The organism is Actinophytocola sp. KF-1 (genome assembly GCF_054661535.1).
The window spans coordinates 339,501-396,109 of record NZ_BAAFVK010000002.1 but is presented as its reverse complement, the minus strand read 5'-3'; the positions used below and the strand labels follow the sequence as shown (position 1 = coordinate 396,109).

The 56,609-nt window shown below is 71.0% G+C and carries 53 protein-coding genes (2 of these 53 cut by a window edge); 19 read left to right on the top strand and 34 right to left on the bottom strand.

Annotation, left to right across the window (positions count from 1 at the left end):
* Positions 1–602, top strand: partial view of a nucleoside hydrolase gene (locus ACYQ77_RS07615; RefSeq protein ID WP_459708810.1) — the 3' portion only. It extends 334 nt beyond the left edge of the window; 602 of the gene's 936 nt are visible here — the last part of the coding sequence; its start codon lies beyond the left edge, outside the window; the stop codon is at positions 600–602.
* Positions 602–1,849 (top strand): lanthionine synthetase LanC family protein, encoded by a 1,248-nt coding sequence (locus tag ACYQ77_RS07610; protein ID WP_459708808.1) that lies wholly within the window; start codon positions 602–604, stop codon positions 1,847–1,849. Before ACYQ77_RS07615 ends, ACYQ77_RS07610 begins: the two co-directional genes overlap by 1 nt.
* On the opposite strand, the gene ACYQ77_RS07605 is transcribed toward ACYQ77_RS07610, so the two are convergent.
* Genes ACYQ77_RS07605 through ACYQ77_RS07590 form a run of 4 tightly spaced genes read right to left on the bottom strand, consistent with a single transcriptional unit; the run spans position 1,782 to position 5,515 of the window.
* Complete coding sequence (locus ACYQ77_RS07605; protein WP_459708806.1) at positions 1,782–2,216, bottom strand: YunG family protein; 435 nt, start codon at positions 2,214–2,216, stop codon at positions 1,782–1,784. The genes ACYQ77_RS07610 and ACYQ77_RS07605 overlap by 68 nt on opposite strands.
* Positions 2,217–2,250: 34 nt before the next feature.
* On the bottom strand, positions 2,251–2,766 hold the full coding sequence (locus ACYQ77_RS07600) for a DUF742 domain-containing protein (protein WP_459708804.1): 516 nt from the start codon (positions 2,764–2,766) through the stop codon (positions 2,251–2,253).
* A gap of 20 nt (positions 2,767–2,786) precedes the next feature.
* Complete coding sequence (locus tag ACYQ77_RS07595; RefSeq protein ID WP_459708802.1) at positions 2,787–3,209, bottom strand: roadblock/LC7 domain-containing protein; 423 nt, start codon at positions 3,207–3,209, stop codon at positions 2,787–2,789.
* Complete coding sequence (locus ACYQ77_RS07590) at positions 3,206–5,515, bottom strand: sensor histidine kinase (protein WP_459708800.1); 2,310 nt, start codon at positions 5,513–5,515, stop codon at positions 3,206–3,208. The genes ACYQ77_RS07595 and ACYQ77_RS07590 overlap by 4 nt, the downstream gene beginning before the upstream one ends.
* A 293-nt stretch (positions 5,516–5,808) precedes the next feature.
* Between ACYQ77_RS07590 and ACYQ77_RS07585 the strand changes: the two genes are divergently transcribed.
* From ACYQ77_RS07585 to ACYQ77_RS07560, 6 genes are all read left to right on the top strand, one after another.
* Entirely contained in the window at positions 5,809–6,186 is a 378-nt protein-coding gene (locus ACYQ77_RS07585; protein ID WP_459708798.1) for a DUF485 domain-containing protein, read from the top strand.
* Positions 6,176–7,750, top strand: coding sequence for a solute symporter family protein (locus tag ACYQ77_RS07580; RefSeq protein WP_459708797.1), 1,575 nt, complete (start codon positions 6,176–6,178; stop codon positions 7,748–7,750). Before ACYQ77_RS07585 ends, ACYQ77_RS07580 begins: the two co-directional genes overlap by 11 nt.
* A gap of 244 nt (positions 7,751–7,994) precedes the next feature.
* Positions 7,995–9,101 (top strand): sensor histidine kinase, encoded by a 1,107-nt coding sequence (locus tag ACYQ77_RS07575; RefSeq protein WP_459708795.1) that lies wholly within the window; start codon positions 7,995–7,997, stop codon positions 9,099–9,101.
* Positions 9,098–9,754, top strand: coding sequence for a response regulator (locus tag ACYQ77_RS07570; RefSeq protein WP_459708793.1), 657 nt, complete (start codon positions 9,098–9,100; stop codon positions 9,752–9,754). Before ACYQ77_RS07575 ends, ACYQ77_RS07570 begins: the two co-directional genes overlap by 4 nt.
* Before the next feature lie 72 nt (positions 9,755–9,826).
* A complete protein-coding gene (locus ACYQ77_RS07565) occupies positions 9,827–10,444 on the top strand; it encodes a DUF2306 domain-containing protein (RefSeq protein ID WP_459708792.1) in 618 nt (205 codons plus the stop codon).
* Positions 10,441–11,421 carry an NAD(P)-dependent alcohol dehydrogenase gene (locus tag ACYQ77_RS07560; RefSeq protein ID WP_459708790.1) on the top strand — a complete coding sequence of 327 codons (981 nt, stop codon included), beginning with the start codon at positions 10,441–10,443 and terminating at the stop codon, positions 11,419–11,421. The genes ACYQ77_RS07565 and ACYQ77_RS07560 overlap by 4 nt, the downstream gene beginning before the upstream one ends.
* Here the strand turns inward: ACYQ77_RS07560 and ACYQ77_RS07555 are convergent.
* On the bottom strand, positions 11,411–12,508 hold the full coding sequence (locus tag ACYQ77_RS07555) for a serine hydrolase domain-containing protein (protein ID WP_459708788.1): 1,098 nt from the start codon (positions 12,506–12,508) through the stop codon (positions 11,411–11,413). The two genes, ACYQ77_RS07560 and ACYQ77_RS07555, sit on opposite strands and share 11 nt — an antisense overlap.
* Positions 12,483–13,853 carry an NAD(P)/FAD-dependent oxidoreductase gene (locus ACYQ77_RS07550; RefSeq protein WP_459708786.1) on the bottom strand — a complete coding sequence of 457 codons (1,371 nt, stop codon included), beginning with the start codon at positions 13,851–13,853 and terminating at the stop codon, positions 12,483–12,485. The genes ACYQ77_RS07555 and ACYQ77_RS07550 overlap by 26 nt, the downstream gene beginning before the upstream one ends.
* Positions 13,854–13,976: 123 nt before the next feature.
* On the opposite strand from ACYQ77_RS07550, the gene ACYQ77_RS07545 reads away from it, so the two are divergent.
* Positions 13,977–14,558, top strand: coding sequence for a GNAT family N-acetyltransferase (locus ACYQ77_RS07545; protein ID WP_459708785.1), 582 nt, complete (start codon positions 13,977–13,979; stop codon positions 14,556–14,558).
* Here ACYQ77_RS07545 and ACYQ77_RS07540 read toward each other — a convergent pair.
* Entirely contained in the window at positions 14,481–15,701 is a 1,221-nt protein-coding gene (locus ACYQ77_RS07540; RefSeq protein WP_459708783.1) for a hypothetical protein, read from the bottom strand. The two genes, ACYQ77_RS07545 and ACYQ77_RS07540, sit on opposite strands and share 78 nt — an antisense overlap.
* On the bottom strand, positions 15,686–16,762 hold the full coding sequence (locus ACYQ77_RS07535; RefSeq protein ID WP_459708782.1) for an XRE family transcriptional regulator: 1,077 nt from the start codon (positions 16,760–16,762) through the stop codon (positions 15,686–15,688). The genes ACYQ77_RS07540 and ACYQ77_RS07535 overlap by 16 nt, the downstream gene beginning before the upstream one ends.
* A 372-nt stretch (positions 16,763–17,134) precedes the next feature.
* Between ACYQ77_RS07535 and ACYQ77_RS07530 the strand changes: the two genes are divergently transcribed.
* On the top strand, positions 17,135–17,641 hold the full coding sequence (locus ACYQ77_RS07530; RefSeq protein WP_459708780.1) for a hypothetical protein: 507 nt from the start codon (positions 17,135–17,137) through the stop codon (positions 17,639–17,641).
* Positions 17,642–17,800: 159 nt separating this feature from the next.
* Here ACYQ77_RS07530 and ACYQ77_RS07525 read toward each other — a convergent pair whose 3' ends face one another.
* From ACYQ77_RS07525 to ACYQ77_RS07515, 3 genes are read right to left on the bottom strand one after another with little or no spacing between them, the layout of a single operon-like run.
* Positions 17,801–18,613 carry an amidohydrolase family protein gene (locus tag ACYQ77_RS07525; protein ID WP_459709746.1) on the bottom strand — a complete coding sequence of 271 codons (813 nt, stop codon included), beginning with the start codon at positions 18,611–18,613 and terminating at the stop codon, positions 17,801–17,803.
* On the bottom strand, positions 18,613–19,569 hold the full coding sequence (locus ACYQ77_RS07520; RefSeq protein WP_459708778.1) for an aldo/keto reductase: 957 nt from the start codon (positions 19,567–19,569) through the stop codon (positions 18,613–18,615). Before ACYQ77_RS07520 ends, ACYQ77_RS07525 begins: the two co-directional genes overlap by 1 nt.
* A complete protein-coding gene (locus ACYQ77_RS07515) occupies positions 19,566–19,874 on the bottom strand; it encodes an L-rhamnose mutarotase (RefSeq protein ID WP_459708776.1) in 309 nt (102 codons plus the stop codon). The genes ACYQ77_RS07520 and ACYQ77_RS07515 overlap by 4 nt, the downstream gene beginning before the upstream one ends.
* A gap of 63 nt (positions 19,875–19,937) precedes the next feature.
* Here ACYQ77_RS07515 and ACYQ77_RS07510 point away from each other — a divergent pair, with 63 nt between their 5' ends.
* Positions 19,938–20,621, top strand: a complete 684-nt coding sequence (locus tag ACYQ77_RS07510; protein ID WP_459708774.1) for a FadR/GntR family transcriptional regulator — start codon at positions 19,938–19,940, stop codon at positions 20,619–20,621.
* Here ACYQ77_RS07510 and ACYQ77_RS07505 read toward each other — a convergent pair.
* The 5 genes from ACYQ77_RS07505 to ACYQ77_RS07485 all read right to left on the bottom strand — a co-directional run bounded on the left by ACYQ77_RS07505 (position 20,618) and on the right by ACYQ77_RS07485 (position 26,340).
* Positions 20,618–21,628 (bottom strand): ABC transporter permease, encoded by a 1,011-nt coding sequence (locus ACYQ77_RS07505; protein ID WP_459708772.1) that lies wholly within the window; start codon positions 21,626–21,628, stop codon positions 20,618–20,620. The two genes, ACYQ77_RS07510 and ACYQ77_RS07505, sit on opposite strands and share 4 nt — an antisense overlap.
* Positions 21,621–23,114 carry a sugar ABC transporter ATP-binding protein gene (locus ACYQ77_RS07500; RefSeq protein WP_459708769.1) on the bottom strand — a complete coding sequence of 498 codons (1,494 nt, stop codon included), beginning with the start codon at positions 23,112–23,114 and terminating at the stop codon, positions 21,621–21,623. Before ACYQ77_RS07500 ends, ACYQ77_RS07505 begins: the two co-directional genes overlap by 8 nt.
* 11 nt (positions 23,115–23,125) lie before the next feature.
* The gene (locus tag ACYQ77_RS07495) at positions 23,126–24,163 is read right to left on the bottom strand and encodes a sugar ABC transporter substrate-binding protein (protein ID WP_459708768.1); all 1,038 of its coding nucleotides are present in this window, start codon (positions 24,161–24,163) and stop codon (positions 23,126–23,128) included.
* A gap of 129 nt (positions 24,164–24,292) precedes the next feature.
* Positions 24,293–25,054, bottom strand: a complete 762-nt coding sequence (locus ACYQ77_RS07490; protein ID WP_459708766.1) for an SDR family NAD(P)-dependent oxidoreductase — start codon at positions 25,052–25,054, stop codon at positions 24,293–24,295.
* Positions 25,051–26,340: an enolase C-terminal domain-like protein gene (locus tag ACYQ77_RS07485; RefSeq protein ID WP_459708764.1), complete on the bottom strand. Its 1,290-nt coding sequence runs from the start codon at positions 26,338–26,340 to the stop codon at positions 25,051–25,053. Before ACYQ77_RS07485 ends, ACYQ77_RS07490 begins: the two co-directional genes overlap by 4 nt.
* Before the next feature lie 241 nt (positions 26,341–26,581).
* On the opposite strand from ACYQ77_RS07485, the gene ACYQ77_RS07480 reads away from it, so the two are divergent.
* Positions 26,582–27,829 (top strand): hypothetical protein, encoded by a 1,248-nt coding sequence (locus ACYQ77_RS07480; protein ID WP_459708763.1) that lies wholly within the window; start codon positions 26,582–26,584, stop codon positions 27,827–27,829.
* A 19-nt stretch (positions 27,830–27,848) separates the two neighbouring features.
* Here ACYQ77_RS07480 and ACYQ77_RS07475 read toward each other — a convergent pair whose 3' ends face one another.
* The 5 genes from ACYQ77_RS07475 to ACYQ77_RS07455 form a co-directional block, all read right to left on the bottom strand.
* Positions 27,849–28,820, bottom strand: a complete 972-nt coding sequence (locus tag ACYQ77_RS07475; RefSeq protein WP_459708761.1) for a helix-turn-helix transcriptional regulator — start codon at positions 28,818–28,820, stop codon at positions 27,849–27,851.
* A gap of 798 nt (positions 28,821–29,618) precedes the next feature.
* Entirely contained in the window at positions 29,619–30,239 is a 621-nt protein-coding gene (locus ACYQ77_RS07470; protein ID WP_459708759.1) for a LutC/YkgG family protein, read from the bottom strand.
* Positions 30,232–31,665, bottom strand: a complete 1,434-nt coding sequence (locus ACYQ77_RS07465; protein WP_459708757.1) for a LutB/LldF family L-lactate oxidation iron-sulfur protein — start codon at positions 31,663–31,665, stop codon at positions 30,232–30,234. The genes ACYQ77_RS07470 and ACYQ77_RS07465 overlap by 8 nt, the downstream gene beginning before the upstream one ends.
* Positions 31,647–32,378, bottom strand: a complete 732-nt coding sequence (locus ACYQ77_RS07460; protein ID WP_459708755.1) for a (Fe-S)-binding protein — start codon at positions 32,376–32,378, stop codon at positions 31,647–31,649. Before ACYQ77_RS07460 ends, ACYQ77_RS07465 begins: the two co-directional genes overlap by 19 nt.
* Positions 32,379–32,397: 19 nt before the next feature.
* Entirely contained in the window at positions 32,398–33,240 is an 843-nt protein-coding gene (locus tag ACYQ77_RS07455) for a fumarylacetoacetate hydrolase family protein (RefSeq protein WP_459709744.1), read from the bottom strand.
* 164 nt (positions 33,241–33,404) lie between these two features.
* On the opposite strand from ACYQ77_RS07455, the gene ACYQ77_RS07450 reads away from it, so the two are divergent.
* From ACYQ77_RS07450 to ACYQ77_RS07430, 5 genes are read left to right on the top strand one after another with little or no spacing between them, the layout of a single operon-like run.
* Complete coding sequence (locus ACYQ77_RS07450) at positions 33,405–34,946, top strand: AMP-binding protein (RefSeq protein ID WP_459708753.1); 1,542 nt, start codon at positions 33,405–33,407, stop codon at positions 34,944–34,946.
* Complete coding sequence (locus tag ACYQ77_RS07445) at positions 34,943–36,157, top strand: acyl-CoA dehydrogenase family protein (protein WP_459708752.1); 1,215 nt, start codon at positions 34,943–34,945, stop codon at positions 36,155–36,157. The genes ACYQ77_RS07450 and ACYQ77_RS07445 overlap by 4 nt, the downstream gene beginning before the upstream one ends.
* Positions 36,158–36,181: 24 nt before the next feature.
* Positions 36,182–36,931, top strand: a complete 750-nt coding sequence (locus ACYQ77_RS07440) for an enoyl-CoA hydratase/isomerase family protein (protein ID WP_459708750.1) — start codon at positions 36,182–36,184, stop codon at positions 36,929–36,931.
* Positions 36,932–36,944: 13 nt separating this feature from the next.
* Positions 36,945–37,880 (top strand): VOC family protein, encoded by a 936-nt coding sequence (locus tag ACYQ77_RS07435; RefSeq protein ID WP_459708748.1) that lies wholly within the window; start codon positions 36,945–36,947, stop codon positions 37,878–37,880.
* Positions 37,880–38,761 (top strand): acyl-CoA dehydrogenase family protein, encoded by an 882-nt coding sequence (locus ACYQ77_RS07430; protein ID WP_459708746.1) that lies wholly within the window; start codon positions 37,880–37,882, stop codon positions 38,759–38,761. Before ACYQ77_RS07435 ends, ACYQ77_RS07430 begins: the two co-directional genes overlap by 1 nt.
* Here the strand turns inward: ACYQ77_RS07430 and ACYQ77_RS07425 are convergent.
* The 8 genes from ACYQ77_RS07425 to ACYQ77_RS07390 are packed head-to-tail and all read right to left on the bottom strand — an operon-like array spanning position 38,758 to position 50,149.
* Positions 38,758–41,976: an NACHT domain-containing protein gene (locus tag ACYQ77_RS07425; RefSeq protein WP_459708744.1), complete on the bottom strand. Its 3,219-nt coding sequence runs from the start codon at positions 41,974–41,976 to the stop codon at positions 38,758–38,760. The two genes, ACYQ77_RS07430 and ACYQ77_RS07425, sit on opposite strands and share 4 nt — an antisense overlap.
* A gap of 12 nt (positions 41,977–41,988) precedes the next feature.
* Positions 41,989–42,588, bottom strand: a complete 600-nt coding sequence (locus ACYQ77_RS07420) for a GNAT family N-acetyltransferase (protein ID WP_459708742.1) — start codon at positions 42,586–42,588, stop codon at positions 41,989–41,991.
* Positions 42,585–43,202: a class I SAM-dependent methyltransferase gene (locus ACYQ77_RS07415; RefSeq protein ID WP_459708741.1), complete on the bottom strand. Its 618-nt coding sequence runs from the start codon at positions 43,200–43,202 to the stop codon at positions 42,585–42,587. Before ACYQ77_RS07415 ends, ACYQ77_RS07420 begins: the two co-directional genes overlap by 4 nt.
* Before the next feature lie 14 nt (positions 43,203–43,216).
* The gene (locus ACYQ77_RS07410; RefSeq protein ID WP_459708740.1) at positions 43,217–44,941 is read right to left on the bottom strand and encodes a serine/threonine-protein kinase; all 1,725 of its coding nucleotides are present in this window, start codon (positions 44,939–44,941) and stop codon (positions 43,217–43,219) included.
* A 34-nt stretch (positions 44,942–44,975) separates the two neighbouring features.
* Positions 44,976–47,051 (bottom strand): alpha-galactosidase, encoded by a 2,076-nt coding sequence (locus ACYQ77_RS07405; protein ID WP_459708737.1) that lies wholly within the window; start codon positions 47,049–47,051, stop codon positions 44,976–44,978.
* On the bottom strand, positions 47,048–47,920 hold the full coding sequence (locus ACYQ77_RS07400) for a carbohydrate ABC transporter permease (protein WP_459708735.1): 873 nt from the start codon (positions 47,918–47,920) through the stop codon (positions 47,048–47,050). Before ACYQ77_RS07400 ends, ACYQ77_RS07405 begins: the two co-directional genes overlap by 4 nt.
* Positions 47,917–48,852: a carbohydrate ABC transporter permease gene (locus ACYQ77_RS07395; RefSeq protein WP_459708733.1), complete on the bottom strand. Its 936-nt coding sequence runs from the start codon at positions 48,850–48,852 to the stop codon at positions 47,917–47,919. Before ACYQ77_RS07395 ends, ACYQ77_RS07400 begins: the two co-directional genes overlap by 4 nt.
* The gene (locus ACYQ77_RS07390; protein ID WP_459708731.1) at positions 48,845–50,149 is read right to left on the bottom strand and encodes an ABC transporter substrate-binding protein; all 1,305 of its coding nucleotides are present in this window, start codon (positions 50,147–50,149) and stop codon (positions 48,845–48,847) included. Before ACYQ77_RS07390 ends, ACYQ77_RS07395 begins: the two co-directional genes overlap by 8 nt.
* A gap of 600 nt (positions 50,150–50,749) precedes the next feature.
* On the opposite strand from ACYQ77_RS07390, the gene ACYQ77_RS07385 reads away from it, so the two are divergent.
* Together ACYQ77_RS07385 and galT are read left to right on the top strand one after the other, a co-directional pair.
* Entirely contained in the window at positions 50,750–51,535 is a 786-nt protein-coding gene (locus ACYQ77_RS07385; protein WP_459708730.1) for a DeoR/GlpR family DNA-binding transcription regulator, read from the top strand.
* Positions 51,532–52,617, top strand: a complete 1,086-nt coding sequence (galT, locus tag ACYQ77_RS07380; RefSeq protein WP_459708728.1) for a galactose-1-phosphate uridylyltransferase — start codon at positions 51,532–51,534, stop codon at positions 52,615–52,617. Before ACYQ77_RS07385 ends, galT begins: the two co-directional genes overlap by 4 nt.
* Here galT and ACYQ77_RS07375 read toward each other — a convergent pair.
* The 5 genes from ACYQ77_RS07375 to ACYQ77_RS07355 form a co-directional block, all read right to left on the bottom strand.
* Positions 52,614–53,075, bottom strand: a complete 462-nt coding sequence (locus ACYQ77_RS07375; RefSeq protein ID WP_459708727.1) for a universal stress protein — start codon at positions 53,073–53,075, stop codon at positions 52,614–52,616. The two genes, galT and ACYQ77_RS07375, sit on opposite strands and share 4 nt — an antisense overlap.
* A gap of 6 nt (positions 53,076–53,081) precedes the next feature.
* Positions 53,082–54,311: an SLC13 family permease gene (locus ACYQ77_RS07370; protein WP_459708725.1), complete on the bottom strand. Its 1,230-nt coding sequence runs from the start codon at positions 54,309–54,311 to the stop codon at positions 53,082–53,084.
* A 68-nt stretch (positions 54,312–54,379) separates the two neighbouring features.
* Positions 54,380–55,357, bottom strand: a complete 978-nt coding sequence (locus tag ACYQ77_RS07365) for a hypothetical protein (protein WP_459708723.1) — start codon at positions 55,355–55,357, stop codon at positions 54,380–54,382.
* On the bottom strand, positions 55,354–55,809 hold the full coding sequence (locus ACYQ77_RS07360) for a YbaB/EbfC family nucleoid-associated protein (protein WP_459708721.1): 456 nt from the start codon (positions 55,807–55,809) through the stop codon (positions 55,354–55,356). Before ACYQ77_RS07360 ends, ACYQ77_RS07365 begins: the two co-directional genes overlap by 4 nt.
* Positions 55,806–56,609, bottom strand: partial view of a hypothetical protein gene (locus ACYQ77_RS07355; protein WP_459708719.1) — the 3' portion only. Its footprint extends 150 nt past the window's final position; 804 of the gene's 954 nt are visible here — the last part of the coding sequence; the start codon falls outside the window, past its right edge; it ends in the stop codon at positions 55,806–55,808. Before ACYQ77_RS07355 ends, ACYQ77_RS07360 begins: the two co-directional genes overlap by 4 nt.

The following is a 56,609-nucleotide window of genomic DNA, read 5'->3' as shown; positions in this document are numbered from 1 at the left end:
AGGCGCCGGGCGCGACGGTGCTGGCGATCGGGCCGCTCACCAACCTCGCGCTGGCGCTGCGGCTGCGGCCGGACCTGGACACGCTCGTCGAGCAGGTCGTCGTCATGGGCGGCAACGCGCTCGGCCCGGGCAACGCGACCCCGGCCGCCGAGGCCAACATGTGGAACGACCCGGAGGCGGCGGACGTCGTGTTCGGCGCGCGGTGGCCGGTGACGATGGTCGGCCTGGACGTCACGCACGAGGTGGTGCTGCCGGACGCGGGCATCGACGAGCTGACCGCGCGGGACACGGCGACCGCGCGCATGCTCGCGCAGGCGATCCCGCTGTACCGCGACTTCCTCGCGAAGGTCAGCGACGTGGACGGCATCTACCTGCACGACCCGAGCGCGGTCGCGTACGTGCTGGCCCCGCACCTGTTCCGCACGCAGCGGTGGCCGGTGCGCGTGGAAACGCACGGCATCAGCCGCGGCAAGACGTGGCCGAGCCTCGGCAACACCGACGACGCCGCCCCCGCGGCGTGGCAGGGGCGGCCGCCCGTGAACGTGTGCGTGGGCGTCGACGCCCCGGCGGTGCTCGACCTGCTCAGAACGCGGCTGTCCTGATGCCGTACCTGCGGGTCGCCGACGCGGCGTGGCGGTGGGTGCTCAGCCAGGTGCGGTGGGACGACGTCGTGTCGATCCCGGAGTCGCCGGGCACGCAAGCGGACCCGGCCTACCGGGACGGCATGCACTCGGGGATCGGCGGGCTCGCCTACGTGCTCGCGGAGATCCGCCGGTCGCGGCCGTGGACCGACGAGGAGTCGCGGCTGGCCGCTGCCATCGCCGCGCAGGTGAGCGCCGGGGTGCCGCATGCGACCGACTACAACTTCTTCGACGGGCTGGTCAGCGCGATCGGGGTGCTGACGGCACTCGGCGAGGACCCGTCCCCGGCGGTGTCCCGGCTTGTCGACCTGGCGACCCCGGACGGGTGGCCGCAGACGGGGTTCGACCCGCCGACGTTCCTGCCCGGTGTCCGGGTGACCGACGTGGTGCTCGGCACGGCCGGGATCCTGCTCGCCGCCGTGTGGTCGGACGCCCGCGAGCTGGCGGCGCTGGCGGCGGACGTGCTCATGGCGGAGGCCGAGGAGGTGCCGACCGGGCTCGACTGGGCGTTCGTGCCACGGCGGTTCCGCACCGACGAGATGGTGTGGCTGCCGAACTTCTCCCACGGCGTGGCCGGGATCGCGAGCGCACTGGCGGTGGCCGGTGTCCGCTTCGACCGCCCGGACCTCGTGACGGCCGCGACCCGGGGCGCGGAACACCTGCTGTCGCTGGGCGACGGCTACACCGTGCCGCGCCGGATCCCCGAGGTCGGCGAACCCGTCGCTCATGGGTGGTGCCACGGCGGGACCGGGACGTCCCTGCTGTACGTGGCGTTGGAGCGGGCCGGGGTCACCTCCGTGGCGGGCGAGCCGCCGCTCGTGTGGCACCGGCGGGCGCTGGAGGGTGTGCGCAGGTCGGGCGTGCCGGAGCGGCTGCGGCCGGGCTTCTGGGACAACGACGGCCGCTGCTGCGGCACGGCCGGGGTCGGGGACGTGTTCCTGGACTCGTGGTGCCGCGGCGGTGACCCCGAGGACCTGGAGTTCGCGGTGCGGCTGGCCGACGCGCTGGTGGAGCGGGCGATCATGGCCGGACCGCACGCCTGCTGGCGGTTCGTCGAGCACCGCAACCCCGAGCCGCTGCTGCCGCCGGGGGTCGGCTGGATGCAGGGCGCGGCCGGGATCGCGGCGTTCCTGTTCCGGATCAGCCGCACGCTGCGTGGCTCGACGGAGCCGGTGCCGCGCCTGGACTCGTGGTGGGCGGTGCCGTAGCCAGGCGCAGGACGCGGTCGCGGAGCAGTTCGTACTCCGCGCGGCAGCGCTTCGGTGGTCCGGGCGGCCGTTCGACCACCTGACCGCCGACGACCTCCTCGTCCTGGCGGAACTGGTCACGGGTGAGGTCGACCTCGAGCCCGGCGCCGAAGCGGTTCCACCAGTGGACGCCGGTCCGCTCCCCCGCGACCCGCACCTCCCCCAGCACCAGCTCGCCGCCGAACAGGTCGTGCAGCACCAGCGCGGTCACGCCGCACTGCCCGCGCGCGGGGTTGCCGGGGTGCCACTCCGCGCGGTCGACCGGGTCGCACGTGTCCACGCCCCAGCTCGCCCGGCACGCGTGCTCGACGTCGGTCAGGGTCCACATGCCGGTCATTGTGCCGAACCCCTGCGCGAAGCGGTCAGACCCGCAGGTTCGCCAGCCCGCGCAGCACGCGTTGCATCAGCTCCACGTCCGGCCCCTCGTCGGCCTCGACGCGGTTGTGGTGCACGGTGACCAGCCCGAGACCGGCCATGTCGTCGAGGAGCACGCGCACCACACCGATCGGCAACCGCAGCAGCGCGCCGATCTCCGCGACGGACCGGGTCTGCCTGCACACGCGGGCCACCGCCTGGTGCTCGCTGCGCATGGTGTGGAACAGCTCCTCGGCACGCGGCGCGGTGACGATGAGCGTCTCGATCTCCAGCCTGCCGCTCGACCTCGTGCGCCCCGCGGTCCACGCGTAGGCGCGCACGCTCGCGGCGTTCTCCCCGGCCGGCGCCGCCTCCTCGGCCTGCGGCGCCGGTCGTGGCGACTCGTGCCGGGGCCCGGGATCCGGGGCGCGCGCACGTTTGCGTGGCCGGGCGGCGCCCATCGTCAGCCCGTTGAGCACGTCGGCGAAGGTCGACTCGGCGGCTCTGTCATCGTCGTCGGTCATGACAGCTCCCTGGCGGGGCGTCAGCCCGCGGCCAGCGCGGCCCGCAGCTGCGGGGTGAGGATCTGGCCGACCTGGTCCACGAGCACCGTCATCTCGTAGGCGACCTGCGCGATGTCGCAATCGCGAACGGCGAGCACCGCGAGGCACGAACCGTCCCGGATGGACGTCAGCAGGAGTGCGCCCGCGTCCATCTCCACGACCGCGCGCACCACCGACTCGGCGCCGAGCACCTTCGCGGCGCCGAGGTTCAGGCTGACGATGCCCGCCGCGATCGCCGCCATCTGCTCGGCGCGTTCCGTCGGCAGGCGCACCGACGCGGTCAGCAGCAGCCCGTCGACCGACACCACCACCGCGTGGGCGACCCCGGGCGTGTTGTCCACGAAGTTGTTGACCAGCCACCCGAACTGACCCATCTGCTGCCGGTCGGCATGCGTCGCGGTCATGACTCCGACTCCCCTCTACGGACACCCGACTGGAAACCACTCAGGAAGCCGCGTGCCCGTGCGGCGTCACGTTTCGCGCCGGTGGACGGCTGCGGCCGCGCGGGCGGCGCGAGCAGCTGTCCCTTCGGCACCCGCTTCGGCAGGCCGTCGGGGCCCGCCTCGGCGACCGGTGCCCCGGCGGCGATCTGCGGGGTCCCGCCGGGCGGGGTGTTCAGCCACCCGAACCCGGTGCCGCTGATCGTCGCCGGGGTGCTCGCGGCGAACAGGATCGACGCGGGCGTGGTCGCCTGTGGCAGCTCCGGGAGCCGCACCGAGATCCCCGCCGACTCGAGCCTGCCCGCCACGTCGTCCTGCGACACCGCCACCGCCGCGGGGACCGACGCGGACACCAGCGCAGGCTCGGCCGCGCCGACCAGCGCGGCCGGGACCAGCACCGACGCGCACAGCCCGCCCTCGGCACGCGGCGAGAGCCGCACCCGGACGCCGTGCCGCGCGGTCAGCCTGCCGACCACGAACAGGCCCATCTGCCGCGAGATCGGCACGTCCACCCCGCCCCCGCCGGAGACGCGGTGGTTGGCCTCGCGCAGTTCCGCCGCACCCATGCCGACGCCGTCGTCGAGCACGTCGACCATCACCGAACCGTCGCCGCGCAGCCTGCTCTCGATGGCGACCACCGAGTCCGGCGGGGAGAAGGCGGTGGCGTTCTCGATCAGCTCGGACACCGAGCGGATCAGGTCGCCCGCCGCGTACCCGACGACGCGCACGTCCGGCGCGGACCGCACGATCGCCCGCTCGTAGTGCTCCACCTCGGAGATCGCGGCGCGCAGCACGTCGGGCAGCGGCACCGGCTCGGTGAACCGCCGCAGCGTGCCGGTGCCCGACAGCACCATCAGGTTCTCGTTGTTGCGCCGCATCCGGGTGGCCAGGTGGTCGATCTTGAACAGGCTCGCCAGCTGGTCGGGGTCGTCGGTCTTCTGCTCCAGCTGCTCCATCAACCGCAGCTGCCGCTCCACCAGGCCCTGGCTGCGGCGGGAGAGGTTGGTGAAGATGTTCGCGAGGTTGGCGCGCAGCGCGGCCTCCTCGGCCGCCGACCGCACCGCCTGGTCCTGCACCGCGTCGAACGCGCGCGCGAGCTGCCCGAACTCCTCGGTGGTGTGCAACGGAACCGGCTCCAGCACGGCGTTCCGCTCGTCGCCCGCGCGGATGCTCGCGACGGCGGCGGGCAGGCGTTCGTTCGCCACCTCGAGCGCGGAGCGGCGCAGCACCGTGAACGAGCGCACCAGGTAGCGGCCGAGGCCGCCGCCGACGCCTGCGGCGAGCAGCACCATCGCCAGCAGCAGCACCGACTCCAGGCCCGCGCGGTCGCTGATGCTCTCGGCGAGGTCGTCGGCCGTGGCGCGCAGGTCGCCCGCGGCGAGCTGCGTGACCTCGGTGAGCTGGCCGATCGTGGTGTCGGAGACGGCGTTCCACCGCTCCGCCGTGAACCGCGCCTGCGCCGGGCCCATGGTCCGGGCGGCGTCCACCATCTGCTGGCGCGCGGTCACGTCCTGGCCGGTCACGGTCGTGTCGTAGCGCTCGCGCAGCGCGGGCGGCGCCACCGACCGGAAGTCGCCGAGCTGGTCGTCGAGCCGGACACCGGCCTCGACCATCATCTGCCGCGCCGCGCCGGAGAGCCGGTCGTCGCGCAGCGCGAGGCTGCCGATCGCCTGCTGCAGCGAGACCTGCTCGCGCACCGACTGCAGCTCGCCGAGCGCGATCGACGTGTCGGTCAGGTCCTCGTCGGGGAACCGGCCGACGAGCGACCGGTCGAACTCCAGGACCGCGCTCGTGACGGCGTTGTAGCCGCCGAGGACGACGAGCCCGTCGCCGTTCGCGGCCCGCTGACCGCGTGCGGCGACCAGCGAGCCGAGCGCGCCGACCAGGTCGCGGTAGTCCGACGAGGCGCCGATCCGTTGCTGGTCACCGGAGGTCGCGCCGATCACGTCGGTCACGTCCCGGATCGCGGCGTCGGTCGCCGCCGTGGCCTCGGCGAGCTGCTTCCCGTCGCCGACGGCCTCGTTCCGCTCGTGCTGCAACGCCGACAGCACCCGCACGAGCTGCACGCGCACCTCGGCGACCCGTTCGATGCTGGCGTAGGACTCGGCCAGCTCGACGTCCGCGCGCACGCGCAGCACACCGAGCACGAGCGCACCGACCACCGGCACGACGAGGACGACGCCGAGCTTGACGAGCAGCGGCCAGTTGCGCCACTGAACGGCAGCTGACCACCACGTCGTGCCGGACGGGTTCTCGTGGGGCGGGTTCACGCGATGCACCTCTCCCCCAGGGGGTCACTGTTCACGGGCACGCCCCGTACCCGACAAGGCACCAGCCAACTTAGGTAAAGCGTCACATATTGTTCAAGCACCGATTACGCCACCGGCCGAACACCGTGCGTTGCTGAACGCCGATCAGTTTTCCCATTGCCGCACCTTTCGGTTACTTTCACACCTCGGGTCTTGACCTCGTGGTTACGCTTTCGATCGCCGCCCCGGTCGCGAAAGGGATTCCCATGACTCACGCCTCTTCCCACACGCGTGCCCCGGAAGCGGAAGAATATGTGGCATTCGAGGCGTTCGACGCGGAATTTCCGGCGAACGCGCCTGCCGCCGCACAGGATGGCCCGCCCGACTTCGCGGCCATTCGCGAGCACCCCGACTTCGTGCTCGTCCGGCGGCGGCTCGCCCGGTTCGTGTTCCCGGCCAGCGCGCTGTTCCTCGCGTGGTACCTGACATACGTCCTGCTGGCGGCGTACGCGCCGGGGTTCATGGCACACCGGGTCACCGGCAGCGTCACGGTCGGCCTGCTGCTCGGGCTGTCCCAGTTCGTCACCACCGTGGCCATCATGCTCGCCTACGCGCGGTTCACCAGGAAAAACGTCGACCCGAAGATCGCAGCGCTGCGCCGCGCGGCAGGAGAAAGAGATCATGAGCGGTGACGCCGCGCTGAACATCAGCATATTCCTGGTCATCGTCGCGGTGACCCTCTTCGTGGTGTACCGCGTGAGCAGCAGGAACACCACGACCGCCGACTACTACGCGGCGGGCGGCGCGTTCACCGGCATGCAGAACGGCGTGGCGCTGTCCGGCGACTACCTTTCCGCCGCGTCGTTTCTCGGGGTCGCGGGTGCCATCGCCGTCCACGGATACGACGGATTTCTCTATTCCATCGGTTTTCTTGTCGCATGGCTGATCCCGCTGCTGTTGATCGCGGAGCGGTTCCGCAACGTCGGCCGGTTCACCATGGGCGACGTGGTCAGCTTCCGCATGCGCCAGCGCCCGGTGCGCGCGGCGGCCGCCAACTCCACGCTCGTGATCTCCGCGTTCTACCTCGTCGCCCAGATGGCCGGCGCGGGCGTGCTCGTGTCCCTGCTGCTGGACGTGCACTCCAGCGGCGGGCAGGCGCTGGTGATCACCGGCGTCGGCGCGATCATGATCTTCTACGTGCTGGTCGGCGGCATGAAGGGCACCACCTGGGTGCAGATCATCAAGGCCGGCCTGCTGCTGTTCTGCGTGCTGATGCTGACCGTGTTCCTGCTCGGCAAGTTCGGCTACAGCCTCACGAACCTGCTCGACCGGGCCGCGCGGAACAACGCGCTCGGCGACGCGGTGCTGCAACCGGGCGCGCAGTACGGGAAGACGGGGACGACCAAGCTCGACTTCGTGTCGCTGTCGATCGCGCTGGTGCTCGGCGCGGGCGCGCTGCCGCACGTGCTGATGCGGTTCTACACGGTGCCGAACGCCTTCCAGGCCCGCCGGTCCGTGCTGTCGGCGACGTGGGCGATGGTGCTGTTCTACCTGTGCACGCTGGTCATCGGCTACGGCGCGAGCGCGATCGTCGGGTCGCGGGACATCCTCGCCGCGCCGGGCAAGGAGAACGCGGCGGTGCCGCTGCTGGCGTTCGAGATCGGCGGGCCGGTGCTGCTCGCGATCGTCGCCGCGGTCGCGTTCACCACGATCCTCGCTGTCGTGGCGGGGCTGACGCTGACCGCGTCCGCGTCGTTCGCGCACGACGTGTACGCCAACATGATCAAGCACGGGCGCCCGGAGCCGGGCGCGGAGGTGCGGGTCGCGCGGATCACCGCGGTGGTCATCGGCTGCCTGTCGATCGTCGGCGGCTACCTCGCGATCGGCCAGAACGTGGCGGCGCTGGTGGCACTGGCGTTCGCGATCGCCGCGTCGGCGAACCTGCCGACGATCCTCTACACGTTGTTCTGGCGGCGGTTCAACACGACCGGCTCGCTGTTCTCCATCTACGGCGGCCTCGGCTCGTGCCTGCTGCTGATCGTGTTCTCCCCGGTGTTCTCCGGCGGCCCGAACTCGATCATCAAGGGCGTCGACTTCCACCTCTTCCCGCTGAGCAACCCGGGCCTGGTCTCGATCCCCCTGTCCTTCCTGCTGGGCTACCTGGGCACCGTGCTGAGCCGAGACCACGCCGACACCACCCGCTCCACCGAACTGGAAGTCCGCTCGATAACAGGCATAGGCGCATCCCCAAGCTGACACCCCGCCCCCACGAGTCCCGCCCCCAGACCCCGCGAGTCCCGCCCCCAGACCCCGCGAGTCTCGCTCTCGCGCACACCGAGTTGTCGGTTTCGTGCAGACGCGATCGCCCGGGACATGCACGAAACTGACAACTCGGTATGCCTGCGAGCGCGACTCGCGAGGTGTGGGGGCGGGGGACTTGTGGGTGGGGGTCGTACTTTTGGGTGGTTCGGGTGGGGGGTGGCGCTCGTACCATGGGCCGGTGTTCGAGGTTGTCCGGGCGGTGTGGCGGGAGCCGCGGCCCGCGCCCGCGCCGCCGCCCGCGTGGTGGGACTGGGTGCTGGTCGGGGTGCTCGTGCCCGTCGCCGTGCTCGAGGGGGTGCTCCGGCCCGGGCTCGACTGGCGGTGGTTGTCCGTCGCCATCGCTGCCGGGCTCGTGTTCACCTTGCCGTTTCGGCGGGCTCGGCCGTTGCTGATGTGCGCGGTCGCCTTCGGGGTGTGCGGCGTGTCTCCCGTGCTCGTCGGGCACGAGTTCCCCCAGCAGGACGTGCTCGTCTACATCGTCCTGCTGCCCTACGCCCTGTTCCGGTGGGGGTCCGGGCGCGAGGAGGTGCTCGGGGCGGCGATCATCGTCGCGAAGCTCGGGCTCGACGCCGCGCTCGGCTTCCTCCCGCTCGGGGACGCCGTCGGCGGGTTCTTCATCGTGTCCGCGGTGATGGCGGTCGGCGCCGCGGTGCGGTACCGGACGCGTGCCCGGCACCGCGAGCTCGACCAGGTGAAGCTCCTCGAACGGGAACGGCTCGCCCGCGACCTGCACGACACCGTCGCCCACCACGTGTCCGCCATGGCGATCCGCGCGCAGGCAGGCATCGCGACCGCGGCCACCGACCCGGACGCGGCCGTCGACGCGCTGCGCGTCATCGACGCCGAGGCCGCCCGGGCGCTGGACGAGATGCGCGGCATGGTCCGCCTCCTGCGCGCCGACCCCGCCGCCCTCTCCCCCGGCCCGCGGGTCGCCGACCTCACCCGGCTCCCGCCCCCGGTCGAGGTCACCCTGACCGGTGACGTCGACGACCTCCCGGCACCGCTGCAGGCCGGGATCTACCGCCTGGCACAGGAAGCGGTCACCAACGCCCACCGCCACGCCCGGCACGCCACCCGCATCGAGGTGCGCGTCGACGCCGGCGAGCACGAGGTGCGCCTGTCCGTCCGCGACGACGGCGACCCGCCGGGCCGGGCGGGCGGGCACGGGTACGGCCTCGTCGGCATGGCCGAGCGCGCCGAACTCCTCGGCGGCACCTGCGAGGCGGGCCCCGCACCGGAACGCGGCTGGGCCGTGACGGCCGTGCTGCCGAGGGCGGCGCGGTGAGCATCCGCGTGCTGGTTGCCGACGACCAGGAGATCGTCCGGACCGGGCTCGCCATGATCCTCAACGCCCAGCCGGGCATCGAGGTGGTCGGCGAGGCGCCCGACGGGCGGCACGCGGTCGACATGGCCCGGCGGCTGCGGCCGGACGTGTGCCTGTTCGACATCCGGATGCCCGACGTCGACGGCATCGAGGCCACCCGCCGCCTCGCGGGCCCGGACGTCGCCGACCCCATGGCCGTCGTCGTGATCACCACGTTCGACCTCGACGAGTACGTCTACGCCGCGCTGCGGGCGGGTGCGCGCGGGTTCCTGCTCAAGAACGCGGGCGCCGACATGCTCTCGCAGGCCGTGCACGCCGCGGCGAGCGGCGACGCGCTGATCGCGCCGAGCGTCACGGCCCGCCTGCTCGCCACGTTCGCGGGCGGCGGCCCCGCGCGGCCCCCGGCGCAGCCCATCGACCCGCTCACCGAACGGGAGGAGCAGATCCTCGCCGCGGTGGCCAGGGGCCGCACGAACAACGAGATCGCCGACGAGCACCACATCACGCTCAGCACCGTGAAGTCACACGTCACGAGCCTGATGAACAAGCTCGGCGCCCGCAACCGCGTCGAGGTCGCGATCTGGGCGTACGAGACGGGCCGGACCCGCGGGTAGCCGAAAGTACGACGGCACGACGGAACCATCGCCCGATGAGGCGGGCGGCCCCGGACCGCCACCATTCTGGGCATGACGACACTGGCCCCGGCCCGCCCGCGGAAGCGGGTCACCGCCGCACTGCTCGCGCTCACCGCCGTGCCGGTGATCGCGGGCGCCTTCCGGGTCACGGAGCTGAGCACGGGCGCGGCGGTCACGCCGCACAACGCGCGGTTCTTCGCCGACCCCGTCCCGGTGCTGCTGCACATCGTGGGCGCGACCGTGTTCTGCGTGCTCGGCGCGTTCCAGTTCCTGCGCGGCCCACGGCACCGCGTGCTCGGGCGGCTGATCGTCCCCTGTGGACTCGTCGCCGCGCTGTCCGGGATGTGGATGGCGGTGCACTACCCGCTGCCCGCGCACGACGGCGACCTGCTCATGGTGCTGCGCCTGGTGTTCGGCTCGGCGATGGTGGCCGCGCTCGTGCTCGGGTTCGTCGCGGTGCGGCGCCGGGACTTCACCGCGCACCGCGCGTGGATGGTGCGCGGGTACGCCATCGGCCAGGGCGGCGGCACCCAGGCGGTGATCTTCGGGTGCTGGGTGGCGGCGGCGGGCCAGCCGGGGGTGCAGACCAGGGCGCTGCTGCTGGGCGCGGGCTGGGTGCTCAACCTCGTCGTCGCGGAATGGGTCATCCACAGGAAGGACACCCGGTGAAGGCGATCGTGCAGGACAACTACGGCGGCCAGGAAACGTTGGCGTTGCGGGACATCCCGGCCCCGGTGGCGGGTGACGACGACGTGCTCGTCGAGGTGCGTGCCGCCGCGCTGAACGCGTGGGACTGGCACATGATGCGCGGCGACCCCTACCTGTCGCGGCTCGCGCTGGGCGCACCGCGGCGTCCGAAGAGGACGGTCCGGGGACGGGACGTCGCCGGTGTGGTGGCCGCCGTCGGCAGGAACGTCACCGGTTTGCGGCCCGGCGACGAGGTGTACGGCGACCTCGGCTCCGCCGAGGGCGCGTTCGCGGAGTTCGCCTGCGTGCCGAGCGGCCAGGTGGCGCGCAAGCCGGTGAACCTGACGTTCGAGGAGGCGGCCGCGGTGCCGCTGGCCGCGAACACGGCCCTGATGGGCCTGCGGGACGCCGCGAACGTCCAGCCGGGGCAACGGGTGCTGGTCAACGGCGCGTCCGGCGGCGTCGGCACGTTCGCCGTGCAGCTCGCGAAGGCGTTCGGCGCGCACGTGACGGGCGTGTGCAGCACCAGGAACGCCGACCTGGTGCGCGGCGTCGGCGCGGACGCGGTCGTGGACTACACCCGCGAGGACTTCACCACCGGACGCTACGACGTGGTGTTCGACCTGGTCGGCAACCGCTCCCTCACCGCGCTGCGCCGCGCGACCACCCCGCGGGGCACGGTGGTGCTGTCCGGCGGCGGCGTGTACCGCGGCGGCAGCGTCGTCGGGCCGATGGGGCTGATCATCCGCGGGCAGCTGCTCCGCCCGTTCGTCCGGCAGCGGCTGGTGGTGCTGGGCGAGTCGCCGAGCACCGGCAACCTGGACGCGCTGCGCGAGCTGATCGACGCGGGCGAGGTCACGCCCGTGGTCGACCGCACCTACCCGCTGACCGACGCCGCGGCCGCCGTCCGTTACGTCGAGGAGGAACACGCCCGCGCGAAGGTCGTCCTCACGATGTGAGCGCCCAGAACGCGCGCATCCAGTCCGGCGCCACCGGGGAGTCCTCGCCCACCTGCGTGAACAGGAGCGCGACCGCCCCGGTGGCGAGGTCGACGTGGCCGGACGTGCCCGTGCCGCCCACCCAGCCGTACCGGGTGCCGTCGACCGAGCCGCCCATCCCCCAGCCGAGGCCGTCGAGGAACAGCGCGCCGATCTCGCGGTGGGCCGGGGTGGTGTGGTCGGTGGTCATCAGCCGCACGGCGTCCCGCGACAGCACCGGGTCGCCGCCCGCGAGCAGCATGCGGGCGAACGCGAACCAGTCGTCGACGGTGCCGACGAGGCCGCCGGACCCCAGCGGGAACGCGGGTGCGGTGGCCCACTGGCCGTCCGGGCCGTCGGCGAGCACCAGCCCGTCGGCGGTCTTCTTGTAGAAGCTCGTGAACCGGTCGCGTTTCGCCGCGGGCACCGTGAACGCGCTGTCGGTCATGCCGAGCGGTGTGCACAGCCGCTCGGCCAGGAAGTCCGGCAGCGGCGTGCCGGACGCGCGGGCGATCAGCACGCCCTGGATGGCCGAACACGTGTCGTACAGCCACGACTCGCCCGGCTGGTACAGCAGCGGCACCCGCGCGAGCGCCGCCACCCACTCGTCGGCGGGTGGGAACCGCTGCACCTCGCGCCCGTCGGGCTGCACCGGGAACAGCGCCCGCGCCGCGGGCAGGCTGAAGTCGGACGGGAAACCCCAGCCCGCCTGGCTCGTCAGCACGTCGAACACGGTGATCGGCCGCGTGGCGGGCACGACGTCGTCGACCGGGCTCGCCGGGGTGCGCACCACCACCGGTCCGGCCAGCTCGGGCAGCCAGCGGTCGATGGGGTCGTCGAGCGCGACCACCCCGTCGTCGACGAGCACGAGCAGTGCCGCGGCCGTGATCGGCTTGGTGAGCGACGCGATGCGGAAGATCGTCTCCCGTGTCATCGGCGCGGTGCCCTCGACGTCGACGGACCCCGCGGCCACCACCTCGACGTCGTCACCCCGCGCCACGAGCGCCACCGCACCCGGCAGTGCGCCCTCGGCGACGTGGTGGTCAAGCAGCTCGCGCAGTTCGGTCATGCTCCATCAGACCATCCGGGGGCGTGGAACTCATCGGTGGCAGACCACCGGCGACGAACGCGTCACGCGGGTGCTGCACCGACGCGAGGGACAGGATGTCCCGCCCGAACAGCGCCTGGGTCAGCCAGATCGCGAGCACGCGGACCTTGCGTTCCCACGACGGCACGGCAAGCACGTGGTAGCCGCGGTGCATGAGCCACGCGAGCAGCCCGGTGATCACGATGCCCCGGTACTGGAAGATCCCGCGGCCCAGCCCGAGCGTCGCGATGGCGCCGAGGCTGTGGTGGAGGTACGCCTTCGGCTCCCTGCCGCGCAGCGTGGCGACGATGTTGCGGGCGAGGAGCTTGCCCTGGCGGTACGCGTGCTGCGCGTTCGGCACGGTGCGCGGCGCGTCCGGCACGGCGAGGTCGGGCACCGCGGCGGCGTCGCCCGCGGCCCACGCGTCGGGCACGGGCGCGTCCTCGGTGCCGACTCGCAGGTCGGCGCGGACCACGACGTTGCCGCGCGCGTCGACGGGCAGGTCGGTGTGGCTGCTGACGACCGGGTTGGCGCCGTTGCCCGCGGTCCACACGATCAGGTCGGAGTCGAACTCCTCGCCCGTCGACAGCACGACGTGCCCGTCGACCGCGGCCGTGACCTGCGTGTCCAGGTGGACCCGCGCGCCACGCCGCGCCAGCTCCCGCACCACCCACCGGCCGGGCCGGTCGGTGACCTCGGGGAGGATGCGGCCGGTCGCCTCGACCAGGTGGAACCGCAGCTCGTCGCGGGTGATCTCCGGGTAGCGCTTCAGCAGCGCGGTCGCGAGCGACAGCAGCTCGCCGAAGCCCTCGACGCCGGAGAACCCGCCGCCGACGACCGTGACCGTCAGCAGCTTCTCGCGCAGCGGTCCCGGCGGCAGCGCTGCGGCCCGGTCGAACGCGGTGAGCAGCCGGTCCCGGATCGCGACGGCCTCCTCGACGTGCTTGAGGCCGATCGCGGTGTCGCCGATGCCCGGCACGGGGAACTTGCGGGTGACCGCACCCGCGGTCACCACGATGACGTCGTAGGCCAGCTCGATGGTGTCGCCGTCCGCCGGCTGCGCGGTGACGACGCGGTGCCCGTGGTCGATGGCGGTCACCGTCGCGGCGACGACCCGCGTCGAGCGCAGGTGGCGCCGCAGCGAGACCGCGGCGTGCCGCGCCTCGACCGAACCGGCCACGACCTCGGGCAGGAACGGCTGGTAGGTCATGTAGGGGCGGGGATCGACGAGCGTGACCTCCGCCTCGCCGCGGCGGAGCTTCCGCTCCAGCCGCCAGGCGGTGTAGAAGCCGGCGTAACCACCGCCGACGATGAGGATCCTGCGCATGATGCCCTTCTCTCCGATCACCGTGTGGACGGGTGGCCCCGCCCGGATGTGACGGCCGGGGACCATGGCCCCGCTCACGTCCCCACCGGGACAACAACGCCGGGGGCGGCGACCATCCCGGCCGTGGCCGCGGTCACGGCCGTCCCCGGGCAGCCGATTCCGGACCGGCACGATCGCCGTTCGGCTACCGTGGTGGTCAGAGACATGGATGATCTACGCATTCGTCGCGCCAGCGCCGCCGACCACGACGTCCTAGTCGCAGAACTGGGGCAACGGCGGTTCTTCGACGACCGCTTCGCCCGCCAGGACAACGGGCTGGGCGTGCTGCTGGTCGCGTGGCGCGACGACCGCCCGATCGGCGTCATCTACCTGTGGCTCGAACGTGCCGAGGAACCCGAGCTGCGGCGGCACCTGCCCGGCACGCCCATCCTCACCCACCTGGAGATCCACCCCGCCCACCGCAACGGCGGCGCGGGCACCGCACTCATCCAGGCCGCGGAACGGCGATTACGCATGCTGGGGTTCGAGCAGGTCGCCCTGGCCGTGGAGATCGACAACGACGGCGCGGCCCGCCTGTACAAGCGGCTCGGCTACGAGAACTGGCCCCACGGCACCGTGCAATGCCTGTCACTGACCGACGGCAATGGAGAACGGCAGATCGAAGTGTGCCAGATCATGGTGCGGCGGCTCCGACGGAAGCCGTAGGTGCGCCGTCCGATCGCGCAGCCCGAGCGACCGCAGCATCGCCCGCACACCCTTCAGTGACCGCCGTTCCGCGTCGTCCATGCCCTTCGTGACGGAGCGGAACGTGTGCTCGACGTGCCGCCGCCACGTGGTCCGGTCCCGTTGCCACGCGTGGACGTACCGCACGCACAGGTCGGGCTCGATGGACTGGCACCGCCCCCGCGCCGCCTTCAACGCGCCGAGCATCCGGTCGCGGTGCCCCGGCTGACCGTCCATGCGCGCCACCATGGCCATCACGTCCGTGATGAACCGGACGCGTTCGTCCAGGAAGTTCCGCCAGTGCGCGGCGGTGGCGTCGCTCAGCGGCCGCCCGTTGTCCAGCAGCCAGAACAGGCCCTCGGCGAGCACGTCGCCCAGTTCCTCCATCCTGGCGCGCTCCTCGCGGTACGGGTCGTACGGCTGCTGGACCGCGGTGCCCGTGGTGGTCGTGCGGCGCAGGCCGTCGTCGTCGAGGAGGAAGAACCAGTCCTCGTTGTAGATGTTCGGGAAGAACGACGTGATCTCCCTCGTCCCGACCGCCATCGCGCCGCCGCCGACGAACGTGTCCTGCTGTCCGCCCGCGTCGCGGTAGGCGTGGCAGACCACCGAGTTGTCCGGCATGCCGTCGATGGTGAGCCCGACGGCCGCGTAGTGGTCGGTGAGACCGGCCGCCTCCCGCAGGTGCGTCGATTCGGGCACCTCGATGTCGTCGTCGAGGAAGACGACGCGTTCCCACCCGATGAGCCGTGCGAGCAACAGCCCGAAGTTCCGTTTGAGGCTCAGGTCGGTCCACCGCTCGAATCGGCTGCCCGCGAGCACGCGGCAGGTCTCGAACCGCGGGACCACGCCCTGCGGCACCTCGGCGATGTCGACGGCGATCAGCTTGGTCCTGCCCTCCGCGAGCGCGACGACGTCACGTGCCGAGGACCACTTGCTGCACAGGGCGACGAGCGTGCAGTTCAGCTTGGCCGCCAGCTCGATCACGGGTACGAGGGCCGCGGCGTGCCGGGCGGTCGGCACGATGATCGCGTCCGGTTCCCTCGGGAAGGGCACGACCGAGAGGTCCTTCAGCAGGTCGAGGTGCGAACCGTGGTGGTGGCGGGACAGGTTCACGCGGCCTGCCACTCGTGGAGCACGTCCTCGCCGCTGCTCCAGTCCGGGGTGACCGTCTTGCCGAGGATCACCTTGACGCGGCTGACGATGCTGAACGGCTTCCCGGCGGTGAACCGGTCGCGCAGGTACCGCTCGTTGCGGACGCGGAAGCGCTTGTCGGTGAGCGCTCGGACAGCGCCGTACACCCCACGGGCGTACATGCCGTTGCAGATGGTCACGGTGCGGTTCTCGTTGAGCGGGTTCGGCGCCCGGAAGAAGTGCGCGACGTCCTCGACGAGGGCCTCCCGCTCGTCCTGGGTCTCCAGCACCGGTGAGAACAACTGCCTGCCCTTGCCCTTGCCGACCTGGAAACCTCCCGGCTCGGACTCGTCCTCCCGTGCCAGCTGCCGCACGGGCACGTCGAGCCGGTGCATCAGCTCCGCCGTGGTCGGGTTCCAGTCGACCCCGCCGAGCAGCACCAGGTGGGTGGTGTAGTCGTCCTCCCTCAGCTCGGCAGCGGTGCGGACGCGCACGGCACTGAGGGGGTTGGCCGCGCGGAGGTGCCCGAACAACTCGAGGAGCGCGTCCAGATCCGCGAACCGGTACAGGTTCACGTAGTCCGGCGCCTTCGGGTCCGTGTACGGCATCGACTCGAGGTACTCCGGGGGGAGCGCCGAGCACACGATGGTGATGTCCTCGTCAGGCGGAAAGTGCCAGTGGCCGTTGGCGAACACGTCGACGGTGGGTGGGCCGGGCTTGTGGCCCTTCACCTCGTCCCAGAGGCTGGTCAGCTCTCGGAGCAACTCGTCGTGGCGCGCTCGCTCGGCATCCGTCAACTGCGACGCCGGGAGCACCCGGAACGGCTTCTGCGCGACCGACCGGTCGGTGGCGAAGAACCTAGCGTAGCGATCGAGACGAGCGCGCGGCGGGGGCTTCGGGCTGTCCTCCCGCTCCCACGAGGAGATCGACGGACTGCTCGTGCCGATCGCGATACCCAGGTCACGCTGGGTGATCCGGGTGCCCGCCAGCCCGGCGACACGCAGCGCACGCAACCGCGCGGCGAGCGCGAGCGCCGGGTCCACCTCTGGGTTCACCGCCACCACACCCCTTCGGGTGAATTTCAGCGTCAAGTGCCGAAAAGCTGAAGTATACAACCGGCGAATGTCGAACGCGCGAGGAATCCTACCGTGGCGCTACTCGGATGCGACCGCAGGTCGAGCACACGAGCTGCTCAATCGGGGAGTTCTCAGGCATTCGGCCGCTTGCTTCACAAGCATACAGCGACTTACCCTTAGTTCCTCGAAGGTTGGCCAACTTTGCTGAAGTTTTCTGAAGTTGGCGAACAACTGGAGGGGACCATGAATGAGGTGACCAGACTCCATCCACGCCAGCGTGTCATCATCGCCTGCGATGTCGAAGGATCCACCAGCAGGACGAACCCTGCCAAGGCGGCTCTTCGCTCGGACATGTACGACCTGCTCGAGGAGACCCTGACCGCGTGCGGCATCCCGGAAGACGTGTGGGCGCCGTTCCACGACCGCGGGGACGGGGCCATGCTGCTGCTCCGCCCGCACGACGACGTGCCGAAGACGCTGCTGCTGCACACGCTCGTCCCGATGATGACCGAGCGGCTCTCCGCGCACTCGGCCACCTACCCGGGACGGAGCTTCCGGCTTCGCGTCGCCATCCATTCGGGTGAAGTCCACTTCGACACGCGCGGGGTGTTCGGCGCGGACATCGACCTCACGTTCCGGCTGCTGAACTCCCGCGACCTGAAGCTCAGGCTGCAGGAGACCGACGCGCCGCTCGTGCTCGCGGTCTCCGACTACATCCACCGCGCCGTGATCAGCCACGGCTACGACGGGATCGACGGGCGCACGTTCGAACCCGCCATCTGCCTGCAGGTGGCAGGCGACCGGCACGTCGGCTGGGTGCAGATCCCGACGGCGCCGTCGGCCGGGCTGTCGGCCTAGCCCGCGTCCGGTAAGCGGGGCCGCCCCCTTGGGTCGTGGGTGCACGGGGTGGGGTCACCGACAAGGCATGGGCTCGGCCCGAGCCGTTGTCGCCGCGTTTGCGGACCGGCGCCGCCGGACCCACGGTGTCGATGACGCCATGGGCCGGAGTGCGCGACCTCAGAGCCGGTACGCGCGGACCGCCGTTCCCGCGAACACCTCGTCCTGTTCGGACGGGGACAGCTCCTCCGTGCACGCCCGTGCCGCGGTCAGGACCTCGTCGTACGTGGCGGCCAGTTCGCACACCGGCCAGTCGGAGCCGAACATCACGCGGTCCGGGCCGAACGACTCGAGGACGTGCGCGGCGTACGGGCGCAGGTCGTCAACCGTCCACTGTGTCCAGTCTGCTTCCGTGACCAGGCCGGACAGCTTGCAGTACACGTTGGGGCGGGCCGACAGTTCGGTGATGAACCTCGCCCACGGTTCGTGGCCGCCATCGGCGATGGCCGGTTTGCCCGCGTGGTCGAGCACCAGGCGCGCCTCGGGCACCGCGTCGGCCAGGGCGATCGCCGCCTCGTGTTGCGGGGGCAGGATGAGCACGTCGTAGGTGAGGTCGGCCGCCGCCACCGCCTTGATGCCGCGGACCACCTCGGGGCGCACCAGCCAGTTCGGGTCCGCCTCGTCCTGGGCCGGGTGGCGGATGCCCACCAGTTCGTCCGTCGTCAGCGCCGCCAGGCGGTCCGCCACGTCGGGTGCCGTCAGGTCCACCCAGCCCACCACCCCGGCGATCAGCGGGGTCGCGGCGGCCGTGGCCAGGAACTCCGCCGTCTCCTCGACCGCCGGGACGGTCTGGACCAGCACCGTGCGGTCCGCGGGAGTGACCGCGACCAGGTCGTCCACTGTGTACGGTCGGCGGATGGGGTCGAGGCCGGCCAGCCAGTCGTAGTCGCGGCGGGCCAGGTCCTCCCACAGGTGGTGGTGGGCGTCGACGATCACCGCAGTAGTCCTTCCGCTGCCAGGGCGTCCCAGAGCGCCGACGGTACCTCGGTGGCCGCGCGGGCCGCGTTCGCTTCCACCTGGCGCACCGAGCTGGCGCCCAGCACCACCGCGTCCACCGCCGGGTGCCTGGCGGGCATGGCGATCGCCGCGGTCGGGAGGTCCACGCCGAACCGCCCGCACACGTCGGCGATCCGCTGCGCGCGTTCGACCAGGGCGGCCGGGGCCTCCTGGTAGTTGTACGTCGCGCCCGGGGCCGGGGTGGCGAGGATGCCGCTGTTGAACACGCCCGCCGCCATCACGCGCACGCCGCGTTCCTCGCACAGCGGCAGCAGGTCGTCCAGCGCGGGCTGTTCCAGCAGCGTGTACCGGCCCGCGATCATCACCGTGTCCACATCGGACCGGCGGACGAACTCGGCGAGCACCTTGTCGAAGTTCATGCCGAGCCCGACGCCCCGCAGCACGCCCTGCTCGCGCAGCTCGACCAGGGCCGGGATGGCACCGTTCAGGGCCTCCTCGACGTGGTCCTCCGCGTCGTGCACGAACGCGATGTCGATCCGGTCGACGCCGAGCCGCGCCATGCTGGCCTCCAGCGACCGCAGCACGCCGTCGCGGGTGTAGTCGCGCCGCCGCACCAGGGTGGCGGGCACGTCGAAGCCCTCGGTGTCCCGCTCCCCCGCGTACGCCGGGTTCTCCTCCAGCAGCCTGCCGACCTTCGTGGACAGCACGTACTCGTCGCGTGGCCGGCCGCGCAGCGCGGCGCCCAGCCGCCGCTCCGACAGGCCGAGACCGTAGTGCGGGGCGGTGTCGAAGTACCGGACACCCGTGCGCCACGCCGCGGCGACGATGGCGGCCGCGGTCTCGTCGGTCATCGCGCGGTACAGGTTGCCCAGCTGGGCACAGCCCAAGCCGACCGCCGCGGGGCGTGCGGAGCGACCACCGGCCACGGTCATGACAGTGCCCACACCAGCTTGAGGCCGGTGTCGTTGCCGGAGTAGTCGTCCTCGACGTCGAGCAGCCCGGCCATGCGCCGCTGCCACGGCACGTTCGCCGGGTGGTCGCGCAGCGCGTGCCGCATGGCCTGGTAGTCGGCGACCTCCAGCACGTGGAACAGGTCGAGCCCGTCGCGGTAGATGGCCCACGACGACACCCCGGCGTCGCGGAGCGCGATCTCGAGGTCACGCGGGATGACGGCGTGCACCTGCTCGTACTCCGCTTCCTTGCCCGGCTTGAGCCGGGTGTGCAGTGCTACCCGCATCCGTTCGCCTTTCGTGGCACTCTAGAGGGAAACATCCGAGGTCTGATTGAGGAGTCCGACGCCATGCCCGTGACCGACGAAGCGATCGACAAGATCAAGGGCATGATCATCTCGGGTGAGCTGGCGCCGGGCGACCGGCTCCCGAAGGAGGCCGACCTGGCCCAGCACCTCGGCCTGTCGCGCAGCTCGCTGCGGGAGGCCGTGAAGGCGCTGTGCCTGATCCGCGTGCTCGACGTCCGGCAGGGCGACGGCACGTACGTCACCAGCCTCGAACCGAAGCTGCTGCTCGACGCGATGACGTTCGTCGTGGACTTCCACCGCGACGACACCGTGCTCGACTTCCTCGCCGTGCGCCGGATCCTGGAGCCCGCCGCGACGGCGATGGCCGCCATCAACATGACCGAGGAGGACATCGCCGAGCTGGCGAAGCTCCTCGAGGGGCTCGAGGAGTCGCCGACCGTCGAGGCGCTCGTCGCGAACGACCTGGAGTTCCACCGCCGCATCGCGCTCGGCACCGGCAACCCCGTGCTGTGCTCGCTGATCGACTCGCTGTCGGGCCCGACCACCCGGGCGCGGATCTGGCGCGGCCTCACCCAGGAGGGCGCGGTCGCGAAGACCCGCGAACAGCACCGGGCGATCTACGACGCCATCGCGGCCCGCGAGCCGGAGCTGGCCCGCTCGTGGGCGACCGTCCACATCTCCGGCGTCGAGCAGTGGCTGCGGAACGCTCTCGGTGAGCATGACTAGGTCTGCGGCTTGCCGCCGGTGAACCGGGCGAGCATCAGCGAGACCAGGATGATCGCGCCGTAGACCGCCTGGATCCAGAACGACGGGACCTGGGCCAGCGTCAGCAGGTTCTCCACGACCGCGAGCAGCAGCACACCGGTCAGCGCACCGAACATCGTGCCGCGCCCGCCGTCGAGCGAGATGCCGCCGATGACCGCCGCCGCGAACACGGTGAAGATCATGCCGTCGCCCTGGTTGGCGTTGATCGCGCCGACGTACCCGGTCAGCACGAGCCCGCCGATCGCGGCCAGTACGCCCGCCACCACGAACACCAGCCACGAGATGCGGTCCACGTTGATCCCGGCGGCCCGCGCGGCCTCCCGGTTGCCGCCGATCGCGTACAGCGACCGCCCGACCCGGTGGTAGCGCAGCAGGAAACCCGTGACGGCGAACAGGACCAGCGCGAGCCACACCGAGATCGGCAGCCCGATGAACGTGGCGGTGGCGAGCGTGAAGAACGCCTCCGGCATGTCGAACAGCGTCTTGCCCTCGGTGGCGCCGACGAGGAGGCCGCGCAGGACGATCAGCATCGCGAGCGTCACGATGAAGGCGTTCAGCTTGAGCTTCACGATGAGGAAGCCGTTGAACGTCCCGATCACCGCGCCGACGACGAGGATCAGCGCGATCCCGGCCGCGGCGGGCCACTCCGTGCCGAAGCCGGCCGGGATCACGAGCAGCGCGCCGATGGCGGGCGCGATGCCCACCGTGGACTCGAGCGACAGGTCGAACTTGCCGGTGATCAGCACGAGCGACTCGCCGAGCACGACCAGCGCGAGCGCCGCGGACGCGCCGAGGATGCTGATCAGGTTGCCGGTGGTCAGGAAGCTCTCGTTGACGATCGCGCCGATGACCAGCAGCACCACGAGCGCCGGCACGAGCGCCAGCTCCCGCAGCCGCGGGATGCGCGAGGACTTCCTGCTGGTGGCGGCCGCCTTCGCCGCGCGCTCACCGGAAAGAACCTCAGTCATGCGTGACCCCTTCGATGTCGGCCACCAGGTCGCCGACCGACCAGCCGGCGTCGTGCTCCGCGACCAGTTCGCCGGACCGCAGCACCAGCACCCGGTCGCACGGCCGCAGGTCGTCCAGCTCGTCGCTGACGATCAGGACCGCCTTGCCTTCGGCGCGCACCCGCTCGACCTGGCCGAGCAGCGCCTCCTTGGACTTCACGTCGACCCCGGCCGTCGGGTTGATCAGCACCAGCACGTCCGGGTCGCTCGCCAGCGCCCTGGCCAGCACCACCTTCTGCTGGTTGCCGCCGGACAGCGCGTCGGCTGGCTGGTCCGGCCCCGCGGCCACGATGTCGTAGTCCTCGATCGCCTTCGTCGCGACCGCCGTCCGCGCGCCGGGGGACGCCAGCCCCGCCGAGCCCATCCGGTCCAGGATGGACATGGCGGCGTTGTCCGCGATGGACATGCCCAGCACGAGCCCCTGGTGGTGACGATCCCGCGGCACGCAGCCGATCCCGGCCCGCAGCGCGGCCTTGACGTCGCCGCGGGGCAGCGGGCGGCCGTGCACCGACACGACACCGCGCACCGGTGCGCGCAGCCCGTAGATCGTCTCCGCGACCTGGTGCTTGCCGCTCGCGTTCGACCCCGCGATGCCCACCACCTCGCCGCGCCGCAGCGCGAACGAGACGTCGGTGAACGCGTCGCCGGTGAGCCCCGCGACGGTCAGCACGTCCTCGGCGCCGGCGGCGACGCTCTCCCGTTCGGCCGCGTCGGCGACGGTCAGGCCGCCGCTCTCGCCGGTCATCGCGTCGATCAGCTGGGCGCGCGTGAGGTCCGCGACGGGCGCGGTCACCACGTGCCGCGCGTCGCGCAGCACCGTCACCGCCTGGCAGACCTCGTGCACCTCCTGCAGGTGGTGGGAGATGAACAGGAACGTCACCCCGGCGTCCTGCAGCTCCCGCATCCGCACGAACAGCCGCCCGATCGCGTCCGAGTCGAGCTGCGCGGTCGGCTCGTCCAGCACGATGAACCGCGCCCCGTACGACAGGGCACGCGCGATCTCCACGAGTTGCCGGTCCTCGACCGACAGCTCGCCGGCGGGCAGGTCCACGTCGACGTCGACGCGCCAGGAGTCCAGCAGCTCGCGCGAATCCCTGCGCAGCCGCGACCACGAGATCACGCCGCGCGTGGTGGGCTGCCGGTTGATGAACAGGTTCTCCGCGACCGTGAGGTGCGGGATCACCGTCGAGTGCTGGTAGACGCAGGCGACCCTGGTGCGCCACGCCTCCCGGTCACCGAGCGGCGGCGCGGGCTCCCCACCGAACGCGACCGTGCCCGTGTCGGGTTTGGACAGTCCGGTGAGGATGGACACGAGCGTCGACTTGCCCGCGCCGTTGCGGCCGACGAGCGCGTGCGACTCGCCCGCCGCGACGGTGAGACTGACGTCGGCGAGCGCCACGGTCGGCCCGTAGCGCTTGCCGACACCGACCGCCTCGACGACTGGCACGACGGCTCCGCTCACAGCGAGTTACCCCACAGGGCGTCGTCGTCCACGTTCTCCTTGGTCACCACCGGCGCGGGCAGCTGGTCCTCCAGGATGCCCGGCATGGTCTCGACGACCGTGCTGCCGTGGTCGGTCGGGCCCTCGTTGAAGGTCTCCCCCGCCATGGCCTTCTTCAGCCAGTACATGCCGTACTTGGCGTAGTCGTCCGCGGGCTGCGAGACGGTCGCGTCCAGCTCGCCGTTGCGGATCGCGTCCAGTTCCTGCGGGATGCCGTCGTTGGACACGAGCACGATGTGCTTGGGGTCGCCGACGGGGAACTTCAGGTTCTTGCGCTCCAGCGCCTGCAGTGTCGGCGCGAGGTAGACGCCGCCCGCCTGCATGTAGATGCCCTTGACGTCCGGGTTCGCGGTCAGCAGCCCCTCGAGGCCCGACGCCGCCTTCTCGGCCTGCCAGTCGGCGGCGATCTCCAGGACCTTGATGCCCGCGTACTTGGTCTTCATGCACTCGCGGAACGCCTCGGACCGGTCGCGGCCGTTGACCGACGCGAGGTCGCCCATGATCTGGATGACCTTGCCGGACTTGACCTTCTCGCCGATCACGTCACACGCCTTGGTGCCGTACGCGCGGTTGTCGGCACGCACGACCATCGCGACCTTGCCCGACTCGGGCGCCACGTCGACCGACACCACCGGGACGCCCTTGCGCTCGGCCTGGTTGAGGCCCGCGACGATGGCCGCGGAGTCGAGCGGGGTCACCACGAGCCCCTTGACGCCCTGGTTGAGCAGGTTGTTGATGTCGGTGATCTGCTTCTGGGTGTCGTTGTCCGCGTTGACGGTCGGCAGGACGTCCAGCCCGGCGTCCTTCGCCATCCGCGGCACGTAGTTGTTGTACGCCTGCCAGAACGGCGAGGTCAACAGCGGCACCGTGGCGCCGACCTTGCCGTCCCCACCGCCACCACCGCCGCCGCCCGCGGTGTCCTTCGTGGACCCGCAACCGCTCACCGCGACGGCCAGCGCGGCGACTGCCGCCACCGCACCGAAGGTCTTGCGCATGTCGCATCCTCCTTGATGCTGTATTGAATGGCTCGCTTCGTTCATCCGCTCAACCGCCGTCTTCCCTCGTCGCGTGCTCGGCGCTGACGCGCCTGCGCGCGCTCCTCAGTCCAGACGGCGGCCGCTCCTTCACTCCGCTCGCCGGGCCCGGGGTCGGGGACGCAGGCCGTACATGCCACCGTCGACCGCGAGCGCGGTCCCGGTGGTCGAACCGGACAGGGGGCTCGCCAGGTAGGCGATCGCGTGCGCGACCTCGTCGGCGGTCACGAGCCTGCCCATCGGCTGGCGGGCGGCCAGCGCGGCGCGTTCGGCGGCGGGGTCGTCCGCCGCGTCGAGGAGCCGCTGCACCCACGGGGTGTCCGCGGTGCCGGGGCAGACGCAGTTGATCCGGATCCCGTCGTCGAGGTGGTCGGTCGCCATGGCCAGCGTCAACGCGAGGACCGCGCCCTTGCTCGCGGAGTACAGGGCCCGGTTCGGCAGGCCCTGCCACGCGGCGATCGAGCAGGTGTTGACGACGGCCGCGTGCGCGCTGTTCTTCAGGTGCGGCAGGGCGGCGCGGGTCACGCGGGCCATGCCGACCACGTTCACGTCCAGCACGCGGTGCCACTCGGCGTCGTCGTTGGCGGTCACGTCGCCCGCCGCGCCGATGCCCGCGTTGTTGACCAGCACGTCGACGCCGCCGAACCGCTCGACGACCGCGTCGATCGCGGCGCGGACCTCGTCGTCGGACGAGACGTCGCAGCGGATGCCCGCGTCGTCAGGGCCGTCGCCGGGCTTGACGTCGAGTACGGCGACCCGCGCACCACGTGCGGCCAGGACAGCGGCCGCCGCCGCACCGATGCCGGACGCACCGCCCGTGACAACCGCTGTCAGACCGTCAAAGTCGGTCACTTGACCCTCCACTCCGGACCGTCGGGGAAGGCGTACCGGGCGAGCGCCTCGTCGTTGATCCGCGCGGAGAAACCCGGGGCCGTGGGCGCGAGATAGCGCCCGCCGCGCACGATAGCGGGATCGGTGAAGTGCTCGTGCAGCTGATCCACCCACTCGATCGCGCGGTCGGCCTGCGTGCCGGAGATCGCGACGTAGTCGAACATCGACAGGTGCCGGACCATCTCGCAGAGGCCGACGCCGCCCGCGTGCGGGCACACCGGCACCCCGAACTTCGCGGCCAGCAGCAGGATCGCGATGTTCTCGTTGACCCCGCCGACCCGGGCCGCGTCGATCTGCAGCACCGACAGCGCCCCCGCCTGCAGGTACTGCTTGAACATCACGCGGTTCTGGACGTGCTCGCCGGTGGCCACCCGGATCGGCGCGATGGCCTCGGCGATCGCGCGGTGCGCGAGCACGTCGTCCGGCGAGGTCGGCTCCTCGATCCAGTACGGCTCGAACCCGGCGAGCGCCTGCATCCACTTGATCGCGGGCTCGACGTCCCAGCGCTGGTTGGCGTCGACGGCGATCCGGACGCCGGGACCGACGGCCGCCCGCGCGAGCCGCATGCGCCGGATGTCGTCGTCGAGGTTGCCGCCGACCTTGAGCTTCAGCATCGTGAACCCGTCGGCCACGGCCTGCTTCGCGAGGCGCACCATCTTCTCGTCGGAGTAGCCGAGCCAGCCCGCGCCGGTGCTGTAGGCGGGGTAGCCGTCGGCCTCGATCTCGGCGATCCGCGCCGCCCGGCCCGGCCTGCGCAGGATGTCGAGCGCCTCCTGCTCGGTCAGCGCGTCGGACAGGTACCGGAAGTCGACCTGCGCGACGAGTTCCTCCGGCGACAGCCCCGCCAGGAACTTCCACAGTGGACGTTCCGCCCGGCGCGCCGCGAGGTCCCACGCCGCGTTGACCACGGCGCCGATCGCCATGTGCGCGACGCCCTTCTCCGGGCCGAGCCAGCGCAGCTGCGAGTCGCCGACCAGGTCGCGGTTGAGCGCGGCCAGCTCGAGCGCGGTCTCGGGGACCCGCCGCCCGACGACCATGTGGTCCAGCGCCCGGATGGCGGCGGCCTGCACGTCGTTGCCCCGGCCGATGGTGAACGCGAGCCCGTGGCCGTCCGGCCCGTCGTCGGTGCGCAGGACGACGTAGGCGGCGGAGTAGTCGGGGTCGGGGTTCATCGCGTCGGACCCGTCCAGCTCCCGCGAGGTGGGGAAGCGGATGTCGAACACATCCATGCCGGTGATGCGCGCCATGTGAGCCGCCGTCCCCTTTCACCCTCGAAGCAAGACATCCGATGTATACCCGAGTCCGATCGCAGAATCCAGCCTTGACACCATCCTGTGTCCTCATTGATCGGATCAGTAGGGGGTGGTGTCGGACGTCCGACATGGCGGAAGATCGCCATGTCGATCTATGGGCACGCAGCGTGCCGCCTCGAATACTGGGCGGGCGCGGCGCCCGCACGGGGGCGTCGCCGGAATGAAGGGCACGTTCATGAGACCGAGAATCCCGTTGCTGATAGCGACGGTCACGGCGGTGACCGCCGCGTTGGTGCCGGGCCAGGCGGCCGCCGCTCCCGCGGCGAACACGGCCGTCGACACCGTCCCCGCCGTCGAGAACCTCCTCGACCCCCTGCACATCGACCTCGCGCGCGCGGAGCTGTCCCCGGCCGACCAGGCCCGGCTCGACGCGATCACCGCGCACCTGCCCGCCAACTGGCAGCAGCGGCTCGCGCAGGTCCGCTCCGACCTCGGCATCGAGTCCCACGGCGTGGAGGAGGCCGTCGCCAAGGCCATCGACCCGTCGCTGTACGAGTGCCAGCCGACCCAGTTCAGCAACTACGCGAACGCGCTGCTGGACGGCGTCGACTTCGGCACGCTGATCATCCTGGTGCTGCTGGGGGTGCTGGACTACCCGACCTACGACGCGCTGCTGTACGGCACGCCGGGCAACAAGGCCGACTACGGCCTGCCCGAGGGCTACAAGGCCCCGGTCACCCAGGCGGTGAAGCAGTCGCAGAAGTTCTGGGACGTCGACCTGTTCGACGTGAAGACCATGGCGATGCAGAACGACATGCTGGCCGACCACGGCCGCATGACCCGCATCATCATGGCGCTGTTCGGCGACACCGAGGAGGACGCCGCCGAGGCCGCCACCCTGATCATGGACGTGATCGCGGACTCGCCGCCACTGCAGGGCGGCGACAACCCGATCTTCACGCTGAACGCGTTCGCGTTCTCCGCGGAGGGCGAGACCGACCCGCTGTTCAAGGACCTGCCGGACAAGATGGTGTTCGGCGAGGGCCTCGCGACCGCGCTCGACGCGCTCGACCTCGGCACCACCGGGGCGAAGGCGGTCGTCGGCCACGAGATGGCGCACCACGTGCAGTACGAGCAGGGCTACTTCGACAGCCCGCTGACCGGCCCGGAGGCCACCCGCCGGACCGAGCTGATGGCGGACGCCTTCGGCACGTACTTCGTGGCGCACAAGCGCGGCATGAACTTCAACGCCGTGCAGATCCACAAGGCGGAGCAGTCGTTCTACCAGGTCGGTGACTGCTCGTTCGAGAGCAACGGCCACCACGGCACGCCGAACCAGCGCCTGAAGGCGTCGGTCTGGGGCGCCGAGCTGGCCCGCGCGACGACGTCGCCGTTCCCGGTGCTCGCCTCGGACACGCTGTACAACAAGTTCGAGAAGAAGCTCCCGAGCTTCGTCAAGCCGGACGCCAAGCCGGCCGCGTGACCCGCCGGTCCGGCGCGGGTCAGAGCCAGCCGCGCCGGGCCGCCTGCACGCCCAGCTGGAACCGGCTGCGCGCGGCGAGCTGATCCTGCAACGCCATGATCCGCCGGTTGACCGTCCGCTCGCTGACCCCCAGTTCGCGGGCGATGGCCGCGTCGGTGAGGCCGGCGCCGAGCAACGACAACAGACGGCGTATGTCGTCGCTCGGCGCCTGGTCCTCCTCGACCGCGAGCTGGTCGGCGGTGATCGGCACGCCCAGCGTCCAGTACGTCTCGAAGATCCCGATCAGCGACTCCATGAAGCCGCCGCCACCGAAGAACACGACGGCGTGCACGCGTTCCGGCCCCGGCATGGGCGCCATCAGCACGGCCCGCTTCCCGTCCGCGATCTGCAGGTTGCACGGCACCGTCGGGAAGACGCGCGCGGACTCCCCCGCCGCCGCGGCCTCCTGCACCAGCGCCATCACCTCGGCCTGCCGCAGGATCTGCGCGCCGTACACGACCCGGTAGGCGACCCCCCTGCGCATCGCCTCCAGCGCCCCCGGCTGCGGGTTCGGCCGGGGCGGCGCCTCCCCGTTCGGCCCGATCGACAACGCCCGGACCTCGGTCTCCGCGTCGGCGTGCAGGCGCTCGGCGACGTCCATGACCTGCGCGGTCGTGGTCAGGACCTCCATGTAGTCCGGGGTGGCCGACTGCCGCGCCCACACCTGCGCGAGCACCTCCGACGCCTCCCGCGCTGCCGCGGCCGCGCGCACGTACTGGTCGGCGAGCGCCTGCAACGGCAGCCGCGGCGGCAGCGGCTCGAGCACCCCGGCGTCCACCTGGACGAGCCCGACCCGCGTCAGCTCGTCGATGGCACGCACGGTCTCCTCGTCGTCCCCGAGCCGGTCGGCGAGCGTGTCGTAGTCACGCACCCCGTCCTGCACGATGATCCGGTACACGCGCTCGGTCAGGCCGGGAATGCCCGGAGTACCGGGAAAGTCCAGAACCGACATGATCTCCCCCTGATCCAAAATCGAGTCATGCTAACTCCGGGGTCGACCGTCCTGGTAGGGATCGACCGCAGCGGGTCAGGCCGGGGAGGCGGCGTGCGGTCAGGCTCGTTGCGCCAGCGTCACCACACGCATGGCACTTCCTTTCTCGGGCGTGGCCACGGGCCGATCCCAGCAGGCCGGGCGCGCAGCGCCCGGCCCCCGCGAAGCGGGCGAAGCCCCAGAACCCCCTGAGGGGTGCCTGCCATCCCGTCGACCTGGCGAAGCCCGATCACACCGTGTCAAGGGGGCCCGAAGCACGACGCAACCCCCTACCCAAAGCCGCCGGGCCCCCTTGACGCGGTGTGATAGCCCTCCGGGAGGTCGACGGGATGGCAGGCACACCACGGACACCAGTCCCTGCCAACCCAACCCCGTGCAAGACCCGCCGCCATCCCGGAGACCAGCCCGTCCGGCGAGGACCCCCCGGAGGGAAACCCCACGCAGGGATCGACCGCGGTCCTCAGCACCCCTCGCCGCGGGTCAGGCCGGGGAGGCGGCGTTCGGTCAGGCTCGTTGCGCCAGTGTCACCACGCATGGCACTTCCCCTTCCTCGGGCGTGGCCACGAGCCGATCCCAGCATGCCGGGCGCCCGGCCCCCGCGAAGCGAGCGCAGCCCAAACACCCACCGAGGGTGCCTGCCATCCCATCGACCAACCCCCGCCATCCCGGAGACCAGCCCGTCCGGCGAGGCCCCCCGGAGGGAAACCCACCGCAAGGCCAACCCCACAGCCAAGAAAGACCCAGCATCCGCCGTCCGGACTAACCGGCGATCAGGACTTCCAGGTTGCGCGGCCCGTGCACGCCCTCCACGCGGTCCAGCTCGATGTCGCTGGTGGCCGACGGCCCCGAGATGAACGTCAACGGACGCGTCGGGTCCAGGCGGGCCAGGGCTTCCGGCACGGTGGCCACCACCTGGTCCGCGCGCACGACACACAGGTGGTAGTCCGGCAGCAACGTCAACGCACGCCGCCCCTGGGCGGTCCCCGCGTCGAGCACGATGGTCCCCGTCTGCGCGATCGCCACCGCGCAGCCGGTCAGCACCCCGTCCGCGCGGTCCAGGGCCGCGTTCGGCAACGGCCACATGGGCGCGTCCAGCGACCACACGAACTCGCCGACGCGCCACCACGTCGGCACGTCCGCCGGCGTCACCACCACCCGCGCACCACGCGCTACCAGCGACGACTCGATCTCCGCGGGCAGGGACGACTCCGGCACCCGCCGCACGACCGCGCGGTAGTCCGCCACCTGCTTCTCGAACAGGGTCAGCACGTCGCCGAGATCACGAGTGCGCGCGTACTCACGCGGCACCGTCACCGGGCCCGGACGGTCGCGCAGGGCCGCGCGGATGCGGCCCAGAATCTCAGCACGTGCCTCAGCCACGGGTCCTCCGCCACCACGCCGAGAACGACTCCGCCGGTGGCACGGGCAGGTCGCGGGAGTCCGTCCACTTCGAACCCGGCCACGGCAGCCGTTTCACGCGGCCGCCCCGCGCGATCAACCGCAGCACCGACGCCGCTCGTTGCGCAAGGCGGAACCGGGACGGCGACCGCATCACCCACGACGCCGCCGCCATCGCCACCGCTTCCGGGGAGTGCGAACCGGCCACCGCCTTGCCGCGCAGGTGCACCAGCACCGACGGGATGTCGATCCGCACCGGGCACACCTCGTAACAGGCACCGCACAGCGACGACGCGAACGGCAGCGACTTCAGCAGCGCCGCCGTCGACGGGTCGTCCGTGCCCGCGCCCAGCTGCGGGGTGAGGATCGCGCCGATCGGACCCGGGTACACCGACCCGTACGCCTGACCGCCGGTCCGCTCGTACACCGGGCACACGTTGAGGCACGCCGAGCACCGGATGCAGCGCAGCGCCTGCCGCCCGACCCGGTCCGCCAGCGTCGCCGTCCGGCCGTTGTCCAGCAGCACCAGGTGGAACTCCCTCGGCCCGTCGCCCGGCGTCACGCCCGTCCACACCGACGTGTACGGGTTCATCCGCTCCGCCGTCGACGACCTCGGCAGCAGCTGCAGGAACACCTCGAGGTCCGACCACGTCGGCACGAGCTTCTCGATGCCCATCACGGTGATCAGCGTCTCCGGCAACGTCAGGCACATCCGCCCGTTGCCCTCGGACTCCACCACGACGACCGAACCCGTGTCCGCGACCGCGAAGTTGGCGCCCGAGATGGCGACCTTCGCCGACAGGAACTTGCGCCGCAGGTGCGCCCGCGCCGCCTCCGCCAGCTCGGCCGGCCGGTCCGACAGATCGTCCACACCGGACATCCGGGACCGGAAGATGTCCCGGATCTCCGAGCGGTTGCGGTGGATCGCGGGCACCAGGATGTGGGACGGCCGGTCGTCGCCGAGCTGCACGATCAGCTCCGCCAGGTCCGTCTCGATGGCCGACACCCCGCCCGCCGCGAGTGCCTCGTTGAGGCCGATCTCCGCGGTGGCCATCGACTTGACCTTGACGACCTCGGACGCGCCCGCCTCGCGGACCAGCCGCAGCACGATCTCGTTCGCCTCGGCGGCGTCGCGCGCCCAGTGCACGACCCCGCCGCGCGCGGTGACCGACGCCTCCAACCGTTCCAGGTAGACGTCCAGGTTGGACAGCACGTCGTCCTTGATGGCCTGGCCCGAGCGCCGGAGCTCTTCCCAGTCCGGCAGTTCCGCCACCGCGGCGGCGCGTTTGGTGCGGATGGTCGACGTCGCGTGCGCGAGGTTGCCGCGCAGCTGCACGTCGGACAGCGCGTCCCTGGCGGCGTCCGGGAAGGTCGGGCTGCCCAGCCACGTCACGGGGTTGCGACCCATGGCTCCTCCTCCGTGCTCGCCAGGATCTCCGCGAGGTGCAGCGACCGGACCCCGGTCCGCAGCCGGGACAGCCCGCCGCCGATGTGCATCAGGCACGAGTTGTCACCCGCGGTCACGACCTGCGCGCGGGTCTCGAGCACGTGCGTCATCTTGTCGGCGAGCATCGCGGTCGACGTCTCCGCGTTCTTCAGCGCGAACGTGCCGCCGAAGCCGCAGCACGACTCGGCAGCGGGCAGCGCGACCAGGTCGAGCCCGCGCACGTGCCGCAGCAGTTCGAGCGGCTTCTCCCCCACGCCGAGCATGCGCAGCGAGTGGCACGTCGGGTGGTAGGTGACGCGGTGCGGGAAGTACGCGCCCACGTCGGTCACGCCGAGCACGTCGACGATGAACTCGGACAGCTCGTAGGTGCGCGCGGCGACCGCGCCGGCACGTCTGTGCAGGTCCGGGTACACCTCGCGGACCATGCCCGCGCACGACCCGGACGGCGCGACCACCGCGTCGTAGCCCTCGAAGGCCTTCGCGTGCCGTTTCGCGAGCTTCGCCGCGTGCGCGCGGTAGCCGGTGTTGTAGTGCATCTGGCCGCAGCAGGTCTGCGCGGCCGGGAAGTCGACCTCGCAGCCGAGCCGAGCCAGCAGCCGGACCACCGCCCGCGCGGTGTCGGGGAAGAACGTGTCGGTGAGACACGTGGCGAATAGAGCGACCCGCGTGCCCAACTCCTCGTCCCTCCCTGGCTCAGGCCTTGACGACTACCTGCCGCTGCCTGCCGAGCCCGTCGATCTCGATCTCCACCACGTCGTCGATCGAAAGGTATGGGAACCGGCCCGAGAGCGCGACCCCCTGCGGGGTGCCGGTGTTCACGAGATCGCCCGGTTCCAGCACGGTGTACTGGCTGATGTCGTACACCAGCTGGGCGACCGAGAACAGCATGTCCGCGGTGTTGGAGTCCTGCCGGACCTCCCCGTTCACCCAGGACCGCAGCCCGAGGGCCTGCGGGTTGCCGACGTCCTCGGCGGGCACCAGCCACGGGCCGAGCGGGTTGAACGTCTCGCACGACTTGCCCTTGGACCACTGCCCGCCGGAGACCTCCAGCTGCAGCGCCCGCTCCGACACGTCGTTGGACAACACGTAGCCGGCGATGTACGCGAAGGCGTCCTCCGGTGACGGCACGTAACGGGCCCGCTTGCCGATCACGATGCCCAGCTCAACCTCCCAGTCGACCTTCTCCGCCCCTCTGGGAAGGATCACGTCGTCGTTCGGTCCGACCACAGTGTTCGGATGTTTGTAGAAGATCACGGGGTGCTGGGGCGGCGCGGCGCCGGACTCGGCGGCGTGTGCGGCGTAGTTCATACCAACGCAGACAACGGCGGGCGGGCGTGCTATCGGGGCACCGATCCGCAGGCCGGCGACGTCCGTGGCCGGCAGTTCGCCCGCCGCGAGCGCGGCCCGGGCGCGTGCGATGCCGTCGGCGGCCAGGAAGGCCCCGTCGATGTCGCTCGTCAGCCCGGACAGGTCGAACGCGCGATCCCCGTCGTCCAGCACGACGGGCCGTTCGGCACCGACGTCACCCACTCGCATCAGCCGCAAGGCGAACCTCCGTGTTGACCTGCGCCGCCACCCGCTCGCGACGACACGTACGACGTACGCGGAGCCTAGCAGCCGTCGTTAGGTACGCGAAGCAGTCGATCCAGCAAACATCTGACCTTTGTGCACTTTCGGGTTATCCATGCTCGGATGGGCCGGTGGAGAGTTTCGTTCTCGGCGACGTGCTCAGGTCACGTGCGGACAGCCACGGGACCGAGCCCTTTCTCCGTTTTCGTGACGGCGATCTCACCTTCCGCGACGTGGACACCGAGGCCAACCGCGTCGCACGAGGGCTGATCGAGCTGGGGGTCGGCAAGGGCGACCACGTCGCCGTGATGCTGCCGAACTGCCCGGAACTGGTGTCGGTGGTCTTCGCGCTCGCCCGGCTGGGCGCGGTCGCGGTGCCGGTGAACACGGCGCACCGCGGCGAGGTGCTGAGACACGTCCTGTTCAGCTCCGACTCGACCACGCTGATCATCGACGAGGAGTATCTGGAGCGGCTCCCGCTGGCACGGCTTCCCGGCCTGACCCGACTGGTGGTTCGGGGAACACCACCAGAAGGAATGGTGAGCCTGAACAGCCTCCGCGGCCGCGACGCGACGGAGCCGAGAGCGGGTGTGGTGTTCTCGGACCTGCAGGCGATCATGTACACGTCGGGCACCACGGGCCCGTCCAAGGGCGCGATGGTGTCCCACTCGCTGGCGCTGACCTGCGCGTACGACTCGCTGAACTACCTCGACCGCTGGACCAAGACGACCTACTGCCCGCTCCCGCTGTTCCACGCGGCGGGGTTGTGGGACGGCGTCTTCTCCGCGCTCCTCGCGGGCACGTCGATCGCGGTCGTGGACCGGTTCAGCGCGTCCCGGTTCTGGGACGACGTGCGGTACTTCGACGCGCAGCTCGCGCTCAGCGTGTTCTCGATGATCCCGATCCTGATGAGCGCGCCGCCGACCGAGCGGGACCTCGACCACCCGCTGGAGATGTTCTACATGGGCAAGTCCGTGCTGGACGAGCCGCTGAAGGAACGGTTCGGGGTGCGGTCGGTGGAGACGTACACGTCGACCGAGGCGGGCATCGCCACCGGCAGCCCCTACGGCGAGTGGCGGCTCGGCTCGTGCGGCACCGTCCACGAGGAACGCTTCGACGCGGCGGTGGTCGACGAGCACGACCGCGAGGTGCCCGCCGGCGAGCCGGGTGAGCTGGTGCTGCGGCCGAAGCAGCCGTACGTGGTCACCACCGGGTACTACGGGACACCGGAGGCCACGGCCGACGCGTTCCGCAACCTGTGGTTCCACACCGGCGACCGCGTCTGGCGGGACGAGGACGGCTACTTCTTCTTCCTGGACCGCATGAAGGACTCGATCCGCCGCCGCGGCGAGAACATCTCGGCGTTCGACCTGGAGATCGAGGTCAACACGCACCCGGCGATCCTCGAGTGCGCGGCCATCGGGGTGCCGTCGGAACTGGAGGACGAGGACGTGAAGCTCGTCGTGGTGCTGCGGCCGGGGAAGAAGCTCGGCCACGAGGAGCTGCTGGAGTTCTGCGCCGAGCGGCTGCCGAAGTTCATGGTGCCGCGCTACGTCGAGTTCACCGACGCGCTCCCCCGCACCCCGACCGACAAGGTCGCCAAGTACAAGCTGCGCGCGCAGGGCGACCACGGCATCACCGACAACACCTGGGACAGCGAGGCGACACGGTGAACTGGGACGACACCGAAGAGGAGGCCGAGTTCCGGGCGGAGGTGCGGGCGTTCATTTCCACGCACTTCCCCGAGGAGTACCGGCCGGACCACGAGGCCGAGCACAGCCTCGAACCCGAGGACGTGTGGGGCTACAACTGGGCCGCCGACCGCGTCTCCCCCGACCCGGAACGCCGGGAGGGCGCGCGGAAGTGGGCGGCCGCACTCGCGGAACGCGGGTGGATCGCGCCGCACTGGCCGGAGGAGTACGGCGGCGCGGGGCTCTCCGCGAAGCAGGAGTTCATCCTGCAGGAGGAGATGATGAAGGCGCGCGTGCCGACCGTGAACGGCATCGGCGCGTTCCTGATCGGCCCGACGATCCTCGAACTCGGTACGGACGAGCAGAAGGCCGAGCACCTGCCGCGCATCGCCCGCGGGGAAACCACGTGGGCGCAGGGCTTCTCCGAGCCGGAGTCCGGTTCGGACCTGGCGTCACTGCGGACCAGGGCGGTGCGCGACGGGGACGACTACGTCGTCAACGGGCAGAAGGTGTGGACGTCGCTGGGCGTGCAGGCCGACTGGCTGTTCGTGCTCGTGCGCACCGACCAGGAGGCGCCGAAGCACAAGGGCATCACGTTCCTGCTGGTGGACACGAAGACCCCGGGCGTGACGGTCCGGCCGATCACCGACATCCGCGGTGACACCCCGTTCGCCGAGGTGTTCTTCGACGACGCCCGTGTGCCGGTCGCGAACCGGGTCGGCGAGGAGAACCGCGGCTGGTACGTGGCCATGACCGCGCTCGGCTTCGAACGGTCCGGCATCGGCGCGACCGTCAAGTTCGAGCAGGCACTGTCCACTTTGGTCGACCACTTGAAGTCGCCGGAGGGTCGCGCGCACGCCCGGCCCGACACCGAGGGCCTGCGGCTGGAGATCGCACGCCGGTACGCGGAGATCCGCGTGCTGTACAACCTGGCGCGGCACTCGGCGTCGTCCGGCGACTACGCCGGCTCGGTCAGCCAGCTGTACGGCGCCGAGCTGCACCAGCGGCTCGCCCGCACCGGCGCGAAGGCGTTCGGGCACCTCGCGGAACTGTGGCAACGCGAGGGTGCGCCGCTGGGCGCCGCGTTCACCCACCTGCGGTTCGACTCGGTAGCCGCTACGTTTCTCGGTGGGACCACCGAGATCCAACGCAACGTCATCGCCACGAGAGGGCTCGGACTGCCCAAGAGCTGATTGTTCGGTCGGGGAAAGGGAAACATGGCATACGAAACGCTGGACGTCCGGATCGAGGACCGGGTCGCGTGGCTCACGCTGAACCGCCCGGAGAAGCTGAACGCGCTGACGCCGGAGTCGATGCGGGAGCTGCGGCGGTTCTGCACGGAGACGGACGACGACGAGAACGTGCACGTGGTGGTGCTGCGCGGCGCCGGTGAGCGGGCGTTCTGCGCGGGCATGGACCTGAAGTGGTCCGAGGGCCTCACGAAGGCCGAGCGCATCGAGCAGGGCAGGCTCGGGGAGAAGACGTTCGCCATGCTGGAGCGCCTCTCGGTGCCGGTGATCGCGGCCGTGCACGGCTACGCGGTCGGCGGCGGCCTCGAACTGGCGCTGGCGGCGGACTTCATCGTGTGCTCGGACAACGCGAAGATGGGCCTGGTCGAGATCACGCTGTCGGCACGGCCGCCGTACCAGCCGAAGTACATGAACGGCGAGCCGGACCCGGACCAGCCGGAGGTCGGCGGTTCCGCCCCCGGCTGGGGTGGCGTGAAGCGGCTGCCGAAGCGGGTCGGCAAGGCGCGGGCGAAGGAGATGCTGTTCACGGGCATCCAGCTCGACGCGGCGCGCGCACTGGAGCTGGGCCTGGTGAACAGCGTGTTCCCGGCGGACGAGTTCGACAAGCAGGTCGCGGCGCTGGCCGAGAGGGTGGCCGCCATGAACCGCTACAACCTGCGGCTGGTCAAGGAACTGGTGGACAACGAGTACGACTGGATCGAGCCGCACCCGAGCTGAGAGGAGCCGCGCCATGCAGATCTACCGGATAACCCATGTCGCACAGGCGGTTCCCGCGCTGGAGCCGCAGGTGGCGTTGCTGGAGAAGCTGTTCGGCTTCCGCGCGACGCACAAGTGGGACAACCCGGCCGCGGGCGTCCGCGGCGCGCGCCTCGAGATCCCCGGCACGTGGGGGCACGAGTGGCAGGTGCTGGCGCCGGCCGGTGACGGCTCGCCGATCCAGCGCTGGCTGGACGAGCACGGCGGCCGCGGCGGCCTGCACCACATCGGTGTCGAGGTCCCGGACCTGGACGCCGCGGTGTCCGAACTGGACGAACGCGGCATCAAGATCACCGACGGCCTGCCCGGCAAGTGGGTGGAGGCGTCGCTGTCCCCGCCCGCGCACGGCCCGGGCGTGCTGTTCCGCCTGCGCGGCCCCGGCACGCTGACCATGACCGGCGACGAGGCCGCCGTGCCGGTCCCCGCGGCGCATGTGGACGGTCCGGTGCTGGGCATCGTGAACCTGGACCACGTGTGCCAGGCGTTCCCGGACCGCGACGAGCTGTCGGCGTGGTACCAGGACCTCCTCGGCGTGGTCGAGGTGTGGCGCACGGCCGACGACGAGCACCCGGACATGGCGGACCTGGTGCTGAACGTGCCCGGGTCCAGCATCTGTCTGGAGGTGATCACCTCCCGCGGCGCGGAGTCGTTCATCGACAGGTTCCTCGACCGCAACGGCCCCGCCGCCCACCACGTGACGTTCCAGGTGCGGGACTGGGAGGCGGCGCTGGACGCGTGCCGCCACCACGAGGTGCCGACGTTCGACGACGAGGAGGGCGTGACGGACGGGGCGCGCTGGAAGCACACGTTCATCCACCCGAAGCAGACCGGCGGTGTGCTGGTGCAGCTGTTCTGGGAGGAGCGGCCGGGGGTCTGGGTGCGGTCGGACAAGATCCCGGGCAGGCGCTGATGGCGGACCTGGCCCTGACGGAGGACCAGCTCCTCGTGCAGCGCACGGCCCGCGAGTTCCTGGCGGGCCGTGCGCGCGACGACGTCTGGAAGGAGATCACCGACCTCGGCTGGCAGGCACTGCCGTTCGAGGAGTTCGGCTTTCTCGAGGGCTGCCTGATCGCCTCGGAACTGGGCCGCGCCGGCGTGACCGTGCCGTACGTGTCGTCACTGATCTGCGGCATGGCGGTCCCCGAACTGCGTCCTCGCGTGGCGGCGGGCGAGGTGTTCGCGTACGTCCCGTTCTCGGGTGCGCTGGTCCCGTGGGCAGCGGAAGCGGCTGCGTTGCTGGTCCGCACCGAGTCAGGCGTGGCGCTGACGACGGAGGCGTCGTGCGCCCCGGTGACGGTCGTCGGCCCCGCCCCGACGTACCGCGTGACCTACGCGGTGTCAGGTGGTGCGCCCGCCCCGCTGATCGAGTCGTTCGGCGCGGCGGCCACGTGCGCGGAGATGGTCGGCGGCGCCGAGGCGGTCCTGGACAAGACGGCCGCGTACGCCAAGGACCGCCACCAGTTCGGCAAGCCCATCGGTGCCTTCCAGGCGGTGCAACACCACTGCGCGAACATGGCCATCGACGTGATGGGCGCGAGGTTCATCGCGTACGAGGCGATCTGGCGCCTGGCACAGGGTCTGGACGCGGCGGTGGAGGTGTCAGTGGCGAAGTCGTGGGTGAGCGAGGCCTACGAACGCGTGTGCGCGGTAGGCCACCAGGTCCACGGCGCCATAGGCTTCACCGCCGAACACGACCTGCACCACTACACCCGCCACGCCATGTCGTCAGCCCTGGCTTTCGGCGACGCGGACACCCACACGGACCGGCTTGCCACCCAGCTGGGCATCTAGCTCCCCCGCCGCACCTCGACAGAATCGGGCAGGTGGGCCGTTCCGGAGATCCGGCGCGCCTTGCCCACAACGTGCACTTTGAGGTCAGCTGCTCCGGCCAGGGCCGAGACATCGACCGGCTGGTCACCCCAGATGTGCAGGTCCCGGAGCCCAGGCAGATCACACAAGGGAGCCATGTCGGGCAAGTCGACGCCCGCCATGCCGATGTGCAGCCTGCTCAGGTGGGACATGTCGCGTGTGAAGTCAAGCGACCGGATGGGGGTGTGGGCCAGATTGGCGAACTCGAGGAGCGGCAGGCTTGCGAGCGGTTCGACGTTGTCCACGGCGGCGGCATGAAGATACACACCAGTCATGGTGTCGGCCCATCGATCGATACCGAACAGCGAAACGAGCCGATCAGCACGCCCCAACAAGAGGAAATCCAGTTCCGCCATTCGGGGGGACGCCGCCAGTGCCGTCAGGTTAGTTCCCAGGGAGTGCCAGACGTTCAGCCTCATCAGTGGCTCGCCTTCTGCGAGAAATGGCAACACCCAATCAATGTCCACTCGGTCGCTGAAACCCAACCGCTGTATGCGGAAGAGGTGCTTCAACTGCTCCCGCCGGGCCTGCGCATGACGCAACTCGACTTGACGCAGGTTTTTCGCCGCGGCGAGCGGGGACAAATCCACACCGGAGGGGTGGCAGTCCAGATACATGGACGCCAACGACGGATGACCGGCAACCGGATCGACACTCCGCAACTCTCCGTCGTCCACGTCAAAGTGATCCAGTATTGGCAGGTTCACGATATAGTCGATGTTTCCGTAGCCGTGGGCGAACCGACATTTGAGATGTGTCAGATCCGGCAGGTGTCGCAGACCGGCGAGCAGACTCGGATCCGTGAGTTGAACGGTCACCTGGCCCGCGACGGCGAGCACCTCCCGCGCGAACAGCTCAGGGTCGAACTTCGGCCAGGCGCGTTCGACCTCGTCCCGGACGGCCTGGTGCGGCTTGCTCCGCACCAGGTCGGCGATGATCGGCAGAGCCTGTTCGCCGCCGATGGTGGCGGCCATTCGGATAGTGGCGATCGTCTCTGGCAAGGTGTATTTCGTGCGTGCCGGAAGTAGTTCCAGCGCGAGATCACCGGCTCCCGCGAGCGCGACCGCCTGCTTCATTCCCTTGGGTGGCAGTAGGTTTGAGGCAACCTCCTGCATCTGCTTCTGCAGATCCAGCGACAACTGCGGTGCGTGCTGGATACAGCCGACGGCCAATGCCTCCAGGACGTACCTGTGCTTACTCTCTTTGAGCGCCCGTCCGAGCAACCTGCGCAGCAGCTCATCGGCCTGCGTAGCCCTGGCGTGCCCAATGGCCATGAGTACGACTTCGCGCCACTGGTCGTCGTGGGCGTTCATCACCAGGGCACCGATATCGTCCGCTGCCACCGCGGCGCGTCCGGCCAAGAACTCCTGGAACGTCTTGTGCACGAAGTCGATTTGCCCGTCGATCGGCTCCCGCAACAGGCCGCTGCGGTCCAGCAGGTGCTTGAGCACCTCGTCGGCATCGCTCTTAACGCGGTGGAGGTCGGCCAGTTTGGCCGTCAGCCGCTCCAGCACCCGTTCCGTCGGTGCGCTCGACAAACCATTGCGCACCAGCCAGTACGCCAAATCTTCCAGGAGGAGCATCTTGTCGACCCGGGTGATGACGACAGCGGGGTTGTCGATCTCGCGTTCCGTGTCTCGCCGTTCCAGCAGCATCTCCAGCGCGATCGAGTAGAGCTCCAGCCTGTCGTGCGGGAGCTGCATTCGGCGGTCGAGGTGGAGCGCGCAGATCAATGCAGTCATCAGCGGGCTGACCGCAAGCATGCGCAGGTGGCGGTGGGTGCGGATGGTGCGGATCAACTCGGTGCGGGACAGCTCGACGCGCTCGCGTTCAGCGGTGGTCCGCCCCCCTTCCGCCATCGCTGCGTGCCAGTGGTCAACGAAGGCGTCGAGGTCGCCCAGTGTCATCGGCTGGATCTCGAGTGCGTCGAAGGACTCGTCCTCGAGCCAGTTCTCCGCAGCAGCCGCCGGGCGGGAGGTGATGACGTAATGAGCGTCTGGGTAGGCCAGCAACAGTTCGCGCAGCCACTCGCGAGCGCGGCGGCGCTGTTTCTCCGGCAGCTCGTCCACCCCGTCGACCAGCACGAGCGCGCGACCGGTCCGCAGGAGGTCGTGCACCCACTCCATCGGCATGGTGTGCGCAATGGGTCCGCCGACGTCGTACAGGAACTCCTCGGGTCTCGGCAGTTCCTCTCCCGAGTACCGCCGCAACCGGATGAGGAAGGGCACGAAGCCGTTCCATTCCTGGAGCGGACCGTCGAACCCGTTGCGGGCGCAGCGAACGGCCAGCCACTGCAGGAGCGTCGTCTTACCGGAGCCCGCCTCACCTCGGATGAAGGCGCGCTGCGTGCTGCCCAGCGCCTCCTCGATCGATCCCACCCACTGTTCGGGCCTCCTGGCAAGGGCAGCGTCCTCGAACCGGGACTTCGAGGCGATCGACAAGCTCACGTAAGCGACGCTTAGTGGGTAGTTCTCGACGCGGTCGCTCACAGACACGCCGAATAGTTCCACCTTGTCGAGTTGGTTCGCGACGAGCCGCAGGTAGTTCGGCTCGAAGGTTATCGCCCCCGCGCCGCCAAGTTGCATCGGCAGGCGGTCGAAGCGCTCCTCGACGTGCCGGATGATCTCCTTCTGCCGCGACAGGAGTTCGCCGAAGACGCCGACGTGGAAACCGGGCAGCGAGTCTGCAATCTCGATGATGTACGCGCAGCAATCCCGCAGGACCCGCTCGTACAGTTCGGTCGCGGCCTCGCCGAGGTCGCGCGAGAACCGCTTCCCCACCGGTCGCACCGCTTTGAGCAGGTGTAGTGCGTCGAGGTCGGCCGCGAAGAGATGTGCGTTGGTCAGTTTCGCCGTGCCGAGGGTGTCGGCTACAGCCAGGACGGCCGCGTCGCGTTCGTTCTGTACCAGGCCGCGGAATTCGGTGCCCGTGGTGCTGAGCACGTTGTCCGCGACACGCTCTTCAAGATCCTCGAACAACCGCTGCACCCGACGACGTTCACGGGTGTCCGACACTTGTGATTGGATGATGTCCACAACACTGACGGCCGCATCCGCGCCTATCGCGTTGTCTTTCAACCAGACCTTGCACGCGATCTTGACGACGGCGGCACCGACCATGAACGCGGAGTCAATCACCCACGAACTATGTCACAGGGCGCGGGCCATGATGAGGGAGTGCGTGTACGCGTGCACGTCGGTGAAACCCATGCGGCGGTAGAAGCCGATCGCGTGCTGGTTGGCGGTGCCCACGCCGAGGTGGATGCCCGGCGCGCCGGCCGCCGCGAGCCCGTCCAGCAGGGCGGTCAGCAACCGCCGGCCGTCGCCCTTGCCCTGTAGGCGGGGCAGGAGGTCGATGTGGAGGTGGGCCGGGTAGCGCTCGACCACGTCCGGGCTCGCCGTCGGTGGGTTGTGGATCAGGCGCACGATGCGGTCGTCCGGCGAGCCGTCGGGGAACGTGCCGAGCGGGTAGCGGGATCGCAGCCCAGGCCACCACTCACCCTCGCACCAGGATTCGAAGGCGGCCGTGTCCGGGACGCCCAGCACGTAGCCCGCCGCGCCCGCGTCGTCGGTGCCGACCAGTGCGATGGCGTCGGCGTACCGCAGGTACGGGCCGACGTACACCTCGCCGAGCAGCCGCGGGTCCCGGTAGAGGCCGGTGGCGTCCTGGCCGCTGTCGCCCGTCAGCAGGCAGATGTCGTACAGCGCCTGCTCGTCGGCCGGCTCGTAGGGCCTGATCGTCGCGCTCACCCGGTCATTATCGGCTTCCGCCGCGCGCGCAGGCGCCAGCCGGTCATCGCGGTGCGGCCCCTCGCGTCGCGGGGCCAGTCGGTGTAGCCCTCGGGGATGACGCCGAGGATGTCGGCGGGCACCAGTTCGTCGATCGTCCAGTCCCCGGCGAACAGCTCACGCACACGGGTTTCGGTGAGACCGGCCCGGCCCGGGGTTCGCGCGCCGGGACGATCCGCGAAGCAGAGGACCGCGACCCGGTCCCGGCAGACGCGGCGGAGCACGTCCAGGTACCGCGCCTGCGCGTCCGGGTCGAGGCTGTGCAGCAGGCCGCTGTCCAGCACCGTGTCGAAGGAACCGTCCAGGGTCGTGATGTCGGCCGTGCGAAAAGTGGCTGCCATGCCCCGTTCGGCTGCCTTTCGCGTCGCGCGTTCGACGGCGGCCGGCACGAAGTCGACGCCCAGCACCTCGTGGCCGCGCGCCGCCACGGCCAGTGCCAGCTCGCCGGTGCCGCATCCGGCGTCCAGCACCGTGCCCACGCACCAGCCCGCGTCGACCAGCTCGGCCAGCGCCGGCTGCGGCTCCTCGATGTCCCACGGGAGGCTGCCCTCCCGGTAGGCCTGTTCGAACTCCACGGCCCGTGACCCTCTCACCTCGGCAGGCGGGACGCGACCGGGCCCGCGAGCGTGGTCGCCATGCGGCACAGTTCCGCGACGTCCGGGTCGCCCTCGACGACCACCATCGCGACCTCCGCCAGCAGGTCGCCGTCGGCGGCCCGGTACTCGCGGTTCACGACGTCCGCCTGGCAGGTGTCCTCGCCGAAGTCCTCTTCCTTCAGGTACACGTCGCGGCCGGCGAGGGTGGAGTGGACGCCGCCGCGGACGCTGTCCGCGTCGCCCTTGTCGAAGATGACGCGTGCGGCCGCGGTGCCGTGGGTGTCGGGCCAGCGGCAGTCCCAGTTGCCGAACCCGCGCACCGGCTCCGCGTTCGCGAAACCCGGCAGCTCGCGCAGGTCCGCCGGGGTCAGCAGCATGCACGCGTCGACGTCGAGCAGCGAACCGGCCACGGCCGCCGGGCGGCGCGGGATCTCGTCGTTGACCCGCAGCACCGACTCGGCCTTGTCCGCGGCCGCGGTCGCCATCGCGCACAGGTTCGCGTCGGCGCCCTCGTCGGCCTTCGCGACGACCTCGACGAGGTTGCCGTCGGTGAGGGTGAACGTGATGTCGCAGCTGTCGTCGTCGCGTTCCGCCGGGCCGCGTTCGACCTCCTCGCCGCCCGCGTCGCCGCTGCGCAGCTCGACGCGGACGTCGGCGTCGAAGCGGTCGCCCAGGTCCACCACCACGTCGCAGCGGTTGAAGCCGCCGTAGTCGGCGTCCAGGGTGGCGTCGCCGAACCCGGCCAGCGACTCCGCCGACATGAGCGCGCACGGGTCGGCCGTGTGCGGGTCGCCGAGCACGGTCCGCGCGGGGCCCTGCCCGTCGCCCTCCCACGGGCGCAGCAACGCCAGCGCCAGCAACGCCACCACCCCGACGGCGGCGCCCGCCACCATCGCGGGCCGCCGCCCGCCGGTGACCGGGGGCCGCCACGCGGGCACGGGACGCCCCGCGGCGACCAGCTCGAGCATCTCCTTCGCCTGCGACGCGGTCGGCCGCGCGGCGCGTTCCCGCTGCAGCAACGCGTCCAGCACCGGCGCGAGCGGACCCGCCTTCGTCATCGGCTCCCGGCGGTTCGCGCGGATGCGGGTGAGGATCACGTCGGGGTCGCCGGACCCGAACGGCGGCGTGCCCTCGACGGCGTTGAACAGCGTGGCGCCCAGCGAGAAGACGTCCGACGGCGCCTTGGCGGCCGCCCCGTCGGCGACCTCGGGCGACACGTACGCGGCGGTGCCGGAGATCTTGCCGGAACCGGTGATCGTCGCGGCCCGCCACGCGGAGATGCCGAAGTCGGTCACCTTCACCGCGCCGTCCGCGCCGACCAGCACGTTGGCGGGTGTGACGTCCCGGTGCACCACGTCGGCGGCGTGCGCGGCGGCGAGGGCGGCCGCGACCTGCGCGCCGATGTCCGCGACCGCGCCGGGGTCGAGCGTGCCCGCCGCGGCGAGGCTGCGGGACGGGAAGTACTCCATGATGAGCCAGCAGTCGTCGCCCTCGCCCGCCACCTCGTACACCTCGATGGCGCCGGGGTGCTCGACGCGGCGCGCGATCTCGGCCTCGCGTTCGAGGTCGGCACGGACGCTGCCGCCACCGTGCGGCCGCTTCACCGCGACCTGGCGGTGTTCGACCAGGTCGTCGGCCAGCCAGACGATGCCCATGCCACCGTGCCCGATCAGCTCGACGAGCCGGTAGCGGCCGGCGATGACGTCGTCACTACGCACAGTGGACGATCCTATGGGCGTCCGTGTGGCTGACTCACACCGCCTTCAGATGGATGAGCCACGCCTGCTCCGGCGTCATGACCGGCGGCCGGATCCCGACCTCGGTCAGCACCCGCCCCGGCACGACCCGCGTCTCGCCGCCCGGCGCCGGGACCTGCTGCGTGCGGGGTGCGCCGCCGGGCGTCACCGGCGTCACCGCGTACCGGCGGTCCGGGTCGAGGCCGGGCAGCCGCACGGGCGGCGGCACGGTCCGCGCCGACGACGTGAGCTGTGCGTAGCAGAACACCGCCGCGGTCTCCGACACGACACCGGTCAGCATCACCGACGGGTCCGCGACGTCGCCGCGCACGAGCGTGCCGCTGTGCAGCAGCCCGCGCACCGACTTGTAGAACGCGATCGCGTCCGCCAGGCCCCGCTGTTCGCCGGGCGACGCCGACGCGATGTCCCACTCGATGCCGAAGTGCCCGAACAACGCGGTCGCCACCCGGAACGACAGGTCCTGCGTGCGGCCGGTGGTGTGCGAGTGCGGCGGGCCGACGTGCGCGCCGATCAGTTCCAGCGGCAGCAGCAACGCGGTCCACCGCTGGATGGTCTGCCGTTCCAGGGCGTCGTTGCAGTCCGACGCCCACACGCGGTCCGTGCGCGCGAGGATCTCCAGGTCCGTCCGGCCGCCGCCGCTGGAGCAGCTCTCGATCTCGACGCCGGGGTGCCGGGTCCGCAGCTCGTCCAGCAACCGGTACACCGCAAGCGTTTGCTCGTGCGCCCGGACCCCGATGAGGTCGCGGTTGTGGTCCCACTTCACGAACCGCACGTCGTTGTCCCGCAGCAGTTCGTCGAGCCGCTCGAGGACGTACGCGTACGCCTGGGGGTTCGCGAGGTCGAGCACCTGCTGGTGGCGGGAGGTCGGCGGCAGCGTGCCGTCGCCGGGCGCCAGCACCCAGTCCGGGTGCGCGCGGGCCAGGTCGGAGTCGGGGTTGACCATCTCGGGTTCGACCCAGATGCCGAACTCCATGCCCAGCCCGGTGACGTGGTCGATGAGCGGCGACAGCCCGTCTGGCCACACGCCCTCGTCGACGTACCAGTCACCGAGGCCCGCGGTGTCGTCGCAGCGGTGCCGGAACCAGCCGTCGTCCAGCACGAACCGTTCGACGCCGATCCGCGCGGCCACGTCGGCGAGGCCCGTCAGCCGGGTCAGGTCGTGGTCGAAGTAGACGGCCTCCCACGTGTTCAGCACGACCGGCCGCGCCCGCACCGGGTGCGACGGCCGCGCCCGCATCCACCGGTGGAACGCGGCGCTGACGCCGTCGATCCCCTCGGCGGAGTAGGCCGCGTACAGCCAGGGCGACGTGTAGGTCTCCCCCGGCGCGAGCACCACCTCGCCGCTGCCGAGGAGTTCGCCGCCGCCCAGCACGCCGCGGCCCTCGTGCACGCGTTCGGCGTAGGTGACGTGGTTGCCGCTCCACGCGACGTGCACGGCCCACACCTCGCCGGTGCGGAACCCGAAACCGGTGGTACCGGCCAGGATCGCCGGGGTGGCGTCGTGCCCGGTGCGGCCGCGGCGGTTCTCCCGCACCCACGAGCCGAGGTCGAAGGCCCGCCGCTGCGGGTGCTTCTCGCGGATCCACCGGCCGTGGAAGTCCAGCAGCTCGGTCGCCTGCTCGGGCACGGGAAGCGCCGTCTCCAGGCCTTCCAGGGTGTACGCACGGGAGCCGTCGTTGCGGAGTTCGTGCCGCACCCGGAGCACGCCCGACGGTGTCAGCTCCACCGTGGACCGGACGCTCAGCCCGCCGCCCTCGAGGTCGAACACGGCCTCCGACGCCGACCGCCCCACGGCCGTCCGGGTGAGCGACGGCAGCCAGTCGCCGCCGGAGCGGTGCCCCCGCACCCCGGGCCGTCCCGGGTACCCCTGGCGGGCCGACGGCAGCAGCCCGATCGGGATGGGCACGTCCGGCGCGTTGTTCGGGATCGGCGGGACGGCCCCGTCCGCCAGCGCCGGCAGGTCGTCGTCGGACAGGTCGCCGAGCGGTGCGCCCCAGTGGACGACCGACGGCAGCGCACGCGCGTCGATCACCACGCTGACGGTGTCGGCGCGCAGGTGGACGATCGTCATCCCTTGGTGGCTCCCAGTGTGAGACCGGCACGCAGGTGCCGCTGCAGCAGGAAGAAGATCACGAGCGTGGGGATCGCGACGATCACCGAACCGGCGGACAGCAGGTTGTAGTCGGTGAAGAACTGGCCGCGCAGGTTCTGCAGCGACGACGTCACCGGGAACTTGTCACCGGTCCGCATGAACGCGACGGCCCAGAAGAAGTCGTTGTAGACCCACGTGATCTGCAACGTCGCCAGCGCCGCCAGCGCCGGGCGGCACAGCGGGAGCACGACCTGCCAGAACTGGCGGAACACACCTGCCCCGTCGACGAGGGCGGCCTCCGTCATCTCCTTCGGGATCGTCTTCATGTAGTTGCTCAGCACGAACGTGCAGAACCCGGTCTGGAACGCGATGTTCACCGCGATGACCGCGTAGTACGTGTCGTAGAGCGACCCGGAGTCGCTGAACCAGAACGGCACCTCGATGTTGAGGAACATCCGGAACAGCGGCACCAGCAGCGCCTGCTGCGGCAGCAGGTTCGCCGCCGTGAACAGCGCGAGCAGCGCCAGGTTGAACTTGAACGAGTACCGGGCGAGCACGTACGCGGCCGACGACGCGAGCAGCAGCGTGATGACCACCGACGGCACGGTGATGATCACCGAGTTCCAGAACGTCTGCCCGAAGTTGCCGCGCGTCCAGGCGTTGACGTAGTTGTCGATGGTGAAGCCGCCGAACGAGAAGTACCCGTGCGTGGACGTGAAGTCGTAGTCCCGCAACGAGTTGTAGACCGCCCACGCGACGGGGAAGAGCCACCCGACCGCCATCACGGTCAGGAACACCGTCAGCACGACCCGCGCCGGGCGCTTGCGCCTGCCCACTGCCGCCGTCATCGCTGCTCCCGCATGACCTGGACCAGGTAGATCACGATGAACACGGTGGAGATCGCGATCATGATGGTGGCGAGCGCGGACCCGAAGCCGACGCGGCTCGCCTCGCCGATCACGTTCTGCGTGACCAGCGTGGAGATCAGCTCGAGCCCGTTGCGGCCCTTGTTGATCACCCAGACGATGTCGAACGCGCGCAGCGACTCGATCACCGTGATCACCAGGACCACGATGTTGACCGGGCGCATCACCGGCCAGATGACCTTGAAGAACGTGCGCACCTCGCTCGCACCGTCGACGGCGGCGGCCTCGCGCAGCGCCGGGTCGACGGCCTTCAGGCCGGCCAGGTAGAGCAGCATGATGTACCCGGTGTGCCGCCAGCCCGCGGCCACGAGCACGGCCCACAGATTGATGTCCGGGTCGCCGAACCAGTCGGTCTCGCCGCCGAACACGGCGTTGAGCAGGCCCTGGTCGCGGGAGTAGATCAGCTGCCAGATGAAGCCGATCAGCGCGAGCGACAGCACGACCGGCAGGAAGAAGACGCTCTGGTAGATCCGCGAGCCGCGGATCTCGCGGTCGAGCAGCACCGCGAGGAAGATGCCGAGCAGCGTGGGCCCGAGGAAGAACACGACCAGCCAGATCAGGTTGTGTTCCATGGCCGGGCCGAACGGCGGGTAGTTCGACGTGACGTCGGTGTAGTTCTTCATGCCGACGAAGTTCATGTCGGCGATGTTCCCGATGCCGTTCCAGTCGGTGAACGACAGCACGATCGTCGAGATCGCGGGGACCCACACGAGCCCGGTCACGATGATCGCGGGCACCGCGACCATCAGCACGACGATCAGCTTGTCCATCGTGGACAGGGTGCGCGCGTGCTTCGGCCGGGGCGCACGGGACGTGGTCTCCGTGCGCTCCGGCCGGGTCATCAGATCAGCCACCGAAGATCGACTTCTTCTGGCTCTCGATGTTCTTCGTCAATCCGTCCACGTCGTTCGGGTTCTTGATGAACTCCTGCAGCGACGGGATCATCACGGTCGACGCGAAGTCGGGCCGGGTGTCGCGGTCGAGGAACTGCGAGATCGACTTGGCGCCGCTGACGAGCTCCTCACCCTTCTTCTGCAGCGCGTTGTACCCGCTCGTGTCGGCGTCGTTGTGCGCGCCGATGTTGTTCGGGTCGGACTTGAGGTAGGTGTCCTCGGCCTTCGCGGTGCCCAGGTACTTGAGCAGCTCCTTCGCGCCGTCCTCGTTGCGCGGGCGGGCGGCCATCATGAAGCCGTCGATCGGCGCCTCGACCACGTCCGAGCCGACCGCCGGGTCGATCTCGGGGAACGGGAAGAAGTCCAGGTCGTCGCGGTCCGGGCCCTCGGGGAACTGCTGGCCGACGAACATGCCCAGGGTGTACATCCCGGACTCCTTGTTCAGCAGCGACTGCGCCGCCTCCTGCCAGGTGCGGCCGAGCGCGTCGGGCTGGTGGTACGGGAGGATCTCCCGCCACGCGTCGAAGACCGCCTTGACCTCCTTGGACTCCCACGACTTGTCCCCGGCCATCAGCTCCTTGTGGAAGTCGTAGCCGTTGATGCGCAGGTTGAGGTAGTCGAAGGTGCCCATGGCGGGCCAGCCGTCGGAGTCGCCGAACGCGATCGGGTTGAGGCCGTCGGACTTCATCTTCTTCGCCAGCGCGACGAGGTCGTCCATCGTCTTCGGGGCCTCGTAGCCCTTCTCGGCGAAGACGCTCTTCCGGTAGAAGATCGCCCACGGGTAGTAGTAGAGCGGCACGAAGTACTGCTTGCCGTCCGAACCGGTCGACTGCTGCTTCATCGCGTCGGAGAAGCCGCCGCCGATCTCGGACCACACGTCGGAGATGTCGCCGACCAGGCCCTGCTCGGCGAAGAACTGCATGCGGTAGCCGGCGAACCAGCCGAACACGTCGTCCGGGCCGCCCTGCAGGTAGTTGTTGATGTTCTCCTGGAACGAGTTGTGGTCGATCGTGTTGACCTTGACGTTCCCCCCGGAGAAGCCCTTCATCACGTCCGCGATGGCCTTCTTCGGCACCTCGTCGGACCAGTTCGAGCCGAGCGTGACGTCACCGCCGCCGCCACCACCGCCGCCGTTGCCGCCGCCGCAGGCGGACAGGCCCGCGAGCGCGCCCGCGCCGAGCATCCCCTTCAACAGCGTGCGCCGTCCGATGTTGATGGCGGAGACGCCGCCTGCACCGAACGATCGAGGGCTCATCATTGTGCGCCTCCTCAGGGAGCGGCCCAGAAAACCAACACTTGTGAACGTGACCTCTCAGAATCGAAACCTTTGCGGGCCGCCCACGCGCCTGTCAAGAGGGCGAACACAAACCGGTGGTACTTTCGTGACCTACCCCGTTCACCTCTCCGACACAGGACTTACGCTCCGTAGACGTCCGATCTCTGAGCGCTCTTGCCTGGTCACGCCCCGCGGCGATATGGTCTGGACCATTACCGGACCCACTGCCACCTGGGCCGGGTGGCAGGGCTTCGGTTCCGGTGTTCACCGCACACCGGAACCGGCCGGTGCGGTGGAGGGTGTGGTCACCGCCGTCACCCTCCACCGCGTCCGGCCGATCACACCGCGCCCGCCACTTCCCGCACGTGCGCACATATGTCAACATGGACAGCGCACGGGGATCGCACAAACATCGGATCAACAGGCGCGCCGACTACATCAGTACGACGATTGCCCCAGGAAACGACCGGTACGGCCGACGGATCGGGGTGTGTGGTGCTGACGTCTGGGCCTGTGCGAATGAGTCGGTTTATGATTGGATCGGCGACCGACTCGGGGGTGCCCTACCGGTTGGGAGAGGCAATGCTGGCAGCGGAGAGGCAAGCCCGGATCGTCGAGGAGATCCACAGGCGGGGCGCGGTCCGGGTCATCGAGTTCGCGCAGATGCTCGGCGTCTCCGACATGACGATCCGCAGGGACCTGGACGCACTCGCACAACAGGGGCTGCTGGACAAGGTGCACGGCGGTGCGACCCGCGCCCGCGCGGCCAGCACCGAGGAACCGGGCTTCGAGGCCAAGTCGCTGCGGCAGCAGCCGGAGAAGGAGGCGATCGCGCGCGCCGCGGTCGAGCTGGTCTCCCCCGGCACCGCGGTCGGGCTGTCGGCAGGCACCACGACGTGGGCGCTCGCGCACGCGCTGCGCGCGGTCGACGGGCTCACGATCGTCACGAACTCCATGCGGATCGCGGACGTGCTGCACGCGCCGCCGCGCACGGACCAGAACGTGGTCGTCGTCGGCGGCGTGCGCACGCCGTCGGACGCGCTGGTCGGCCCGATCGCCGTGTCGGCGCTCGCGCAGTTGCACCTCGACATCGTGTTCCTCGGGGTGCACGGGATGGCCGAGCGCGCCGGTTTCACCACGCCGAACCTCCTCGAGGCCGACACCGACCGCGCGCTGGTCGCGGCGGGCCGCAGGCTCGTCGTGCTCGCCGACCACACCAAGTGGGGCACGGTCGGGCTGTCGACGATCGCCCGGCTCGCCGACGCCGACGTGGTGATCACCGACGACGGCCTGCCCGCCGACGGCCGGGAGGCACTCGCGGAACACGTCGACGACGTGCGCATCGTCAACGTCGAGGCGGCGAAGTGAAGCGGACAGCGGCACAGCTGGCCGACGGCCGGGAGATCATCTACTTCGACCACGACACCGCGCCCGCCCGGGAGCTGCACGACCCGAGGCAGCTGGACCCGGTGTCGACCGCGTCGCAGATGCGGCACGACCCGGTGCTCGACGAGTGGGTGGTCCTGGCCGCGCACCGGCAGACCCGCACCTACCACCCGCCGACCACGGACTGTCCACTCTGTCCGTCCACACCGGAACGCCACACCGAGATCCCGTCGCCGGACTACGACGTGGTGGTGTTCGAGAACCGCTTCCCGTCGCTGTCCATGCACGCGGTCGGCGACGCGGGCCCCGGCCTGCCGCCGCTGGTCGCGCACCGGCCGGGCGTCGGCCGCTGCGAGGTGGTGTGCTTCACGAGCGACCACGACGCCGCGTTCGCGACGCTGAAGCCCGAACACGCGCGGCTCGTGGTGGACACGTGGGCGGACCGGACCACGGCGCTGGCCGCCATGCCGGGCGTGGAACAGGTCTTCCCGTTCGAGAACCGCGGCGCGGCGATCGGGGTGACGCTCGCGCACCCGCACGGCCAGATCTACGCGTACCCGTTCGTGACGCCGAAGAGCCGCCAGATGCTGGGCAACGCGGCGTCCCACCACGCCCGCACCGGCCGCAACCTGTTCACCGACGTCCTCGCGGGCGAGCGCGACGCGGGCACGAGGGTGGTCGCGACCTCGGCGCACTGGACCGCGTTCGTCCCGGCGTACGCCCGCTGGCCGGTGGAGGTCCACGTGTACCCGCACCGGCGCGTCTTCGACATCCCGTCGCTGACCGACGCGGAACGCGACGACTTCGCCGTGCTGTACCTGGACGTGCTCCGCAGGCTCGACGGCCTGTACGCGGCGCCGCTGCCGTACGTGGCGGCGTGGCACCAGGCCCCGGTCGCGGACCCGCTGCGCGAGCACGCGTACCTGCACCTGCAGGTGTCGTCGATCCAGCGGGCCGCCGACAAGCTGAAGTACCTGGCCGGCTCGGAGACCGGCATGGGCGCCTTCATCACCGACGTGCTGCCGGAGGACGTGGCGGACCGCCTGCGCGCGGTGGTCGTCTAGCCCCGCGCGGGCGGCTCGTCGGGCCAGACCAGCAGCACCGGGCACGGCGCGTGGTCGACGACGAAGCGGGTGGCGGGCCCGAGGCTCTTCGGGCCGGGCCGGTGGTGACCGCCGTCGCGGGCGAGCACGAGCAGGCCTGCGGTCCCGGCCTGCTCGACGACCTCGTGCTCGATCCGCCCGCGGCGCTCGACGCGGGTCGCGGGACGGCCGAGGTGCGCCGCGGCCGCGTCGAGGAGTTCCCCGGCTGACGTCGCGGCGAGGTCGTCGAGCCGGTCACCGGGGTCGCGCTCCGGATGGCCCCTGCCGAGCAGCCCGGTGAACGCGCCGTGGGCGGCGGCGGGCACGTCGGCGTCGGTGACGTGCAGCAGGACCAGGCCGGCGTCCGCCGGTGCCAGGGTGCGCGCGGCGTCGACGCAGGCGCGCCAGGTGCCCTCGGTGATCCAGATGAGCACGTTCATGGTTCGTCAGCCTCCGATCAGCGCGACCCCGGCCCACAACCCCACCACGGCGAGGACGAGGGAGACCGGCACGGTGAGCAGCCCGAGCCGGGTGAACTCGGCGAGGTCGGGCCGGGTGTCGTGGTGGTGCAGGATCCGCCGCCACAGCAGCGTGGCGAGCGAACCGACGTAGGTGAGGTTCGGGCCGAGGTTCACCCCGATCACGACGGCCAGCACGACCGGCGTGCCGCCCACCGCGGCCAGCGGCAGCAGCACGAGCACGGCGGGCAGGTTGTTGATCAGGTTGGCGAGGACCGCGGCGATCGCCGCCGCGGCGAGCAGCGCGGGCAGCCCGTGCCCGGTGGGCACCAGGTGCGCCAGCACCGCGGCCAGGCCGTTGTCGACCACGGCGCGGACGACGACCGCGAGCGCGAGCACGAACACCAGGAACGGCACGTTGGCCGCACGTGCGATCGCCGCCACCGTGGTGCGCCGCCGGGCCAGGGCGTGCGCGGCCAGCACGACGGCCCCGGCGAACGCGGCCCACGCCGGGCTCAGCCCGGCCAGCGAGGTGCCCACGAACCCGGCCAGGGTCAGCGCGAGGACCACCAGGACGAACGCGGGGACCTCCCGCGCCGGTGCGGTCGCACCGCCGGTGCCCGCGTCCAGGTCGGTGGCGAAGAACCGGCGGAACACCAGGTACTCGGTGGCGACCGCGAGCAGCCAGGGCACGGCCATCAGCGCCGTGAACCGGAGGAAGGAGATCCCGGTCGCGGCGACGGCCAGCAGGTTGGTCAGGTTGGACACGGGCAGCAGCAGGGACGCCGAGTTCGCCAGGTGCGTGCAGGCGTAGACGTGTGGCTTGGGCCGGGCCCCCAGCCGCGCCGCGGTCGCGAACACCACCGGCGTCAGCAGCACCACCGTGGCGTCCAGGCTCAGCACCGCGGTGATCACCGCGGCGACCGCGAACACCGCGGGCAGCAACCGGCGCGGACGCCCGCCGCTGACCCGCGCCATCAGCGCCCCGGCGGCGTGGAACAGGCCCTCGTCGTCGCACAGCTGCGCGAGCACCAGTACCGCGGCGAGGAACCCGACGACCGGCGCGAGCTGCGCCACCTCGGCGGCCGCGTCCTGACTGGAGAGCGCGCCGATCGCCAGGACCAGCCCGGCGGCCGGAACGGCGGCGACCGCCTCCGGCCACCCACGCGGCCGCACCACGGCGAAGGCCAGCACCGCCAGCAGGAGGACCACGGACATGACAGCGGACAGCGCGCACCTCCCACACTCGCGCGCCCAGTGTGACACCGCGAGCGGAGATCATCCGGCTACGTGGCGGTCAGATCCGGCACCAGCTTCTCGGCAAGCGCAACCGAGTCCGGTGCGGACACGTACAGCTCCACGTCGGCGTCGTCACGCAAGCGGACCCGCACCACCGGCGGGTCGAGCAACGCCTTGGCGGCCTTGCCCGCGATCCGGATCGGGTAGTCCGCGGGGTGCCGCAGGTGGTCCGCCGAGACGACGATGTTCCCCTGCCCGACCCGCAGTCGGCACTCACCCTTGTCAAGCGCGTCCGCCACCCGCGCTCCGGAGACCACCTGTTCGACGACCGTGCACAGCCGCAACGCCTGCACCGGGGTGGGCAGGTCGACGAACTCAGAGGCCGCCGGAGTGCTGACGTAGCGCACCCGCCCCCGATCATCGATGTCAGGCAGCGGGTCCCCGTCCTTGACGAGCAGTGGAACGATCTTCTCGAGGACGCGTGCGCCGATGTCCCGCTGCTGGTCGAGTTCGCCGCCGATCACCTGCAGCTCCAGGACCCGGCGAACCGGGTAGGACTGCCGGGGCGCAGGACGAAGCGCGTCGTCGGTCAGCGCCAGGGTGAACACGACGTGGTCCGTGGTCGCCACTGCGGCCGGCCGTCCGGCGACCGTGCTGTCCCCCTCGAACGCGACGTCGGAACGCACCAACTGCATGGCGACCATGCCCAGCTCGGTGGCGATGTGACAGCCCGCATCGGGTGCGTTGAGCGGCCTGCGGCCGATCTCCCCGTCGAGCAGGCGCTGCCACTCGTCCTTGTCCAGCAACTGGCACAGGATCTGCGACGCCGTCTCCGGTTGCACATATCCGAGTGCCTTCCCACTCGTCATCCGGACCGGCCGCAAACGCTCGTCCTGGAACAGGGGCCGCTTGGTGGTGGGTCTCGTCGGCGTGGTCACCGGACCGTCGTCCGGTGTCGTGCACCCCGCGAGCACCATCGCCAGCACGCCGAGCACGACCACCGCTGTCCGCCCGGCCCCCGTCATGGTCGTCCCCGCCTGCGCGTGATCGACCGCTCCTCGTAGGGCGCCTCCTCTTCGGCCTGCTTCCGCGGGGGCCGGGGCGGCGGCGCATCGAAGGGCGGTGGCGGCAGCAACACCGGGATGCCCCGCACGATTCCCTCACCACGCAACGGTTCGTACACGTCCCGCACCGCGGCCCTGGCCCGCGCGGCCGCCTCCTGGGACACGGTGACGACGAGGCGCGCCAGGTCTTCCGGTGTCGCGCGCAGTGCCCCAGGGGTCAGCACGAGACCGGTCAGCATGCCCGCCGCGTCGACCGTGACCCGTACCGAGCCGTCGGCGGCGGCCGACTCACCCGTGGCGGCGAGCGCCTGCGCCTCGGCGGTACGCAGCGCCTCCTTGCGCCGCTTGGTCATGCTGTACACGTGCTCGGCCTCGGCAACCAAACGGGCGGCTCGTTCGGCGGACTCGTTCATGCCGGCCCCTGTTCCTGGTACCGGTCATGGCCGTCTCCGGCCCGGTCGAACGGACCGTCCGCGCGTTTCCTCGGCTCCGGCACGAGATCGCTGGTGTCGGTGGGCAGGGGATGACCGGCCTGCACGTGGTCCGCCATGCCGAACGACCTCGGGTCGAAGCTCGGCGCGGTGATCACGTCGGGGCGGTCCGGCCGCACCTGGCCGAGATTGCCGTCGGTTATCGTGCGGACCAGTGACCGGAACGCCTTCTCGATCCGGAGCCGCTCGATGTCGATCGTGTGGAGCATGGCCTCTGCCGAGTCCACGAAGTTGACGAGCACCCCCAGTTCGTCCTCGGCGGCGTGCGCCGCGACGGCGACGCCGGCCGCGCCGGCCGCCATCTCCCCCGCGACCAGCCCGAGCACCATCCCCAGCGACATCCCGCCGACGCCGGCGACACCGGTGGCGAACGCGGCGACGGCACCCGCCACGGTGACACCGACCTCCCAGCCGTCCGACTCCGCGGCCGCGAGCCCGTCGAGCGTCTTCTGCACCAGGTCGAGCACGTCCTCCCGCATGGCCTCGACGAGGATCCCGTGCGCCTGCAGGATCATCTTCACGGTCGCGAGGCGATCGCGCAGGATGTTCGCGCTGTCGGCGAGATCGTTCACGAAGGTGAGGAACCCCTTCGCCGCGTCTCCCTGCCACTCGTCCAGATCGTCACGGATGCCGCCGAAGTTCCGCTCGTGGTCGTTGGTCATCACGGAGATCGCTGCTTCGAGGTGCTCGGACATCCGCGTCACGCCGGAGTTGTCGCCGAA

What these genes read in the sequence shown, in the direction of transcription:
- ACYQ77_RS07610 (WP_459708808.1), top strand. Translation starts at nt 602, where the DNA reads ATGCCGTACCTGCGGGTCGCCGACGCGGCGTGGCGGTGGGTGCTCAGC.
- ACYQ77_RS07605 (WP_459708806.1), bottom strand. Translation starts at nt 2,216, where the DNA reads ATGTGGACCCTGACCGACGTCGAGCACGCGTGCCGGGCGAGCTGGGGC.
- ACYQ77_RS07600 (WP_459708804.1), bottom strand. Translation starts at nt 2,766, where the DNA reads ATGACCGACGACGATGACAGAGCCGCCGAGTCGACCTTCGCCGACGTG.
- ACYQ77_RS07595 (WP_459708802.1), bottom strand. Translation starts at nt 3,209, where the DNA reads ATGACCGCGACGCATGCCGACCGGCAGCAGATGGGTCAGTTCGGGTGG.
- ACYQ77_RS07580 (WP_459708797.1), top strand. Translation starts at nt 6,176, where the DNA reads ATGAGCGGTGACGCCGCGCTGAACATCAGCATATTCCTGGTCATCGTC.
- ACYQ77_RS07565 (WP_459708792.1), top strand. Translation starts at nt 9,827, where the DNA reads ATGACGACACTGGCCCCGGCCCGCCCGCGGAAGCGGGTCACCGCCGCA.
- ACYQ77_RS07555 (WP_459708788.1), bottom strand. Translation starts at nt 12,508, where the DNA reads ATGACCGAACTGCGCGAGCTGCTTGACCACCACGTCGCCGAGGGCGCA.
- ACYQ77_RS07550 (WP_459708786.1), bottom strand. Translation starts at nt 13,853, where the DNA reads ATGCGCAGGATCCTCATCGTCGGCGGTGGTTACGCCGGCTTCTACACC.
- ACYQ77_RS07530 (WP_459708780.1), top strand. Translation starts at nt 17,135, where the DNA reads ATGTACGACCTGCTCGAGGAGACCCTGACCGCGTGCGGCATCCCGGAA.
- ACYQ77_RS07520 (WP_459708778.1), bottom strand. Translation starts at nt 19,569, where the DNA reads ATGACCGTGGCCGGTGGTCGCTCCGCACGCCCCGCGGCGGTCGGCTTG.
- ACYQ77_RS07515 (WP_459708776.1), bottom strand. Translation starts at nt 19,874, where the DNA reads ATGCGGGTAGCACTGCACACCCGGCTCAAGCCGGGCAAGGAAGCGGAG.
- ACYQ77_RS07510 (WP_459708774.1), top strand. Translation starts at nt 19,938, where the DNA reads ATGCCCGTGACCGACGAAGCGATCGACAAGATCAAGGGCATGATCATC.
- ACYQ77_RS07505 (WP_459708772.1), bottom strand. Translation starts at nt 21,628, where the DNA reads ATGACTGAGGTTCTTTCCGGTGAGCGCGCGGCGAAGGCGGCCGCCACC.
- ACYQ77_RS07495 (WP_459708768.1), bottom strand. Translation starts at nt 24,163, where the DNA reads ATGCGCAAGACCTTCGGTGCGGTGGCGGCAGTCGCCGCGCTGGCCGTC.
- ACYQ77_RS07485 (WP_459708764.1), bottom strand. Translation starts at nt 26,340, where the DNA reads ATGGCGCGCATCACCGGCATGGATGTGTTCGACATCCGCTTCCCCACC.
- ACYQ77_RS07480 (WP_459708763.1), top strand. Translation starts at nt 26,582, where the DNA reads ATGAGACCGAGAATCCCGTTGCTGATAGCGACGGTCACGGCGGTGACC.
- ACYQ77_RS07475 (WP_459708761.1), bottom strand. Translation starts at nt 28,820, where the DNA reads ATGTCGGTTCTGGACTTTCCCGGTACTCCGGGCATTCCCGGCCTGACC.
- ACYQ77_RS07465 (WP_459708757.1), bottom strand. Translation starts at nt 31,665, where the DNA reads ATGGGTCGCAACCCCGTGACGTGGCTGGGCAGCCCGACCTTCCCGGAC.
- ACYQ77_RS07455 (WP_459709744.1), bottom strand. Translation starts at nt 33,240, where the DNA reads ATGCGAGTGGGTGACGTCGGTGCCGAACGGCCCGTCGTGCTGGACGAC.
- ACYQ77_RS07440 (WP_459708750.1), top strand. Translation starts at nt 36,182, where the DNA reads ATGGCATACGAAACGCTGGACGTCCGGATCGAGGACCGGGTCGCGTGG.
- ACYQ77_RS07435 (WP_459708748.1), top strand. Translation starts at nt 36,945, where the DNA reads ATGCAGATCTACCGGATAACCCATGTCGCACAGGCGGTTCCCGCGCTG.
- ACYQ77_RS07430 (WP_459708746.1), top strand. Translation starts at nt 37,880, where the DNA reads ATGGCGGACCTGGCCCTGACGGAGGACCAGCTCCTCGTGCAGCGCACG.
- ACYQ77_RS07405 (WP_459708737.1), bottom strand. Translation starts at nt 47,051, where the DNA reads ATGACGATCGTCCACCTGCGCGCCGACACCGTCAGCGTGGTGATCGAC.
- ACYQ77_RS07400 (WP_459708735.1), bottom strand. Translation starts at nt 47,920, where the DNA reads ATGACGGCGGCAGTGGGCAGGCGCAAGCGCCCGGCGCGGGTCGTGCTG.
- ACYQ77_RS07390 (WP_459708731.1), bottom strand. Translation starts at nt 50,149, where the DNA reads ATGATGAGCCCTCGATCGTTCGGTGCAGGCGGCGTCTCCGCCATCAAC.
- ACYQ77_RS07385 (WP_459708730.1), top strand. Translation starts at nt 50,750, where the DNA reads ATGCTGGCAGCGGAGAGGCAAGCCCGGATCGTCGAGGAGATCCACAGG.
- ACYQ77_RS07375 (WP_459708727.1), bottom strand. Translation starts at nt 53,075, where the DNA reads ATGAACGTGCTCATCTGGATCACCGAGGGCACCTGGCGCGCCTGCGTC.
- ACYQ77_RS07370 (WP_459708725.1), bottom strand. Translation starts at nt 54,311, where the DNA reads ATGTCCGTGGTCCTCCTGCTGGCGGTGCTGGCCTTCGCCGTGGTGCGG.
- ACYQ77_RS07365 (WP_459708723.1), bottom strand. Translation starts at nt 55,357, where the DNA reads ATGACGGGGGCCGGGCGGACAGCGGTGGTCGTGCTCGGCGTGCTGGCG.
- ACYQ77_RS07360 (WP_459708721.1), bottom strand. Translation starts at nt 55,809, where the DNA reads ATGAACGAGTCCGCCGAACGAGCCGCCCGTTTGGTTGCCGAGGCCGAG.